This is a genomic window from Amycolatopsis sp. NPDC051716, assembly GCF_040681595.1.
Taxonomy (GTDB): Bacteria; Actinomycetota; Actinomycetes; order Mycobacteriales; family Pseudonocardiaceae; genus Amycolatopsis.
Genome location: NZ_JBFAZA010000054.1, coordinates 1 through 52060, shown reverse-complemented (window position 1 = coordinate 52060; position 52060 = coordinate 1). Strand labels below are relative to the sequence as shown.

The following is a 52060-nucleotide window of genomic DNA, read 5'->3' as shown; positions in this document are numbered from 1 at the left end:
GTGGCGACGCGGCCGGCCAGTGCCGGTACTCGCCGCGCCACCAGCGATCGGGCGGGCTCGAGCAGGTCGGGGCGCACCGGACCGGACGCGTCCCGAATGAGTCATTCGCGACACCGGCGACGGCGGATCAAGCGGCGACTTCCGGAGCGTCGTCCTGGGGATGCACGGCGAACGGCGGGGTGGTCGCCGAGGCGGGCGCCGGAGCCGGAGCGGGGGCCCGGCGGAACACCGCGATGTGCCCGCTGACCATCTGGCCGAGCAGGACCGCCAGAACCAGCATCAGCGGGATCCGCCAGCCGCCCGTGCCCGTGTGCAGCCAGCCGCAGAGCAGCACGCCGAACCCGGCGATGACGTACCCCACGCCCTGGACCACGGCGGACAACGCCACCGAGCTGTTCTTGCTGCGCAACGAGATGGTCGTCAGGACGAACGCGAGCGCCCCCATGCCCGTACCGGTGGCCGCGGCCCACACCCACGGTGCGGCCGCGGGGGCGAGGAGCAGGCCGGTCACCCCGATCACGTTGGGCGTGGCCAGGATGACGACGAGCGCGGTCTGGTTGCGCCAGCGGCGCGTCCAGCCCGGCACCAGCCACATCATCGGCAACCCCATGGCCATCGACAACGCAAGGCACGCACCGGCCGTCGTCGAAGGGACGCCGGCGCTGCGCAGGATGCCGGGTAGCCAGCCCATGACCAGGAACGTCACCGTCGAAATGAGTCCGAAGTGGATGGTCAGGGCCGAGGCCCGCACCGTCCCCGGGGCCGTCCGCGGCGACACGAACTCGCCGGGCGTGCGCTGCCACACCTGCTGGGCCAGCAGCGCCGTGGTCGCCCACACGCCGAGGGCGACCCGCCACGACGACGTCATGATCGCCGTCGGCGTGACCAGCGCACCGGCCGTGCTGCCCACCCCGAGCCCGAAGGTGAAGGCGGCGGACCCCTGGGCCAGCAACGGCAGCATGGTCCCGAGCACGGCGATGGACAGGCACGCCAGCGCCGTCCCGACCAGGAGTTCCACCGAGCCCCCGAGGACCCGTCCGGCCAGCGACAGCACCAGCCCGATGAGCGCCACGGTGACGGTCCGGTGGGTCCCCACCCGGCTGCACAGCCACGGCGTCGCCCAGCCGCCGAGGCCGATCGCCCACAGGGGCAGGGCGACGAGCACCGCGGCGACGAGGCCACCGGCGACGGAGATGTCCGGTAGCGCGGCGCCCAGGCTGGTCACGGCCGGCCGCAGGTTCAGTGCGAGAACGAAGATGACCAGAGTGGAGACGGTGGTGGTAGCACGCGACATCGCTCCTCCTCGGCGTCGAGGCCGGAGCGTCATACTCCGTGCAACAATGTTTCGTGGTGGGCGCAATCCAGACATCCGTCACCTGACGGATGAACGAACTTCGTTATCTCTCAACGGATATGTCCGGTCCGATGGGCCTGCGGATGGGCGTGCATCGGCACGGCCGAGCGCCTCGTCTGCCGAAGACGCCCGTCGGTTCGGTCACCTTCCGTGGTGTGCGGAGTCCCGTTGCGGGGCGGGACCCGCTCGGCCGGCGCAGTGGGAGGCCGGGGATGCCCTGTTTCGCTACTGTCGAGAACCACCGCCCGGAGGCCGCGGACCTCGAACGAGGACCGCTTCGGCCTGGCGGCGGCCCGGGTCCTGCTCGGCGACGGACAGGACGTCGTCGTCCACGTATGTGACGCGCCACGCCTCGACGCCGTGCGGGAGCTCCAGGACCGGGGTGTCGAGGCCGTCGTCGCGGATCTGTCCGATGTGGAGCAGACCCGGGACCTCGCCGGCCGGGTGAACCGCCTCGGGCGGAGGGACGCGGCCAAGGTGGTGACGAACAGTGAGCAGCGACGCGGTCGATCCGGGCTGGTACCGACGTAGATGGGCGGCCCCTGCGCGCCCGACGACCTCTGGCTCGCCCCGGCCGGCGAAGGTCCACAGTCGAGCGTCCGGGACGCTGAGGGCCGTCGCGGTCAGCCGGCCAGGCGGGGGAACAGCTCGCGCACGCCGCGCCGCAGCTCGTCGAGGGCCGCTTCCTCGCCCGTGAGGTGCCGCAGCAGCGCCTGCTGGAACAGCCCGTCGAACAACGCGTAGGCGTCTGACGGCGAACAGGTCGGCCGGGTGCCCGCGAGGTCGGCGTAGGCGCTCACGTTGCGCCAGATCATGTCCCGCAGGCTGTCGTCGATCTCGGCGACGTCGTCGCGGAACGCGGTCTCGAACAGGGACTGGGTGCGCAGGTCGTACCACATGCGGTGCATCAGGGGCGCTTCGCCGAGCGCGGTGGCGAGGCCGTCGGCGCACGCGGCCGCCAGTTCCTCCGGGGTGGCCGCTTCGCCGACGCCGCCTTCGTAGCGTTGGACGCACGCCGCCTTGTAGCGGCGTACGCAGTAGGTGATCAGCTCGACCTTGTCGGCGAAGTAGTAGTGCAGCAGCCCGTGGGAGAACTTCGTGTGCTCCGCGATCGTGCGCAGGCTGGTGCGGGCGTAGCCGAGGTCGGCCAGCGCCAGGAGCGCCGCGTCGGCCAGTTCCCGGCGGCGGTCCTCGAACTTGTCGGCTGGGGTCCGGCGCCTCACGGCGGGTGCGCTGGTCACGGACCCGAAGATACCATCCGGCCGTCTTCTGACCAATCGTCCAAGAAAATCTTGACATTCGTCCAAACGGCGGTCATGGTCGTCACCAGCCGCCGGCGAAGTCGGGAGGGACGACGATGTCTCTGTTCTTCTACCTGGAGAAAGGCGCCTCCCTGGACCCCGGGGCGCCCTGCTTGACCCTCGACGGGGTCTCCCGGTCTTACGGGGAGGTCGTCGAGCTCGCCGAGGCCGTCGCCCGCGCGTTGCGGCGCTCGGGCGTCGCGCCGGGGGACAAGGTCGGCATCCTCTCGGCCAACGACCCCACCGCGTTCACCTGCGTCTTCGGCATCGCCCGTGCCGGCGCGGTCTGGTGCCCGGTCAACCCGCGCAACGCGGCCGCGGAAAACGCCGAGCTGCTCGACCTGTTCGACTGCGGCACGCTCATCTTCCAGCCGGCCTTCGACGACCTGGTGGCCCGGATCGCGCCGCGGCTGCCGAAGCTGACCACGCTCGTCCGCCTCGGCGACGGCGACGACCTCGCGCCCGGCTTCGGGGAGTGGCTCGACCGGGCGAAAGACGACCCCGCCGCGGTGGCCGCCCCACCGGACGACGTCGTCGCCCTGGTCGGGACGGGCGGCACGACCGGGCGACCCAAGGGCGTCATGCTCACCGACCGCAACCTCGAGGCGATGTCGGCGATCACGCTGATGAGCTACCCCTTCGAGGGCCGCCCGGTCTACCTGGCCCTGGCGCCGCTGACGCACGCGGCCGGCGTCCTGTGCTTCCCGGTGCTGGCCCGCGGCGGCGAGGTCGTGATCATGGCGAAGCCCGACGTCGGCCGGTTCCTGGAGCTGATCGAGCGCCACCGCGTCACCCACACGTTCCTGCCGCCGACGCTGATCTACCTGGTGCTCGGCCACGAAGCCCTGGACACCACGGACCTTTCGTCGCTGCGGTGCTTCTGGTACGGCGCGGCGCCGATGTCGGCGACCCGGCTGGCCGAAGCCCTCGGCCGCATCGGCCCGATGGCCCAGCTCTTCGGCCAGTCCGAGGCCCCGATGATGATCTCGACGATGTCACCCGCCGAGCACCGGCGTCCCGACGGCGGTGTCCACACCGGACGCCTGACGTCGGCGGGCCGCCCGTCGCCGCTGGTCACGGTGGCGATCCTCGACGGCGACGGAAAGGCCGTCCCGCAGGGCGAACGCGGCGAGATCTGCGTGCGCGGCTCGCTGGTGATGGCCGGCTACTACCGCGATCCGGAAGCCACCGCGGCGGCCTCGGCCCACGGCTGGCACCACACCGGCGACATCGGGTTCCTCGACGGCGAAGGCTTCCTCCACATCGTCGACCGCGCCAAGGACATGGTCATCACCGGCGGCTTCAACGTCTACTCCGCCGAGGTCGAACAGGCGGTGCTGGCCCACGACGCGGTCCGCGACTGCGCCGTGGTCGGCCTGCCCGACGACAAGTGGGGCGAGCGCGTCACCGCCGTCGTCCAGCTCCGGCCCGGGACCCGGCTGGAGCCCGCCGAGCTGATCGCGTTCGTCAAGGAGCGCATCGGCAGCGTGAAAGCCCCGAAACAGATCGAGATCTGGCCGGACCTGCCCCGCTCGACCGTCGGCAAGGTGCTGAAGGCCGAGATCCGCACCACCCTCACCGCCGGTTGAAAGGGAACACCATGAAACTCGCGCTCTACCTGCCGAACTTCCGGGACAAGGTGACCGTGCGGGAGCTCGAAGACCTCACCGCGCTCGCCGAGGACCTCGACTTCGACTCCGTCTGGACGCTCGACCGGATCATCGTCCCGGAGACGTCGGACACCCAGGAGATGCAGTACGCCTTCGGCATGATCGAGGGCTTCCCGAAGGGCCTGCCGGTGAGCTCGCGCGGCGAGTTCCTGCAGGGCATGCCGCTCATCCCGTGGCTCGCGGCGAAGACGTCGAAGGTGCGGATCGGGATGAGCATCATCGACACGCCCTACCGTTCGCCCGGTGTCCTCGCCGCCGAGCTGGCCACCATCGACCACCTTTCCGGCGGCCGGCTCAACGTGGCCGTCGGCTCCGGCTGGATGCCCGAGGAGTTCGCCGCCGCGAGCGCGTCGCACATCTTCCCGAAGCGGCACAAGCACGTCCGGGAAACCCTGGAGATCATGCAGGGCATCTGGACCAACGACCTGTTCGAGTACCACGGCGAGTTCGCCGACTTCCAGCGCAGCGGGTTCGGCGCGAAACCGGTGCAGAAGCCGCACCCGCCGATCTTCTTCAGCGGGCTCAAGGACGCGAAGCGCTCGGCGAGCCGGATCGCGAAGTACGGCCTGTCCGGCTGGATCGGCATCCAGGACTCGCCCGAGGACATCGCGCGGTGGCGCGCCGGGATCCAGCGCGAGCTCGAAGCCCTCGACACCCCGCGGTCGGTCGACGACCTCGAGATCGCCAGCATGATCTGGTTCGTCATCACCGACCAGGACATGGACCAGAGCCCGCTGGGCAAGGGCACCAACCTGCTCGTGGGTTCGCAGGCGCAGATCACCGACCAGCTCAAGCGCTACCGGGAAGCCGGGCTGACGATGCCGTTCCTGTGGCCGCCCTTCCAGGACGTCCCGGTGGCGAAGACGCTCGATGACATGAAGCGGCTCAAGGAAGAGATCCTCCCCAAGATCGACGCGATGTGAAAGGGACCAGCATGTCCGAACTCGAAGGAAAGCGCGTCTTCGTCACCGGCTCCGGGGCCGGCATCGGCAAGGCGACCGCGGCGCTGTGCACCGAACGCGGCGCCCGGGTGGTGATCAGCGACGTGAACGCCGACGCGGCCAAACAGGCGGCCGGGGAGATCGGCGCCGCGGGCGTCGCCAACTGCGACGTCACCGACGAAGCCCAGGTCCAGTCGGCGATCCAGGAGGCGGTGGGCCTCCTCGGCGGCCTCGACGTCCTGGTCAACAACGCGGGCATCGAGGTGTCGTCCCCGCTGCTGCAGCAGCCGACGGAGAGCTTCGACAAGATCTTCGCGGTCAACGTGCGCGGCACGTTCGTGACGATGAAGGCGGCGATCCCGCACCTGGTCGAGTCGAAGGGGAACATCGTCAACATCGCGTCGATCGCGGGCCTCGGCGGCAGCCCCCTCCTCGGATCGTATTGCGCGACGAAGGCCGCGGTCATCCAGCTGACCCGGGTCGCGGCGGTCGAGATGCGGCCGGCGGGGGTGCGGGTCAACGCGGTCTGCCCGGGCTTCGCGGACACGGCCATGGTCGAGCGGCTGGTCCCGGACTTCGAAGCGGCCACGCAGGTCCCGTTCGGTGATCTGGTGGCGGCCAAGCAGGGCCGGCTCGGCACCCCGCGGGACATCGCGGAGGTGACGGCGTTCCTGGCGTCGGACCGGGCGAGCTGGATCACCGGCAGCCACTACGTCCTCGACGGCGGGCTGACCGCGTCCCTGGTGTGAACTCCCGAGGCCCGGCCGGTCCGCGAGGAACCGGCCGGGCCTCGCGTATTTTCCCGATCTTCCGGTCCGGGCCGCCACGAACGAGTCAATGACGCGCGGTCAGCGGCCTGCGGAGGTCACTCGATGGTGTCAGGAGGTGGAAAGCCGGACCGGCCCGGCAGTAATTTCTGCTCCCGCGCGGCGTAGAACGCTGCCCTGGCCACGGGGCACCTCCACGGCGGCACGGGCCAGGGCCCTTGAGCCACCGCGAATCGGCGGTCGCGCGGAAACGGACATGGGAGTCGACAGCAGAGTGACCGTCACCGAAGAGATCACCACGCTTCTGCACCGCAACTTCGGCATCGAGCCGGAGGCCGTGCGGATCGAAGCGTCGTTGCACGACCTGGGGATGGATTCTCTCGCCCTGGAGGAATTGCGCGTCCTGCTCGAGGAACGCCTGGACATCGACCTCGAAGACGTCGAGCTGACCTCCCGGGAGACCGTGGGGCAGCTGGCGACGGTGGTCGACGAGAAGACGGCCCGGTGACGCCGCGTCCGGCTGCGGCGGTCACCGGGCTGGGCCTGGTCACCGCGGCGGGCGTCGGTGCCGGCGCCGCTTGGCAGGGGGTGACCCGGTCCGGCGCCCCCACCGGCGTCCGCCACCGGGCGGAACTGCAGGGCCTGTCCTGCGATTTCCTGTACACCATCGACGATCTCGACACCGAGAACGTGCTGGGCGTGCCGGCCCTGCGGATGATGGACCGGTTTTCCCAGCTCGCCGTGATCGCGGCCCGGGAGGCGGTGGCCGACGCCGGGCTCGACACCTCGGTGTGGGAAACGGACCGGGTCGCGGTCGTCATCGGCTCCGCCCACGGCGGCCTGCCGTTCTACGACCGGCAAAGCGCCGTCCTCGCGGAGAAGGGCGCCCGGCGGGTCTCGCCGAAACTCGCGCCGATGACCACGGTGAACAGCGCCGCCAGCAGCGTGTGCATGGACCTCGGCGCCCGGGGACCGAGCCTGAGCGTCTCCACCGCGTGTTCGTCGGGCACGGTCGCGATCGGGACCGCGCTGCAGCTGCTGCGCGGCGGCGCGTGCGACATCGTCATCGCCGGCGGCGCCGAATCCGTGTGCTCCCGGTTGCTGATCGCCAGTGCCTGCCAGATGCGGGCGGTGTCCACCCGCCGGGACGATCCGGCGACGGCGTGCCGCCCGTTCGACGCCGACCGCGACGGGTTCGTGGTGGGGGAGGGCGCCGGTCTCGTCGTGCTGGAGCGGCCCGAGCACGCCGCGGCGCGCGGCGCGCGGATCCGGGCGGGCATCGCGGGTTACGGCGCGTCCAGCGACGCGTACGCCGCCGTGGCGCCGGATCCCGAAGGCGCGGGGATCGAGCGGGCGCTGCGGACCGCACTGGCCGACGCGGGCGTGGCGGCGGCCGACGTGGGCCACGTCAACGCCCACGGCACGTCCACCGTGATGAACGACCTGATCGAGGCCACCGTGCTGCACCGGGTGCTCGGCGACCGGCCGCTGGTGACCTCGACCAAGGCGATGACCGGGCACGCGCTCGGCGCGGCCGGCGGCATCGAAACCGCGCTCACCGTGCTGGCCCTCGAGCGGCAGCTGGTGCCGCCCACGGGCAACTTCCGGACGCGGGACATCCGGATCCCGGTCGACGTCGTCGCGAAGGAAGCCCGGCCCGCCGCGTTCGAGTGCGCGGTCAAGACGTCGATGGGCTTCGGTGGTCACAACGCCGCCCTCGTCCTCACGAAGAGCTGCTGAGCCCGGTCGCGGAGCAGAAGGAGATCATGCGCGAGGAAGTGGTCCGCCCGCTGACGCTCGGCGGAACCCGGTTCAGCTACCGGCTCCTCCGGCATTCCGGCCCCCGGACGGAACCGGTGATCGTGCTCGGGGGCGGGTTCCAGGGCAGCCGGGGCTGGCCGCACGTGGAGGACCGGATCGCCCCGGTGGCGGATTTCGTGACGGCGGACCTGCCCGGTGTGGGTGAGTCCGATTCCCTGCCGCCCGGGGCCGGGACGGAGTTCGCGGGCGCCGCGGTCGACCGGATCCTCGACGACCTCGGCGCGCCGAAGGTCAACCTGTTCGGCTACTCCTACGGCGCGGAACTGGCCTTCGGCTGCGCCCAGCGCAACCCAGGCCGCATCGCACGGCTGATGCTCGGCGGCGTGGTTTCGCACACCAGCGACGCCCAGCGGGAGTCGTTGCGGCTGGCGGCCGGTCACCTGGAGCGGGGCGACACCGAGAACTTCGCCGCGGTGGCCGCGGGGATGCAGCTGTGCCTCGACGAGGATCGCCACATCCCCCGCCGGTCCCTGGTGTACCGCTACGTCAAGCGCTCGATGCAGCACGTCGCCGTCCAGGTGCCCGACGTGCTGGCGTACCTGCAGCGGTCACTGATCAGCAGCCCATCCTTCGATGGCGGCCTGTCCGGGGTGCCGGCCCTGGTGTTCACCGGGGAGCACGACTCCATCACCGTCCCGGACCGGCAACGCGATTTCGCGGCCACCATCCGGGGCAGCCGCTTCGCCGCCATCAAGGACTCCGACCACTGGGTCGTCCTGGAACGCGCGGCCGACGTCGCCGACCTGACCCTCCGCTTCTTCACCGACCAGTCTTGGGACGCTGCCCCGTACGTGGTGCCTCCGCCTGCGTGAGCGCGTCCGCGGTGAGGGTGAGGTGCCGGGTCAGCTCCTCGGCCGCGGCGTCCGCGTCGCGGGCCAGCGCCGCCTCCTCGAGCCGGCGGTGCTCGGCGAGGTGCTCCCGGCCGGGGCCGTGGTGCGCCGACCAGCGGCGCGCCAGTTCGCTCGCGGCCCACAGCCGGTCGAACGTCTCCAGCAGGACCGGGTTTCCGCAGCCCGCCAGCAGCGTGCGGTGGAAGACGCGGTGGGCTTCCGACCACGCCTCGCTGTAGTACTCGCCCTCCTCGGGGACGAACGCCGGGGTGCGGGCCAGCCGGTGGTGGGCGGCCCGCACGTCGGCCTCCCAGCCGACGTCGCCGCGTTCGACGGACAGGCGCAGCACCATCGGTTCGATGGTCCGGCGGGCTTCGGCGATCTCCTGCCCGCGGCGGTGGGAGAGGGCCGGGACGGCGAAGCCACGGTTGGGCAGCCGGTCGGCGAGCCCGTCGCCGACCACGCGCACGAGCGCCTCCCGCACCACCGCCAGGCTGACGCCCTGCTCCTGGGCGAGGTCCTGGGGTTTGAGCGGCGCACCGGGGGCGTGGTCGCCGCGCATGATCGCGGCCCGGATGTGGGCGTAGACGCGTTCGGAGAGCATCCGCGGCGACGCCGGGTCGGCTGGGGGAGTGGTCCGAGTCACCGCTTTAGCATAGACGATCGTGGCAATAATCGATTATTATCGCTATCGTCGATCTGGCGGCGGCCCTCCGCCCCGCGGCACGATCCGAGAGGAACGCTTTGAGCGTCAACGATCCCTTCGCCCGCCTGCCCGAGGCGGCGTCCTTCACCGTCACCAGCACCACCATCACCGACGGCGATGTCCTGCCGCCCGGGCAGCTGTCCGGGCAGGACACGTCCCCGCAGCTGTCGTGGAGCGGCGCCCCGCTCGGCACCAAGAGCTTCGCCGTCACCGTCTACGACCCCGACGCTCCCACCGGGTCCGGGTTCTGGCACTGGGCGGTCGCCGACATCCCCGCCACCGTCACCGAACTTCCCGAGGGCGCCGGCGACGACACCGGATCCGGCCTGCCGCCGGGGGCGTTCCAGCTGCCCAACGACGCCCGCACGGCCCGGTTCCTCGGCGCCGCGCCGCCGGCCGGCCACGGCCCGCACCGCTACTTCGTCGTGGTGCACGCCCTCGACGTCGAGACCATCGGCGTCCCCGCCGACGCCACTCCGGCCTACCTCGGCTTCACCATGGCGTCGCACACGCTCGGCCGCGCGGTCCTCGTCGCGACGGCGGAAACGCCGGCGGCCGAACGCCTCGAGGCTTCCCGGCTGATTCCCGCCCCGGCCGGCGCCGTTTTCGCGGTGCTGACCGATCCGAAGGGGCACGTCGACATCGACGCGTCGGGAATGCTCATGGACGCCGAAGGAGACCGCGTGGCGCGGTCCGGTGACCGGTTCCGGGTGCACATGGACCGCGAAGCCCTGGGAGACTTCCCCCTGGGCAAATACCAGGTCGAGGTGGTCATCACCACGCTCGTCCCGGACGAGGAAATCGCGTGGACCGTGGAAGCCGGGCGCGGGCCCCACGTCCGGCACATCTACGGCTACCGCCTCGAACCGGCCGAGGGCGGCACCCTGGTCACGTCCTACTACGACTGGTCACAGATCGACGAAGGGTGGAAGCGGCGCAACGTCTTCCCGATCGTGCCCGAGTCCGCCCTCAAGGCCACGCTGGGAATCCTCGAACGCACCGTCCGCCGTCGAGGCCGTTAAACGTCACTTTCGGCTGATTCTCCGCCGGATTTCGAATTGCTGGCCGTCGCGATCTTGCCGAAACTGAGGGAATGGAGAAGACGGTTTCCGAACCCGAGACGCTGCCCGAGTCCGACGTCCGCTTCCCGATCGTCCTGCGCGGCTACGACCGCCGGCAGGTGGACGAGTACGTGCGGGTCGCGGAGAAGCGCGTGGACCGCCACGAGAAAGCGCGGCGGCTCGCGGAGCGCCGGCTGGCCAAGGCTCAGGTGCCCGCGCCCCGCGCCCCGGAACCGGACGACCCGGCCGGCCTGGGCCGGCGGATCGAGAAGATCCTCCAGGTCGCGAAGGCCGAGGCCGCGGAGATCAAGGAACAGGCCCGCAAGGAGGGCGACGAACTGCGGGCGGCCGCGGAGAAGGCGGTCGCCGAGGCGGAGGCCGCCAGTGTGGAGACCGAGCGCGCCGCCCAGCGGGAAGCGCAACTGATCCTCTCCCGCGCGGAAGAGGAAGCCGCGGCCATCCGGGCGACCTACCGGGCGGTGCTGGCCCAGCTGGGCCAGATCGCCGTCGTGGTCGACGAGGTGCGCGACCGGTTCGGCACCGAGGCGGAAGAGGAGAGCCCGGCCCCGGTGCCGGAAGACTCGGAGGCGGTGTCGTCACCCGCGTGACCGGCGGCCGTCGAAGCGGGTGATGCTCGCCGAAGTGGGCAGGCCTACGCGGCGGCACTCCAGCGGCGGATCGCGAACCGGCTGCCGTCGCGGCGGACTTCGGCTGCGCCCGGGCCGCCGAAGTGGGCCGGGACGACAAGTTCGCCGGAGTCTGCGGCGCGTTCGAGGATTGCGTGCCGGGTGGTGGCGGCCTGGTGCGGGTCTTCGCAGAAGCAGCTGCTGTGTTCCGGCGCCAGGATCTGGACCGGGCTGTGCAGCAGGTCCCCGACGAACACCGCCCGATCGCCGCCCGACGACACGCGCAGGACCGATGAGCCCGGGGTGTGGCCGGGTGCGGCTTCCAGGGTCAGGTTCCGGTCGATGCGGTGGCTGCCTTCCCACAGCACGGCCCGGCCCAGCACGGGAGCGACGCTGTCGGCGTAGACCAGCAGGCTGCCTTCGCGGCGCAGCTGCTCGTGGCCGGTGCGGGGAGCGGGGCGGCGATGGGCGTTGTCCGGGTCGAAGTACACCTGGTCGGCGCGGGGGATCAGGTAGGTGGCGCGGGGGAACGCCGGCACCCATTCGCCGTTGCGGAGTTCGGTGTTCCAGCCGACGTGGTCGTAGTGGATGTGCGTGTTGACGACGATGTCGACGTCCTCCGGCCGGACGCCGGCCGCCGCCAGCCGGTCGAGGAAGGGCGTCGCCAGGTGGTCGAAGAGCGGGATCTGCGGCCGGTGCCGGTCGTTGCCGACGCCGGTGTCGACCAGGATCACCCGGCCTTCGCTGCGGAGCACCCAGGTCTGCACGGCGCCGCGGTAGCCGCCGGTCTCCGGGTTCCAGTGGTCGGGCGCGAGCCAGGCGGCGTTGTCCGTCCACAGCCGGGGCGGGCTGCCGGGGATGACGGACCGCACCGGGGCGATCTCGCCTTGCCATTCGATGACGCGCAGGACTTCGACTTCGCCGATGTGCATGATTCCACGCTAGGACACGCGGGTGAGCGTTTCGATGCTTCAATCGCTCATCATGATGCTTGACCGTCTCAGAGCTACGATGACCGGGTGGACGTGCTGAGTGCCGCGATCGCCGCGGTGCGGGTCGGGCAGCCCGTGTCGAACCGCCTCCGGGCCGGTTCGGAGTGGTGCTACCGCTTCGCGCCGTACGAGGGCGCGGGCTTCCACGTGCTGCTGCGCGGCAGCGGCTGGCTGCTCCCGGACGGCGGGAAGCCGGTGGCGCTCGGCCCCGGCGACGTCGTCCTGGTCCCGCACGGCGGTGCGCACACCCTGTCCTCGACGCCGGACGCGACCGGCGCGGTGCCGTTCGAAGCGGCCGTGGCCGAGCCGGCGGGCCGCACCGAGTTCCTGTGCGGCAAGTACCGGCTGTCCCACGCGCGGCGCCACCCCTTGCTCGCGAGCCTGCCGGAGGTCGTGCACCTGCCCGCCGAAGTCGGGCGGCACCTCGACCTGCGCGCGGCCATCGACCTGCTCGGCGGCGAGGTGAGCGACCGGCGGCCGGGCTCGGCCACCGTCCTCACCGGCCTGCTCGACCTGCTGCTGGTCTACCTGATCCGCGCTTGGCTGGACGACCACCCGGGCACGGGGTGGCCGCAGGCGCTGCGGGACCCCGAAATCGGCGCCGCGCTGGAAGCGCTGCACGAGCACCCCGAAGCGCCGTGGCGGATCGAGGACCTGGCCGCCCGGGTCGGCCTTTCCCGGGCGACCCTGGCCCGCCGGTTCACGGCGCTGACGGGACAGCCGCCCATGGCGTACCTGACGTGGTGGCGGCTCACGACGGCGGCGCGCCTGCTCCAGGACACGGATCTGCCGTTGCCGTCGATCGCCGCCAAGGTCGGTTACGCCTCACCGTTCGCGTTCTCGCACGCGTTCAAGCGCCGGTTCGGGGTGGCACCGGGCGGGTTCAGGACCGGTCGATGACGGCACCGGCCGCCCGTTTCCCGATCGAGCGCAGGACGCCGATCGGGTCTTCGCCCGCCGCGTGCAGGCCGACGTGGTCCGCTCCCGCCGCCAGCTCCGCGCGGATGCCGGCCACGATGGCCTCCTCGTCGCCGTGCAGGACGAGCGCGTCGATCAACCGGTCACTGAAGGGCTCGGTGAGGTCCTCGCCGGTGTAGCCGATCCGCCGGAGGTTGCCGGCGTAGTTGGCGATCCCCAGCATGGGGCGCACGGCGGCCCGGCCGGTCTCGCGAGCCCGTTCGACGTCGTTGTCCAGCAGCACGCCGTGGCCGGGGATCACCAGCCTGTCCGGGCCGAGGACCTCCCGCGCCCGCCGGGTGTGCTCGGGCGTCACCTGGAGCGTGAGCGTGCCCGCGGCGCGGTCGGCCGCCAGCCGGAGCATCCGGGGCCCGAGCGCGGCCAGCAGCACGCGGCCGGCGGGGACACCGGCCGCGTGCAGGGTGTCCAGGTAGCTCGCGACCTTCGCCACCGGCGAGGCGTACCCGGCGTTGATCTCCCGGTGGCCGGCGCCGATGCCGAGGAGGAGCCGATCGGCGTGTTTCCGCGCGATCCGGTGGTAGGAGGTCGCGACCTCGTCCGCGTCGGCCTGCCACACGTTCAGCACGCTGGTGCCCACCACGATCCGGCTGGTGGCGTCGAGCAGCCGCTCCGCCGCGAGGAGATCGGCGGCCGGCGACGCGGCCAGCCAGACCGCGCCGTAGCCGGCTTCTTCCAGCGCGACGGCCTGCGCCGCGGTCGCCTCGGCCGCGGTCAGGTAAGCGCCGAGCCGGCCCAGTTCGATTGTCATGAGCACGACTTCAGCACCGGCCGGCGACGCGAACCAGGGGCAACCCGCACGGGCTGCGATAAGCTCGCCTTATCGTCGGAGGTGGGCATCATGGAGTTGCGGGCGCTGCGGTACTTCGTCACCGTCGCCGACGAACTGCACTTCGGCCGGGCCGCCGAGCGGCTGCACATCGCCCAGCCCGCCGTCAGCCAGCAGATCGCCCGGCTGGAGCGGGAACTCGGCGTCCGGCTGCTCGACCGGTCACCCCGGCGGGTCCGGCTCACCGCGGCCGGGAGGCGGGTGCTCGACGCGGCGCGCAGCACGCTCGCCGCGGCCGGTCAGGTGCAGATCGCGGCGCAGCAGGTCATGACGACGGTGCGCATCGGCACCGCCGCGGGCATGACCGCCCGCCTCGAACGCGGTATCGACGCACTCCGCGCGCGGGCGCCGGAGTTCGACGTGGTGCTGGTCGACCTGCCGGTCGAAGCCCGGCTCAACGCGCTCCGGCAGGGTGAACTCGACCTGGCGCTGACTCGCGGCGTCCGAGCCGTGCCCGGCCTCACGGTGCTGCCGGCCTGGAACGAACGCTTGTACGCGGTGGTGTCCCGGCACCACCCGGCCGCCGACCGCGCGGACGTCGGCCTCGCCGACTTGGCCGGCGACACATTGCGCGTCCCCGCCCGCAAGCACGACCCGCCGCTGCACGACGCCGTCGTCTCGGCACTGAGCGACGCGGGTCTGTCCCCGAGAGCGGGCCGCCCGACGGGCACGCTCCAGGACACGATCGTCGAAGTCGGCTCGGAGCCGCGGAGCTGGACGGTGCTGCCCGCCGACCAGGTCGCCGAAATCCGCTCGACGCGGGTCCGGTCGATCCCGCTCGAGCCGGCGCTCACGATCGCCGGCAGCGTCGTCGTGGCTCCGGGGAACGCGGGCAGTGCGGCCGAGTGCGCGGTAGGGGCCTTCCGCGACGAGGTGGTCCAACACCGTCCATAACGGACAGTCGACGAGACGTTCAGCCCCCGGATGCCCCGATCGCGTTCCCGGCCGTGGTCAGAGGGCCGGCTTGCCCGGCTGGTAGAGCCAGGTCCGGAAGAACGACCCGAGGTCGCGGTGGGTCAGGCGCTCGACGAACTGGATGAACTGCCGCGTCGAGACGTTTTCGTACCGGTGCGCCGTCGGCCACTGGGTGAGCACGTCGAAGAACGCGCGGTCGCCGATCTTCGTGCGCAAGGCCTGCAGGGTCATCGCGCCGCGGTTGTAGACCAGGTCGTTGAAGATGTTGTCCCGTCCGGGGTCGGCGACTTCGCCGGTCCAGTCCTTCTCGTCGGCGTAGGCCTTCGCGAAGGTCTGCTGCACCGGGACGCCGTTGAACTTCTCCTGGTAGAGCCATTCCGAGTAGGTCGCGAAGCCTTCGTTGAGCCAGATGTCGGACCAGTGCACCGGAGTGAGGCTGTCGCCGAACCACTGGTGGCCGAGTTCGTGGGCGAGCAGGTCGCCGTCGACGTCGCTGGTGCTCTGGTCGTAGACCGGGCGGCTCTGGGTTTCGAGGGCGTAGTCGACGCCGACGTCGGCGATGATGCCGCCGGTCGAGTCGAACGGGTACGGCCCGTACACCGAGGATTCCCACTGGATGATCTGCGCCGTGGTCTGGTTGAACACCTTGCCCTGCCCGGGTTTGGTGTCGATCGACTTGCCGATCGCGGTGATGTCCGGCAGGCCGCCGGCCGCCACGCCGCGGGTGACGTCGTAGTCGCCGATCGCGAGCATGCTCAGCTCGCTGGCCATCGGCCGGTTCATGGACCAGCGGAAGGTGGTCCGGTGATCGCGGGTGGTGGTGGGCCCGGGTTCGCCGTTGGCCAGCACGGTGAGCCCGGTCGGCACGGTGATGGTCTGGGTGTAGGTCGCCTTGTCGTTCGTGGTGTCGTTCACCGGGTAGTAGGTCGCCGCGCCGATCGGCTGGTTGAGCGCGACCGCGCCGTCCTTGGTGGCGACCCAGCCGGAGAGGCCCAGCGCGGGGTCGTCGATCTTCTGCGGGACGCCGGCGTAGGTCACCGACACGACGAACGGGCTGCCCTTCCGCAGCCCGGACGGCGGGGTGATCACCAGTTCCTGGGCGCCGCTGCGGGTGAAGGCGGCGTTCCGGCCGTTCACCGAGAGCCTGCTGATCGTCAGCGGTCCCTGGAAGTCCAGGTCGAAGCGGGAGAGGTCCTGGGTGGCCGTGGCGAGGATCGTCGTGGTCGCGTCGATCGCTCCGGTGCCGGGGTCGAACGCCAGCCGGATGTCGTAGTGGCCGACGTCGTAGCCGCCGTTGCCCATGTCCGGGAAGTACGGATCGCCGGCGCCGGGCGCACCGGGGGAGTACCGCGGCGCCGGAGCCGGTGCCGCGGCGGCCGCGGGGCTCGTCGCGGCCAGCAGACCGGCGGACAGGGCGCAGGAGACGACCAGCAAGTGGCCACGGCTTCGGTTGGCGCCTCGCATGGGTCCTCCTCGGCAGGCATCGACGCTGAAGACTAGGTCCGGTCCGCCACGCGCATCAAGCCTGGTGCGGCGTCTCGCCCGAAACAGCCACGGTCGTCCGGATCTCCGGTGCGGCCGAGGACCGCCGGGCGGCTGCCGCCGCGGCCCGGCGGACCCTTGACGGCTGAACGGCGGGGTTGCATACTCCCGTAACCTCCCGTTAATCGATTAACGGTGTGGAGCCGCGAAGGAGGGTGCCGCGATGGCCCGGGTCCGGATGTCCGACGTGGCCGCCCGTGCGGGGGTGTCCACGGCGACCGTGTCGATGGTGCTCAGCGGGCGGGACGCGGCACGCGTGTCGCCGCAGACCCAGCGGCGGGTGCGCGAAGCGGCCGAGGAGGTCGGCTACGAGCTGAACTCGGTGGCGCGGAGCCTGCGGACGCAGCGGACCCGCATGGTCGGCCTGATCTCGGACACGATCGCCAGCACGCCGTTCGCCGGGCGGATGCTGGCCGGGGCCAACGACGTGGCCCGTGCGCAAGGGAACCTCGTCGTCCTGGTCGACACCGAGGGGGACGCCGACGCCGAGCGGCAGGCGTTCAACGCGCTGAGCGGCCAGCAGGTCGACGCCATGATCTACGCGAGCATGTGGCACCGCGTGGTCGAGGTGCCGGACGGCCTGCCCGGGGACGCCGTCCTGCTCGACTGTGCCCCGGCCGCGGGCGGCCGGGCCGCGGTCGTCCCGGACGAACGGGCGGGCGGGATGGCCGCGGTGCGGGAGCTGGTGGCCGCCGGGCACCGCCGGATCGCCTTCCTGGACGCGGAGGAGCGGTTCGAGCTCGTCGCGTCGCCGCTGCGGTACGAGGGGTATCGGCAGGTGCTGGCGGAGGCGGGGATCGAGCGGGACCCCGTGCTGCACGCCCGCGCCGAACCGGTGGCCGGTGGTGGCCGGAAAGCCGCCGGGCGGTTGCTGGATCTGCCGACGGAAAACCGCCCCACCGCGATGTTCTGCTTCAACGACCGCATGGCGATGGGCGCCTATGCGGCCGCGCACCACCGGGGTCTTTCGGTGCCCGGCGATCTGTCGATCGTCGGCTACGACGATCAGCAGCTGGTCGCCGCCGAGCTCGATCCGCCGCTGACGACGATCGCGCTGCCGCACTACGAAATGGGCCGGTGGGCGATGGAGGTGGCGCTCGGGCTGCGGCAGGCGGATCCGGCGCAACCGCACCTGATGCCGTGCCCGGTCATCCGCCGGGCTTCGGTGGGCCCGCCGCCGGCCGCGTTCGGCGGCTGACGGCGGACCGCCCTTCTCACTGCATTCCACATGGCAGTTGGCGCTGCCATCCGGCACGGAGGCGACGGCCGGTCGCGCTCCGCAACAGAGAAAGAGATTCCACGGTGAAACGCAAATCCCTCCCCATCATGGTAGCGGCAGGCCTGTCCGCGGTGCTCGCGCTGGGCGGCTGCGCCCGCGCGAGCCAGGAGCCTTCCGGCGCTCCCGGTGAAATCACCATGTGGACGCACTCGGCGGGCAACCCCGGCGAGCTGGCGGTCTACCAGCGGATCATTTCCGACTTCAATGCGTCCCAGAACCAGTACAAGATCGTCCAGCAGAACTTCCCGCAGGGGTCCTACAACGACGCGATCACCGCGGCCGCCGCGTCGCGGAAGCTGCCCTGCCTGCTGGACATGGACGGCCCGGTGATGCCGAACTGGGCGTGGGCCGGCTACCTGCAGCCGCTGGGGCTGCCGGACGACCTGATCAAGACGCTGCTGCCCACGACCGTCGGCCGGTACAAGGACACCGTCTATTCGGCGGGCTACTGGGACGCCGCGTTGTCGATCTTCGCGCGGAAGTCGGTGCTGGACAAGAACGCCATCCGGATCCCGAGCGCCGAGAAGCCGTGGACGCTCGACGAGTTCGACGCCGCCGTCGCCAAGCTGAAGGCCGGCGGCTACGCCACGCCACTGGACCTGGGCGCCGCCGACAAGGGCGAGTGGTGGTCGTACGCGTATTCGCCGATGCTGCAGAGCACCGGTGGCGACCTGATCGACCGCGCCACCATGAAATCCGCCGACGGCGTGCTGAACTCCCCTGAGGCGGTCAAGTTCTTCACCTGGTTCCAGCAGGCGTTCAAGAACGGCTGGGCGGACAACACCGGCCCGGTCGGCAACCAGCGTTTCGTCGACGACAAGGTCGCCCTCAGCTACACCGGCGTGTGGAACGCCAAAGACGCGCTCGACGCTGTCGGCAACGACCTGCTGATCCTGCCGCCGGTCGACTTCGGCAAGGGCCCGAAGATCGGCGGCGGTTCCTGGCAGTGGGGCATTTCCGCGGGCTGCAAGAACACCGACGGCGCCCGCGCGTACCTGAAGTTCAGCTTCCAGGACAAGTACCTCACCGCCTTCGCCGACAGCCAGGTGGTCATCCCGAGCACCACGGCGGCCGCGGCGGCGTCGAAGTACTTCGGCGACACCGCGCCATTGCACCCGTTCGCCGTGCTGTCGCAGAAGTTCGCCCTCGCCCGGCCGGCCACCCCCGGCTACCCGGTGATCTCCTCGACCTTCGAAAAGGCGGCCAAGGACATCATGAGCGGTGCCGAAGTCAAGCCGGCGCTCGACACGGCCGTGCAGGCGATCGACACCGACATCAAGTCCCAGAACGGCTACGGCTTCTAGCTCGTCGCCCCCGCCCGGCGCCGGCGCCGGGCGGGCCGAGAGGGAAGGCACCTCCATGACGGCGACCATCTCGCCGGACACCCGCGCCGCGAGCGCGACCCCGAAACCCGTGTCCCGAAGGAAAATCCACCACGAACGACGCTCCGCGCGCCGGGCCGGCTGGGCCATGGCCGCCCCGGCGGTGGTGTTGCTGCTGGCGTTCCTGATCGTCCCGGTGCTGCTCGGGTTCGTCCTGTCGTTCACCAACGCCCGGCTCGTCTCGCCCGAACCGACCACTTTCACCGGCCTCGACAACTTCGTCCGGGCCTTCACCGCCGATCCGACGTTCCTCCGCTCGCTGGTGAACACGTTCTGCTTCGCCGCGGTGGTCGTGCCGGTGCAGGCCGGGTTCGGGCTGTTGCTGGCCATCCTGGTGAACCGGAAGATCCGCGGCGCGGTGGCGTTCCGGGTCATCTTCTTCATCCCGGTGGTGACCTCGATCGTCGTGGTGTCGATCCTGTGGAAGTTCATGTACCAGCCCGACGGGCTGATCAACTCCTTCATCGACTCCATCACCTTCGGCGCCTGGCAGGGCACCGCGTGGCTGAACAATCCCAGCACCGCGCTGACCGCGATCATCGTGCTGTCCATCTGGCAGGCGGTCGGCTTCCACATGCTGATCTGGCTGTCCGGCCTGCAGACCATCCCGCAGGAGCTGTACGAGGCCGCGCGGATCGACGGCGCGGGCACCTGGCAGCAGTTCCGCAACGTGACCTGGCCGTGCCTGCGCCCGACCCGGGTGTTCGTGCTGATCACGATCACCATCGCCGCGCTCGGGCTGTTCGTGCAGATCGACGTGATGACCCAGGGCGGCCCGGTGGACGCCACCTCGACGCTGGTCTACCACGCGGTCCGGATGGGCTACCACCAGCAGCAGATCGGCTACGGCTCGGCCCTGTCGCTGGTGTTCTTCGTGCTGGTGCTCATCGTCGCGCTGGTCCAGCGCTTCCTGACCCGGGACAAGGACTGACCCATGACCATCCACAAGGGACGCGACAACGAGCGCGCGCTGCGCCGCCGCCGGCGCGTCTGGACCTACCTGGTCCTCGTCGGACTCGCCGTCTTCTTCCTGTTCCCGCTCGTGTTCATGGTCGTCTCCAGCCTGAAACCCGACGGCCAGATCCTGTCCGACGTCGGCGGGTGGCGGGCGTTCCTGCCGCTGGGTGACATCGGCTTCGACAACTATTCCGCGGTGTTCGACCGGGTGCCGGTCGGGCGGTTCCTGCTCAACTCGGTCCTGGTCACGGTGGTGATCGTGGGGGCGGGGCTGGTGGTGAACTCGATGGCCGGGTTCGCGATCTCCCGGCTGCGCTGGACCGGCCGCGGGGTGGTGCTCAGCGTCATCATCGCCACGCTGATCGTGCCGTTCGAGACGATCGCGGTGCCGATGGTCTACTGGGTTTCGCGGCTGCCGACCCTGCTGTTCCAAAATGGACAGATCGTGTACGACTTCGGGTGGCTGGACACCTACCAGGTGCAGATCATCCCGTTCATCGCCAACGGCTTCTCGATCTTCCTGTTCACCCAGTACTTCTCGACCATCCCCACCGCCCTCGACGAGGCGGCCCGGATCGACGGCGCGGGCTGGTTCACCATCTACCGCAAGATCGCCGTGCCGCTGTCGGGGCCGGCGTTCGCCACCGTCGCCATCCTGACGTTCCTGCCGGCCTGGAACCAGTACCTGTGGCCCAGCATGGTCGTCCAGGACGAAAAGCTGCGGCCGGTCATGGTCGGCATGCAGTACTTCTTCCAGGACAACACCGCCTGGGGCGAGGTCATGGCCTACACGTCGATGATCACGCTCCCGGTGCTCGTGGTCTTCCTCGCCTTCCAGCGTGCGTTCGTCAGCAGCGTCGCGGCCAGCGGCGTCAAGGAATGACCCTCGCCCCCTTCTCGAAAGGCTCGCATGTTTTCGCTGCCCGACTCCTGGGTCTGGGACTTCTGGTTCGCCGACGACGGCGACCGCCACCACCTGTTCTTCCTCTACGCCTCCCGCGCCCTGCACGATCCCGAAGCCCGCCACTACCGCGCCTCGATCGGCCACGCCGTCTCGGCCGACCTGGTGCACTGGACCCGGATCGAGGACGCGCTGGTCCGCGCGGACGCCCCGGCGTTCGACGACCTGGCGACGTGGACCGGTTCGGTGGTGCGGCACCCGGACGGCACGTGGTTCCTGTTCTACACCGGGGCGACCCGCGCTCCCGCCGGCAAGAACGTCCAGCGGATCGGCTACGCCACCTCGCCGGATCTCGTGACGTGGCGACGGTCTTCCGGGAACCCGGTCCTGGCCGCCGACCCCCGCTGGTACGAGACCCTGGACGCCGCCTGGCACGACGAGGCGTTCCGCGACCCGTGGGTGTTCGCCGACCCCGGCGGCGACGGCTGGCACATGCTCATCACCGCCCGCGCCGCCACCGGCGAGCCGTTCGAACGCGGCGTCGTCGGCCACGCCGTCTCCGCGGACCTGCGGCACTGGGACCTGCGGCCCCCGCTGACCGGCCCCGGGTCACGGGGGTTCGGGCAGCTGGAGGTCCTGCAGGCCGAGGTCGTGGACGGCCGGCCGGTCCTGCTCTTTTCGTGCTTGGCCGAGCACGCCTCGCCCGACCGCCGGGCGACCGGCACGACCGGCGGGATCTGGGCCGCGCCCGCCGGTGGACCGCTCGGGCCGTTCGACATCGCGGCCGCCGAACCCGTCACCGACGACCGCTTCTACAGCGGCCGTCTCGTCCGCCGCCGGTCCGACGGCCGCTGGGTGCTGCTCGCGTTCCACCACCGCGGCGAACACGGCTTCATCGGCGCCATCAGCGATCCCATGCCGGTGGCGTGGGACGGCAAACGTCTCAGCGTTCTCGATTCCTGACTTCCCGGAGGTCCCCATGCGCTCAACGACGAGCCGCATCCGCCTGCTGTCCGCCGCCGCCCTCGTGGCGGCGACGGCGGTGGTGGGCGTGGCCGGCGCAGCCGCTGCTCCGGCAGCGCCCACTTACCGCGCGCAGTACCACTTCACGGTGCCCGACCACTGGAAGAACGACCCCCAGCGGCCGGTGTACGTCAACGGCAAGTTCAACTACTACTACCTCTACAACGCCGACTACCCGGCCGAAGTCGGCACCGCCTGGCGGCTGGCGACCACCACCGACGGCGTGGCCTTCGCCGACCAAGGCATCGCCGCACCGAAGAAGACCAACGCGAACTACGACCTGTGGTCGGGTTCCACGGTCGTCGACACCGCGAACACGGCCGGCTTCGGCGCCGGCGCGGTGGTCCAGCTGGTGACGCAGATGGATCACCCGGTCAACGCGTCCGGGCCGCAGGCGCAGTTCCTGTGGTACTCGATCGACGGCGGCCGGACGTTCCGGCCGTACGGCGACACCCCGGTGATCCCGAACGGCGGCCGCCGCGACTTCCGGGACCCCAAGGTGAGCTGGGACGCCGCCCGCGGCCGGTGGGTCGCGGCGATCACCGAAGGCGACCGGATCGGGTTCTTCACCTCACCGGACCTGAAGACCTGGACGTGGCGGTCGGACTTCGTCAGCACCTACGGCACCCTCGAATGCCCGGACCTGTACCCGATCCGCGCCGACGACGGCACCACGCACTGGGTGCTGGGCGTCAGCGCCGGCGGGATCCCGGGCACCTACGCCTACTGGACCGGGGCCTTCGACGGCACCGGGTTCACCGCCGACGCCGCCACCCCGCAGTGGCTCGACCACGGCTTCGACTGGTACGCCGGCGTCACCTGGGAAGATCCCGCGGCGCCGGCGGACCGGCGGTTCGGCATGGCCTGGATGAACAACTGGGCCTACGCGGACACCACGCCGACCCGGGACGCCGACGGCTTCAACGGCACCGACTCGATCGTCCGGCAGATCACGCTGAAGCACTACGCGGACGGCTACGCCCTCGCCTCGCAGCCGGCACCGGCGCTGGCCTCCCACGCGAGCTCGGTGACGAACCTCGGCACCATCCAGGTCGACGACGGCCTGGTGCCGCTGGCCTACCACGGAACGGCCTACCAGCTCGACACCGACGTCAGCTGGACCGAGCTGGAGAACATCGGGCTGCAGCTGCGGGCGTCGGCCGACGGGACCCGGCACGCGGACGCCGGGATCTACCACGACTACAGCTACCTCAACCGGCGCCAGACCGGCCAACCCGACACCACCGGGACGCGCGGGGAGAGCCACGCACCCTGGAACCCGGCGAAGACCAGCGCGCACCTGCGGATCCTGGTCGACCGGACCACCATCGAGGTGTTCGTCGACGACGGCCGGTACGTGCACTCCAGCGAAGTGTTCGCCGACCCCGCCGACACCGGCGTAAACCTCTACGCCACCGGCGGCAGCGCCACCTTCGCGAACACGACCATCACCGAATTCCCCGACCTGTCCCAGCGCCCGGCACACGTGGTCTCCGGGTTCGAAGGCGGCTCCTACGACCCCGGCTGGACCACGGCCGGCAGCTTCACCGGCACCGGCCCGTCGTCCGAGTACCTGCCCGGCATGGTCGGCAACGCGGTCCTGGACACCTTCGTCGGCGGCGGCGACCCGGCCACCGGCACGATCACCTCACCGGCGTTCACCCTCGACCGCGCTCACCTGCACTTCCTCCTCGCCGGCGGCCACCACCCGGCCGGATCGCCCGGTCAGACGTCGATCGACCTGATCGTCAACGGCCAGGTCGTGCGCACGGCCACCGGAGACGACACCGGTGTGCTCAAACCGATCGACTGGGACGTCGGCGCCCTGCAGGGGCAGAGCGCCCGGGTGCAGGTCGTCGACCAGGCGACCGGCGCGTGGGGGCACCTCATGGCCGACCAGCTGCTGCTCAGCGACTGAGCATCCGGCCGAGGCTGCCGGATGGGGCCACTTCAGCCGGATGGTCACGGATTGTCCCGTCCGGTCGTGGAGCGGTCGCCGCCGGTGAGCGTGCCGGTGGGCACGGCGACCGGGGCGCCGGTGGCGTCCCGGACCGCGGACAGGCTGACGCCGGGAGCCGTTTCGACCAGCCGGAGTCCGTCGGGCGTGACGTCGAGGACGCCGAGGTCGGTGATGATGCGGCTGATGCAGCGGCGGCCGGTCAGCGGGAGCGTGCACTCGGTGACGATCTTGGGCCGGCCGTCGCGGGTGGTGTGCTCGGTGAGGGCGATGACGTGGCGGGCGCCGTGGACGAGGTCCATCGCGCCGCCCATGCCCTTGATCATCTTGCCGGGGACGGTCCAGTTGGCGAGGTCGCCGTGGGCGGAGACCTGCATGGCGCCGAGGACGGCGGTGTCGATGTGGCCGCCGCGGATCATGCCGAAGGAGGCGGCGGAGTCGAAGAAGGCGGCGCCGGCCAGGGTGGTGACGGTTTCCTTGCCGGCGTTGACGAGGTCGGGATCGAGCTGGTCGACGCGCGGGTAGGGGCCGGTGCCCAGGATCCCGTTCTCGGAGTGGAGCACGACCCGGACCCCGGGCGGGACGTGGTCGGGAACGAGGGTCGGCAGGCCGATGCCGAGGTTGACGTAGCTGCCGTCGGTGAGTTCGGCGGCGGCCCGTGCGGCCATCTGGTCACGAGTCCACGGCATCAGCCGATGGTCCTTTCGATGGTGAGGCGTTCGATGGGCTTGTCCGCGGCCTGCTCGGGGGTCAGCTCGACGACCCGCTGGACGTAGATGCCCGGCAGGTGCACCTGGCCGGGGTCGAGGACGCCGGGCTCGACGAGCTCTTCGACCTCGGCGATGGTGATCCGCCCGGCGGTGGCGGCCAGGGGGTTGAAGTTGGCGGCCGAACGGCGGAAGACGAGGTTGCCGTGCCGGTCGCCGCGGGCGGCGTGCACCAGGGCGAAGTCGCAGGTGATGGCGTGTTCGAGGACGTACTCGCGGCCGGCGAAGGTGCGGGTCTCCCGCGGCGGGGACGCGAGCGCGACCGTGCCGTCGGCGGCGTAGCGCCAGGGCAGGCCCCCTTCGGCGATCTGCGTGCCGACGCCGGCGGGGGTGTAGAACGCCGGGATGCCGGCCCCGCCGGCACGCAAGCGCCCGGCGAGGGTGCCCTGCGGGATCAGCTCCACCTCGAGCTCGCCCGCCAGGTACTGGCGGGCGAACTCCTTGTTCTCGCCCACGTAGGAGGCGGTGACGCGGGCGGCCCGGCGCGCCTCGAGCAGGATGCCGAGGCCGCGTCCGTCGGTGCCGCAGTTGTTGGACACCAGGCGCAGGCCGCTGGTGCCGGTGTCGTGCACGGCCCGGATGAGGGTTTGGGGGATGCCGCACAACCCGAAGCCGCCGACCGCCAGGGAGGCGCCGTCGGGGATGTCGGCCACGGCCAGCGTGGCGGTCGGGATCACTTTGTCCATGGAAGGGGCCGCTCCTGGTGGCGGCCCGGGACGCTCGCTCGCGTTCGAGCGCCCCGGGCCGCGGTCTCGGTGGTGGTTACGGGCAGGTGTTGTCGAGGACGTAGTAGTTGCCGCCGGTCCGGCGCAGCTTGGTGCTGCCGTAGTAGACGTCGAGGCCGAGGTTCTGGTTGGAGCCGTTGGCCAGGGCGTAGCCGTAGGTGTCGTGCGCTCGTCCGGCGAGGACGTGGGCGTAATTGGACGCGGTGAAGCAAGCCCCGGCCGGCGGGGTCGTGCTGGTGGGCGGGGTGGTCCCGGTCGTCGGCGTGCCGGTGGTCGGGTTCTCGTGCGCGATGATGAACGAGCGCATCTCGGCCAGGGCGGTGTTGTCGGAGATGATGGTGAAGTGCGTCGGCGCCGCCGCGCCGGAGAGCAGGAAGTTCTCGTCGGCGCCCGCGAGTTTCGCGGTGTCGTAGGGGGCGGCGTTGGTGTCGTTGACCGACCGGATCGTCAGGTAGGCGATCGGTGGGTGGCCGGGCACTTCGGTGCCGGAGTTGAGCGCCTTCAGGAAGGGCGAGCCGGCGTCGCCGAACTGCTGGCAGGAGACGTAGAACTGGCAGCCGTTGTTCGTGGTGCCGTGCTGGGGGCCGGCGTAGCCGATGTACTGCGAGACCTTGTCCGCGCCGCCGAGGTTCTTGATGTAGTAGCGGGCCGCCAGGGTGGACGCCGACCAGGTCGCGAGCACGACCTTCGACGCGCCGGTCTGGGCGCGCACCTGGTCGACCTCGGTGCCGAGTTCCTGGGCGGCCTTCGCCAGGTCCTGCGTCATGCTGCTGCTGTCGGTCCAGGTGAACAGCCGGTTCGCCGCCCACCCGTTCGACTGCAGGTTCGACTTCATCGCGTCCATGTTGGACGGCGTGCCGGTCATGCCCGGGACCATGATGACCGGGTCGTGGGTGGCGGTGGGAGCGGCACCGGCCGCGCCCGTGGTCACGGCGACGGCGGTGGCGACCACAGTGGCCAGTACGGCGGAACCGGCGGCCGGCAGGCGGGCCCGGCGGCCCGGGCCGGTCCGCGCCGCGGACGATGAGCGAGGACGAGCAGGCATCGTTGCCTCCTTGAAACGACAGCACGAGCGGGGAACGTGGAATTGCGCTTTTCGCGGACCCGGTACGTCAAAATCCGTGGTCCGAGGTGTCAACACTGTAGGTAGCGCACCCCCCTCGAGGGCTATGTGCGAGCAGCACACCATTCAGCGGAGACCCGTGTGCCGTTGAGGTCCCACCGGCTTTGTGACAGCCGGACACATCGTGCGCTTCGGCGGTGTGAGCGGTTCACATTGCCGGGAAAGGCCCCGTTTCGTAGCGTGCCTTTCACGCTCTCGTCCCGGAGGAATGCACCAGTGACCCGTTTCGGCATCATCGGCGGCGGATTGATGGGCCACGGCATCGCCGTCGCCCTCGCCCAGGCGGGCCACCGCGCCGGCGTCTTCGACAACGACCCGGCGACGCTGGCCGGCCTCGGCGAACGCGTCGGCAGCGCGGTGCGCCGCACCGCCACACCCGGGGCTCGGGTGGAGGCGATCGGTGACCGGGTCTCCGCGGTCGATTCACTGGCCGAGCTGGCGAAGCAGGCCGACGTCGTCATCGAGGCGGTCTCGGAGCGGCTGGCCGTCAAGCACGACGTGCTCGCGTCGCTGGAGCCGCACCTGGCGCCGGACACTCCGGTGTGGACGAACACCTCGGTGCTGTCGATCAGCGAGGTCGCCCGGGCGATGCTGCATCCCCGGCGGCTGGTCGGCGTGCACTGGTGGAACCCGCCGTACCTGATCCCGCTGGTGGAGATCGCCCCCGGCGCGGAAACCGGCCCGGACTTCGTCGACCACGCGCACGGCTTGCTCACGGAGCTGGGCAAGACGACGGTCCGGCTGCACCGCGACGTCCCCGGGTTCATCGGCAACCGCCTGCAGTTCGCGCTGGTCCGGGAGGCCCTGCACCTGCTCGCCGAAGGCGTCTGCGAACCCGGAACGATCGACACCGTCGTCCGCGCCAGCGTCGGGTTGCGGTGGACCGCGGTCGGGCCGATGGAGAACGCCGACTACATCGGCCTGGACCTGACCCGGGCGATCCTCGGCAGCCTCGCCCCCACCCTGTCCACCGAAACGCACGAGTTCCCCGTGCTCGACCGGCTGCTGGCCCAGGAGCGCACGGGCCGCCCCGGCGGGCGAGGACTGTTCGACTGGCGCGCCGGCCGCGCGGAGGAGGTGGCCGCCCGCCTGGAGGCCGGCATCCGCCACAACCTGTCCGGCCCGGCCTGAGTGGCCGGGCCGCGCGGCGCGGGTCACACTGATCACGGTGCGCCGGTCGACGGCGGATCTGCCCGGCCGTGCCGTAGCGGTGAGGAGAGACGATGCCGGCGCAACGGCGGTTGATGCTGCACCTGCTGATCGACGACGCGGACCTCGAGGCGTTCGACGCCGCCGTGGCCGAGGCACGCACCCGCGGCGTGTCCCCGGAAGCACTCGCCGAGGTCGAACGGGACCGGGCGATCGCGCTGCGGCTGCGGGAAACCCTCATCCGGCACCGGCGCAACGAAGCCGAGCTGCAGCTGCTCAACGACACCGCCACCGACCTGGCCTCGCTGCGCGACCTCGACTCGATCCTGCAGGCCATCGCCGACCGCGCCCGCCGGCTGGTCGAGTGCGACCTGGCCTACATCAGCCTGAGCGACCACGGCCGGGGCGATTGCTACATCCGCGCTGCGGCCGGGAACATCTCCGGCTTGCTGGTCGGCCTGCGCCTGCCGACCGGCGCCGGGCTCGGTGGCATGGTCGCCCGGACGGGGGAGCCCTACAGCCTCGAGTCCTACGCCCGGGACGCCACCATCACCCACACCGGGCCGATCGACCGGACCGTCACGGCCGAGGGGATCGAGTCCCTGCTGGGGGTCCCGGTCAAGCTCAAGCAGGAGGTCATCGGGGTCCTGCTGGCCGCCCACCGCGCCGTCCGCTCGTTCAGCAGCCGTGACATCACCGCGCTGAGCATGCTCGCCAACCACGCCGCCGTGGCGATCGAGAGCTCACGCCTGCTGACCGCCGCGCAAACCGCCGTCGAAGACCTGCGCGTCGCCAACGCCACCATCGGCTCCCACGTCGGCGACCTCGAACGCACCGCCGAGGTGCACGAACGGCTGAGCAAGCTGGTGATCCAGGGCAAGGGGGTCGAGGAGGTCGTGCACGCCACCGCGGCGGTCGTGCCGGGACACGTCCTGGTCGTCGACGAGCACGGCGCGACCGTGGCCACCGCGGGCGGGGCCGGGGACGAACCGCCGCCGGACTTGGCCGAGGCCGGGATCGAGGCGCGCCGGTCCGGCCACACCCTGGTCCGGGACCGCCTGTGCGTGGTGCCGATGATCACCGAATCCGAGCCGCTCGGCATGCTCGTCCACCTCGGTACGACGACCATCAGCGAGACCGACCGGCGCATCCTGGAACGCGCCGCCCTGGTCGCGGCCCTGGTGCTGGTCACGCGGCGGCGGATGGCCGAAGCCGAGGCGCGGGTGCGCGGCGAACTGCTCGGGGAGCTGCTCGGCGGGAAGCCCCAGGACTACGACCTGCTCCGGCATCGCGCCGCGATCCTCGGCGTCGACCTCGACGCCTGCCGGGTGCTGGTGGTGGCCCACCTGGACGGGGCGGCGCGGGAGCGGACGTACCCGGCCCTGGCCGCGCTGGCCCGCCGGTTCCGCGGCCTGGCCACCCACCACCACGACACCGTCGTCCTGCTCGCTCCCGGGGAGGACGCGCGCGCGGTGGCGGAGGCCGCCGCACGGGAGCTGTCGCGCGCCACCCGCAACCGCGTCACCGCCGGGTCCGCCTGCGTGTCGCACCCCACGGCCGTGGGCACGGCGCACGACGAAGCGGCGAAGTGCATGCGGGCGTTGCTCGCCCTCGGCCGCCACGGCGAGACCGCGACGGCGGGCGACCTCGGGTTCGTCGGCACGTTGTTCAACGGCCGCCCCGACGTCGCCGGCTTCGTCACGGCGACGCTCGGACCGGTCCTGGTCTACGACCGCGAGCACCACGCCGATCTGGTGCGCACCCTCGAAGTCTTCTGCCAGACCAACCAGAACGCCCGCAGCACCGCGCAGATCCTGCACCTGCACCACAACACCGTGTCCCAGCGCCTCGCGCGGGTCGGCCGCCTGCTCGGTGCCGGCTGGCGCGACGCCGACCGGCTGCTGGAGATCCAGGTCGCCTTGCGGCTGCACAGCGTCAGCGGCACATAGCGGCGGCCTTTCGGTGTGCCGGTGGCACATCGCGGTCACGACGTCGTGCTGCCTAACCTGAGGCCCCCCATCGATGGAGGGCCCATGAGAAAAGCTATCCGCACCGCCGTTCTGGCGATTCCGCTGCTGGCCGCGATCGCCGCCGCACCGCCGGCGCGGGCCCGGACCGAAGGCACGCGGTGCGCCGATCTCGACGGCGTCCGGATTCCCGCCGCCACGATCGGCCTGCGCACCTCCGGCGGCCAGGTCACCGCGACCCGGCTGGTCGAGGCCACGACGACCACCGGGAGGTACTGCCTCGCCGAGGCCGCCATCAAGCCCGTCGACCCGGCGGCGCCGTCGATCAGGATGCAGATCGCGTTGCCCGGCAAGTGGAACCACAACGCCCTGATGTTCGGCGGAGGCGGTTACGACGGCACCATCCCGAACGTCGCGGCGAACGTCCCCTTCGGACCCGACGACCGGCCCGGCCCGCTCGCCCGCGGCTACGCCACCTTCGCCGGCGATTCCGGCCACCAGGCCACGCCCGGCTTCCCGCCCAGCACGACCCTCGACGGATCGTTCGGCCGCAACGACGAAGCCGTCCGCAACTTCGCCGGCGACGCCCTGAAGAAGACCCGCGACGCGGCCCGCTACCTCATCGGGCGGTACTACGACGGCGCGAGCCCCCGCCACAGCTTCTTCGCCGGCGGCTCCAGCGGGGGAAGGGAAGCCCTCGCCGTCGCCCAGCGCTGGCCGGCCGACTTCGACGGCGTCATTTCCGCCTACCCCGCCTGGAACGCGGCCAGTCTCGACCTGTTCTTCGGCTACGAAACCCGGATCCTCGCCCAACCCGGCGCGTTTCCCGGCCCCGCGAAGCAAAGTCTGCTCCACCGCGGTGTCATCGCCGCCTGTGACGGCGGCGACGGACTCGCCGACGGCGTCGTGTCCGATCCGGACGGCTGCCACTTCGACCCGGAGACGCTGCGCTGTGCCGCGGGCGCGGACACGGGCGACACGTGTCTGTCCGACGCGCAGATCGACGCCGTCGAGAAGCTTTCCGCGCCGCTGACGTGGAACTACCGCCTGCGCAGCGGAGAACGCGGCTACCCGGGCTTCCCGTTCCTTTCCGGCGCCACCATGACGACCGCGCTGCTGGGCATGGGGACCCAGGCTCCCGCATCGCCCATGCCGGCCACGGCCGGCTACGGGCCGCAGTTCTGGGACCAGTGGGTCCGCTACCTGGTCACCCGCGATCCGGCGTACGACTCCCGCACCCTCGACCCCCGCCGTCCGGGGAAGTGGACGCCGCGGATCAGCGCACTCTCGGCCCTGCAGGACGTCAACGACCCCGACCTCCGGCCCTTCGCCCGCGCCGGCGGGAAGCTGCTGATCCTGCACGGAGCGGCCGACGAGCTGGTCAGCCCCCGCTCCACCGCCCAGTACTTCGAGCGCGTCCAGCAGACGGTCGGCCGTCAGATCGCCGATCGGTTCGCCCGCTTCTACGTCGTGCCGGGCGCCAACCACGTCAACGTCGGTGCGGCCTTCGCCGCCGGGTGGGATTCGTTGTCCGCTTTGGAGAACTGGACCGAGCGCGGCACGGCCCCGGCGAACCCGGTCGTCACCGACGTCGGCCCGGACCACGGCCACCGCACCCGGCCGCTGTGCCGGTACCCCACCTGGCCGCGGTACACCGGTGGAAATCCGGGTGTCGCGGGCAACTTCATCTGCGGGGCCTAGCGACGCACTGCCGCTGAACCGCTGCCTCTGGGCGCCGCCCGTCCGGCTACGCCGATGGACCGGGTTCCTGCTGGCGTGGGTGGCCGCGAGCGGCGCCGAACACTACAGCCGGGCCCTGCGCTCGGTCGGCCTCAAAGCCCAGCACCTCGGCGTGCTCGTCCTGCTGCAGGACGGGCTCATGGTGCAGTCGCGGCTCGGCGAGCACCTCGGTGTCTTCAAGCCGGTCAAGGTGTCGCTGATCAACGAGCTCGAGAAGATGGCCTTGGTGCGGCGGATGCCGCACCCCACCGATCGCCGCGCGGTCGAGGTGAACCTGCTTCCCGCCGGGCGGCAGCGGATCAAGACCGCCGACAAGGTCAGCCGGAGCGCCACCGACGAGTTCTTCGCCCCGCTCACGCCGGTCGAGCGGCGCCTGTTCCACGAGATGCTCGCGAAGCTGACCGACCGTCCGTCCACACGGGAGTGAGATGAAGACTTCGCGGCAGCGGCGCCTGACACTGGTGGCCCTGATCGGGATGGCCTACTGGCTGTTCGGCAACCTCTACTAGGCGGTGGTTTTCTCGCCGAACTGGGTCCACGACAGCCCGTCCCAGTTCGCCAGGCTGAACGAGTTCTTCTCCCGCACCGGACCCACGCTCTACTTCGTGCCGGTCACCCAGCTCGCGTGGTCCGCGTGCTCCTGACCGCGACGACCGCGTGCTTCCTGTTCGCTGCCTTCCGGAAGCTGGACCGGAGGATCACCCCCGGCTGAGCGGCAGCCCGGCCTTTACCCGCGAGGGAATTGGTTCCGCGCCGTCGCGGCGGCATGCTGCGCAGCATGACCAGGATGTTCACTCCGCCGAGGACGGTACGACCAGCCCGGATTCGTACGCGGCCACCACGGCCTGCGCGCGGCTGTTCAGCTCCAGCTTGCCCAAGATCCTCTTGACGTGCGTCTTCACGGTCTCCGCGCTGAGGGTGAGCCGTTGCGCGATCTCGGTGTTGCTCAGCCCGTGCCCGACGAGGTGCAGCACCTCCGTCTCCCGGCCGGTCAGCGCGTCCAGGCCGGCACCTCCGGAAGCCGGCGTCCGGTGGTGCCGCGCGAAACTTTCGATCAGCCGCCGGGTGATCCGCGGCGACAGCAGCACATCGCCGGCCGCGACCGCGTGGATCGCGGCGATGATCCGGTCGGCCGGAGTGTCCTTGAGCAGGAAGCCGGCCGCGCCCTCGCGGAGGGAGGTGTACACGTACTCCGAGATGTCGAAGGTGGTCAGGATGATGATGCGGGGGTGCCACCCCGGGTCCTGGCCCAAGATCCGCCGCGTCGCGGAGATCCCGTCGAGTTCCGGCATGCGCACGTCCATGAGCACCACGTCCGGCCGGGTGGCCGTGGCCGAGGCGACCGCCTCGACGCCGTTCGCCGCCTCGGCCACCACGTCGATTCCCGGGGCGGCCCGCAGGAGCCCGGCCAGTCCGGCGCGAACCAGCGGCTGGTCGTCGGCGATCATGACCCGGATCGTCATGCCACCTCCTCGATCGGCAGGCGGGCCACGACCGCGAAGCCGCCGTCGGGGAGCGGGCCGGCCTCGAACGTTCCGCCGTAGAGGTCCGTGCGCTCGCGCATGCCGTGGATGCCGTAGGACGAAGGCCCACCCGCGGTCCGGGCGCCGGCTCCGTCGTCGGTGATCCTGACTTCGAGGCATCGGCTGAGGTAGGTGATCTCCACCCGCGCCGCCGCGGCGCCGGCGTGCTTCAGGACGTTGGTCAGGGATTCCTGGGCGATCCGGTAGGCGGAGATCGCGACGCCGGGCGACACGGGCCTCGGCCGGCCCGTCATCACCAGTTCGACGGTCAGGCCGGTGGCCCGGACCCGCTCGACCAGGCCCGGCACCTCTTCGATCCCGGGTTGCGGCGACAGGTCGATTTCCCCGTCGTCGTCCAGCCGGAGGACGTCCAGGAGTCGCCGCATTTCCCGCAGCGCTTCCCGGCTGGTTCCGTCGATGGTGGCGACGGCGGTGCGTGCGGTCCGCGGGTCGCTGTCGAACACGTAGGACGCCAACCCGGCCTGGAGGGAGATGACGGACATGTGGTGCGCGACGACGTCGTGGAGCTCCCGGGCGATCCGGACGCGTTCGTCGGCCGCCGCGCGGCGGCCCCTCTCGGCCTCGAGCTGCACCCGCCGCGCCCAGCGCTTGGTGCTTTCGCCGAGTGCCCAGGCCCCGAACAGGATCAGCGCGGTTTCGAGCAGCTTGGCCAGCGTGAAGTCGCTGCGCGGGTTCAGGAACGTGGGGACGAAGCAGGCCACCGAAAGCACCCACATCAGCCCGGCGACCTCGGTGGAGCGCATCGTGCCCACGGTGAACATCGCGATCAACAGGCCCAAGCCCGCGTTGGGCAGTTCCGCCGACTCCAGCACGGAGTACCCGGTCACCGCACAAGCGATCACCGTCATGACGACGACGGGAGCGACCTGCCGCAGGGCGAGGGGAGCGACCGTCAGGATCCCGGCGACGTAGAGCATCCAGCTTGCGTCCGGGCGCGCCGCCACGTTGGCGACGGTCAGTGCCACGAGGGCCGCCGTGACGAGAACGTCCAGCCGGGGCGCGGAAGAAAGGGCACGCACGGTGTCACGGTAGTCGAACCGGCGGCTTCGCCTCGGGTGCGGCGGCCGGGTTACCACCAGCGGGGTAGGTCCGAATACCCATTCCGGCCGACGCCTGATCGCCGGATTTTTCTTAGTGTCGGAATGACGGGGATCTGATCAGCACCGACGTGTTCGGGGGAGAATCGATGAGCAAAACCTGTAAAGCTGCTGATTTCGCGGTCGCGGAGGTGGAGTGCGAGCATTATCGGCGCATCTTCGCGGATCTGTTCGCCAACAAGTGGTCCGCACGGGTGGTGGGGATCCTCGACGAGGGGCCCACCCGCTTCGGGAAGCTCCAGCGCGAACTGCGGGGCGTGAGTGCGAAGGTGCTGACCCGGACGTTGCGCCGGCTCGAGCACCTCGGGCTCGTGGACCGGGTGGTCTACCCCGATGTGCCGCTGCGGGTCGAGTACTCGCTGACCGAACTCGGCGGGGGAACGGCCGGATTGCTCCGGCACATGAGAAGCTGGGTTCACCGGACCATCGATGAGGCCGGCCCGCTGCCGTCGGCGAGGTGATGGATCCCGCGGCCGACGGCTTCGGGTCAGGTCTGCTTGCGGCTCGCGATTTCGTCGGACAGCTGCTGCACACGGGCGGGGTCCGCGTCCCGGGCCAGGGCGACGTAGTGGTCCATGACGGCCGGCCGGTAGCGCACGGGCAACGTCTGTCCCGGGGCGAGCCGGGTGAGCTCGGTGATCGTGAGGTCTTCGTCCGCGATACCGCGGAACGAGCTGCCGTCGGCGGTCTCCACGTCGAACATCAGGACCACGCGCGGATTGCCGTTGACCTCCCGCCAGTCGACGAGAACGCCGAGCGCCAGCGCCCCGGTACGCAGTTCCGCGGTGCGCTTCCGCGCGTCACCGCTCAGGAGCGGGTTCGGGGCGACGCCCGGGAAGCCGGGCCCGACGCCGAGCGATTCCCGGCTCAGGTCGGGCCTGAGCTGCGCCATCAGGTCGTTCAGATCGTTGCGCTTCTGCTTCCGACCGAACATCCGGCCCCCTCCCGCACGTCGGGGCTGGAGTCCCGCCCTCACCGCGATCATACGTCGCGGACCGGTTCACGCCCTAAGCCAGCGGACTCCGGTCGATGTTCCGCTCGACCCAGCTCCGCACCGCCGCGAGCGGGACGGCAGCGCTTTCTCCCAGTTCGGTCAGCGAGTACTCCACGTGCAGGGGGACCGACGGGTAGACGACCCGCCGCAAGATCCCGCACTCCTCCAGCCGTCGCAGCGTTCGCGTGAGGACTTTGGGGCTGACGCCGTCCAGCCGCCGGAGAAGCTCGCCGAAGCGCAGGGGACCGTCTTCGAGTGCGCCGATGGCCAACGCGGACCACTTGCTGGCCAGGAGATCGAGCATGGCCCGGCACGGACACTGGGCTTCGTAGACGTCGTGCCGGGTATGCCGTCCTGTCTCGCGAACACTCGTCATCGGTTCTCCTCACCCCTCGCGTTGCCCCTCAACCTAGGAGCCGGGGTGTGGTTACCCGCAAGGGCCGCAACTTTCCGGCGGAGAGTGGCCGATCTCAGCCGGGCGCCGGCCCTTCCGGGGCGAGCGCGGAGAGATAGCGCTCTCCCGTGTCCGGGAACACGGTCACCACGGTCTTGCCGGTGTGCGCGGGACGGGTGGCGAGAATCCGGCAGGCGTGTGCAGCCGCGCCGGAGGAGATACCGACCAGCAGGCCCGCGGTGCGGGCGAGGAGCCGGGCCGCGGACCGGGCGTCCTCGTCGGAGACGGTCAGCACCTCGTCGATGCAGCCGGCGTCGGTCGTCGAGGTCAGGAAGCCGCCGTTGAGACCCGGGATGCCGTGGAGGCCGCCGACGCCCTTGCTCAGCAAGGGGGACCGGTCGGGTTCGACCGCCACCACCCGGATGCCGGGGTTCTGTTCCTTGAGGTAGTGCGCGCAGCCGGTGAGCGTGCCGCCCGTGCCGTAGCCGCACACGAGGAGGTCGATCTTCCCGTCCAGGTCGGCCCAGATCTCCGGCCCGGTGGTCGTGTAGTGCGCCCGGACGTTGTCCGCGTTCTCGTGCTGGCAGACGTACCAGGAATCGGGCTGGTCGCGGTGGATCTTCTCGGCCAGTGCGACGGCGGCCGCGTACCCGTCCCGGTACGGGGAGAGCACGACCTCCGCCCCGAACGAGCGCAGCACGTGGACCCGTTCGGCGGTCACGTCGTCCGGCAGCACGATCACGCACGCGTAGCCCCGCACCGCGCAGAGGGCGGCCAGCGCGATCCCGGTGTTGCCGGAGGACGCTTCCACGACCGTGCTGGTGCCGCGGCGCAGCTCACCGCGCCGTTCGGCGCCTTCGATCATGGACAGGGCCGTGCGGTCCTTGACGCTGGCCAGCGGGTTGACCGACTCCAGCTTGGCGTAGCTGGTGGCCACCGCCTCCGGGCCGAAGTCGAGCCGCACGAGCGGGGTGCCGCCGATCAGGTCGGCGAACGAATCGGCCGGTGGCCGCGGGATCCTGGGTGTCACAACGCCTCCGTATCACCAGGTCGGGAAACTGTGGACGATCGCTTCGGGGCGCCGGGCCTCACGGTGCGCGAGGGCCGCGACGGGCCCCAGCACCCGGGAGCCGGCCGGCACGTCGCGGATGACCAGGGCTTGCGCGCCGATCACGCTGTCGTGGCCGACGGTGATCGGCCCCAGCACGGTCGCGTTCGCGCCGATCACGACGCGGTCGCCGATCTCCGGGTGCCGGCGGGCTTCCGCGGGTCGTCGCCGGTCGTGCCACCAGCCGGTCGAGCCGAGCGTGACCTGCTGGAAGATCGTGACGTCGGCGCCGATCACCGCGGTCTCCCCGATGACCACGCCGGCGCCGTGGTCGATGAAGAACCCGCGGCCGATCCGCGCACCGGGGTGGATCTCGACGCCGCCGCACCACGCCCGGGCGAGGTTGGCCAGCAGCCGGGCCGTGCGACGCAGCCCGCGCCGGTACAGCCGGTGGGCCACCCGGTGGGTCCAGATCGCGGGCAACGCGGGGTGGAGCAGTGCCTCGGTGCGCGAGCCGATCGACGGATCCCGCTCGCGGACCACGCGCAGGTCGTCGGCGGCCGTCCGCCACCAGCCGGCGGCGCTCATCGCACCTCCCCGGGGAAGCGGATCCGGTTTTCCGCGTACGCCACCCCGGCCAGCAGCACGAGACCACCGACGAGCATCGTCGCGGTGATCGGTTCGCCGAACAGGGCTGTGCTGATCACGGCGGCGAAGACCGGTTCGAGGTAGTTGACGGCCGACGCCGTGGTGGCCCCGACCTCGCCGATGAGCCGGAACAGCTGCACGTAACCCAGCCCCGTGCAGAGCAGGCCGAGGAGCACCACGCTGATCGCGACCCTCCCGGTGACATCCGGCGGCGCTCCGCCGAGGAACAGCGCCGCCGGCGCCTGGAGCAGCGTGGCCACGCACAACTGCCCGGCGATCAGGGCCACCGGAGCGAGCCCGAGGGGCCACAGGTACTTGCGGATGTAGGCGAAGTACGCCGCGTAGCACAAGGCCGCGCCGAGGCAGGCGAGCTGACCGCTGAGGGACCCGAAAGCCTTGTCCCAGGGGTTGATCACGACCACGAGCCCGAGGAAGCCGACCACGAGACCGATCGCCTTGCGCCGGGTGGCCGGCTCGGTCCGCACCACGACCGCGGTGAGGACGAGGGTGAGCAACGGGGTGCTGCCCACCAGGACGCCCGCGACCCCGGCGCCGGTGGTGCGCTCGCCGTAGGACAGCAGCGTGAACGGCAGCACGTTGCCCAGCGCCGCGGCCACGACCAGGTGACCCCAGACGCGGCCGAAGCGCGGCAGGCCGGTTCCGCGCAGCCCGGCGATCACCAGCAGGACCACCGCGCCGAGCAGCAGCCGGCCGAACACGAGCTGAGCGGGAGTCAGGCCCTCCAAGGACATCTTGACCATCGGGAAGCTTAGGCCACCCAACGCGGCCACCAGCAGGAACCGCAGCGCCGACAGGTGGTTCATGCCGACCGGTGGCGCCTTCACAGCTCGAAGCCCGCCGGGAACGGGTCCGCCGGGTCGCGGAAGTACTGCGCCGTCCCGGTCAGCCAGGCCCGGCCGGTGATCCGGGGGAGGACCGCGACGTGGCCGCCGATCCGGCACTCGGCGACCACGCTCCCGCGGAAGCCGGTGCCGATGATCGATTCGTTGTGGAACTCCGCGCCGATCTCGAGCTCGCCGCGGGCGTGCAGCTGAGCCATCCGAGCTCCGGTGCCGGTGCCGCACGGGGACCGGTCGAGCACGCCGGGGCTGATGACCATGGCGTGCCGGGAGCGGTGCGACGTCCCGCCGGGGGCGGCGAGGTAGACGTGGTCGCACCCGGTGATGGCCGGATCTCCGGGGTGCACCGGGCGGCCCGAGGCGTTGACCTCGGCCATGATCGCCAGCCCGGCTTCGATGATCCGCTGGCTCGCGGCGCGTTCGAAGGGGATACCGAGGTCGGCGAGCTCGGCGATGGCGAAGATGTTGCCGCCGTAGACGATGTCGCAGCGCACCGCGCCGACCCCGGCGACCTTGACCTGCCGGTCCGGTTCCAGCACGAACGACGGCACGCTGTCGATCGTCACCGACCGCGCGGCACCGCCGGTGACGGCGACTTCGGCCACCACGAGGCCGGCCGGGGTGTCGAGCCGCACCGTCGTCGTGGGCTCGGTCACCTCGACCATGCCCGTTTCGACGAGCACGGTGGCGACCCCGATCGAGCCGTGGCCGCACAGCGGCACGCAGCCGGCCCGTTCGAGGTAGAGCACGCCGACGTCGGCCTCCGCCACCGTCGGCGGCTGGAGGAGCGCCGCGACCATCGCGGCGTGCCCCCGAGGTTCGCGCACCAGGAAGTTCCGCAGGCCGTCGAGGTGTTCGCCGGCGTACCGGCGGCGCTCGGCCATGGTCGCCCCGGGGAGCGGTCCGACGCCGCCGACCACCACGCGCGTGGGCATGCCCTCGGTGTGCGACTCGACGGTGTGCACGATCTGGTCCGACCGCATGGCCGTCCTCCCGGTGTCGGTTCATACGCAGGTGGTGCCGCCGTCGAGGTGGAGCGCCGTGCCGGTGGCGTAGGTGGTCGGGGCGACGAGGTACAGCACCGCCGCCGCGACCTCGCCGGCGGTCGCCAGGCGGCCCAGCGGCACCCGGGCGAGCGTCTCGTCGTGCGCGGCGCCGGCGTCGCCACCGGCCTCGAACTCCGCGGCGAGCATCGGGGTGTCGACCGGTCCGGGGCAGACCGCGTTCACCCGCACGCCGGGGGCGAGCTCGGCCGCGAGGGCCCGGGTGAGGCCCAGCACCCCGGCTTTCGAGGCGCAGTAGGCGGTGTAGGCGGCCATCCCGATCACCGAGAGCTCGGAGCCGATCGTGACGATGTCCCCGGTGACCCCCGCCCGCCGCATGCGCAGCCCGGCCTCGCGGGCGACGTAGAACGTGCCGGACAGGTTGACGTCGAGGGTGCGCCGCCACTGTTCGGGCGTGAGCTCGGCCAAGGTCGCCGGCCAGGACACCCCCGCCGACGTGACGACCAGGTCCGGCACGCCCCAGCTCGCCTCCACCCGGTCGATGGCGGCCGCCACCTGGGCGTCGTCGGAGACATCGGCCGGCAGCTGCAGCGATGGGCCGGGCAAGGTCGCCGCGGTCTCGGCCAGGGCCGCCGGGGTGCGGGCCAGCAACGCGACCCGGGCACCGGCGGCCGACAGGGCCCGGGCGGTGGCCGCGCCGATGCCGGAGGACGCACCCGTCACCACGGCCACGCGGTTCGTGAGCGGATTCGCCATCACGCCCTCAGAAGGACGCGGCGTGCATGGCCGTCAGCGGCGTGAAGTCCCGGGCGGCCAGCCATTCGGGCCGGGTGCCGCGGCTGAGGTCGATCCGGTTCTCGACGCTGTTGTAGGTGATCAGCACCAGCCCGCGGTCGACGGGGGAGATGTTCGGCACCGACGCGTGCGGGATGTTGGCGTCGAACCAGAGCACGGATCCGCGCGGCCCCTTCGGGGCGGCCATGCCGTTGCGCGCGATCAGCTGCCGCATCGTGTCGATGTCGATCGAGTACTTCAGGCTCGCGGTCAGGGTGTTCGCCCAGCCGTCCCCTTCGACCTCGGCGTCGATCTCGCCACCGCCGTGCCCACCGGGGACGAAGGTCAGCGGCCCGTTGAACTCGGTCACGTCGTCGAGGAAGATCGCGGCGGTCAGCGCGCGCGGCTCGGGCATCCCGTCCTCGTGGTGCCAGAACGTGTAGTCCTGGTGCCACTCCCAGACCTCGCCCTTGAAGGCGCGCTTGGCGTTGATCTTGAACTGGTGGACGTACACCTGGTCCCGCAGCAGTTGTTCGGCGATCGGCAGCAGGCGGCGTGACCGGACGAGCCGGCCGAACGCCTCGGCGTGCAGGTGACACCCGTGCACGCCGCGCGGCACGTCGGTGTCCGCCTCGACCGTGACGCGTTCGCCGCCTTCGGCGAACTCCTGTTCCGCGCCGGCCTTGATCAGCCGGATCTCTTCTTCGTCGAAAACCCGTTCCTGGACGAGAAAGCCCTTCCGTCGGTATTCGTCGATCTGGTTCGGAGAAAGCATCGGTTCAGTCCTTTCCGGCGAGTGCGGTGTCGGTGAGCAGGCGGAGCAGGTTGCCGCCCATGGCTTTTTCGATCAGGGAGCGGGAGAGACCCCGGCGGAGCATCGCTTCGGTGATCAGGGGGAGTCCCGCGGGGCCGGCCAGCCCGGGAACGAGTCGTTCGCCGTCGGTTCCCTCGATCACCAGCGGACGTTGCCAGCCGGGGATCGTCTCCGCGAACAGCTCCGCGACGAAGTCCGAGCCGATGCCGACGTGGTCTTCGCCCGCGATGCCGGCGATGTGCACTAGGTGGTCGACGACCCGGTCGATCGTCGCGTCCTCTTCGGACAGATAGCCGGCGTAGAGGTTGAGGCAGATCAGGCCGCCCGTGGCGGCGATCGCCCCGAGCTGATCGTCGGTCAGGTTCCGGTGGTGCCCGCGCAACGCGAACGCCGCGGAATGGCTCGCGATGACCGGCCGCCCGGTGACTTCCAGGACGTGCGCGACCCCGGCCGGGTTGAGGTGGGACACGTCGACGAGCACGCCGAGCTCGTCGAGCAGCTTGATCGCGGCGACGCCGGCGCGGCTCAGCCTGCTGCCGGTGCCCTGCTCCGACGACCCGTCCGCCAAGGCAGTGCGGCCGAAGTGGGTCAAGGACACCATGCGCACGCCGAGCCTGCTCACGGTCCGGAGGAGTTCGACGTCCTCGTCGATCTGCGCGCAGCCTTCCAGCGCGAGGACGAGCGCGATGCGGCCGGCGTCGAGCGCCTCGTCGATTTCGGATTTCGAACGGCACAGGGCGACGACGTCGGTGTTGGTTTCGGCGATCCGGTGCGCGGCCTCGAGCATCCGGAGGGTGCGCCGCAGCGCGCCTTCGGGCCGGAACTCGTGGTCGACCATGACCGGCAGGACCTGGACGTTCACCCCGCCCGCGAGCAGCTGCGGGTACCAGTGCTCGCGGAAGTACGCACCCCAGTGGTCCGGGCCGCGCAGCGCGACCAGGGCCAGCAGATCGTTGTGCGCGTCGCCCACCACGATCTGCTCGTGCAGGTTGTCCACGGATCTTCTCCAAACGGTGCGGGGCGCCTCAGCGCGTGACGAGGGAGCTGACGAGGGTTCCGGTCACCGGGCCCAGCGTCATGCCCAAGGTGCCGTGTCCGGTGGCGGCGATGACGTTCTCGCCGATCCGGCCGACGCGGGGGATGCCGGACGGCGTCATGGGGCGCCCACCCCGCCACGGCGCACCGGCGGTGTCGCGGGAAGGCAGCGTGGGGACGAAGGACCGGGCGGCGGCATCGAGCCGCTGCCCGGCGTCGGCCGGCGGTTCGCCGCCCGCGGTGCCGCCGAACTCCATGCCGGTGGTCAGCCGGACGGATCGCGGCCCGGAGTTGATCACGATGTGGGCTTCCTCCAGCATCACCGAATGCCGCAGCAGGGGACGGTCGGCGGGGTAGGTCACGCTCACCCCGTAACCGGGCCGCACCGGGAGCCGGGCGCCGAAGAACCGCCCGACCCGCGAGCTGGCCGCGCCGGCGGCGATGACGAACCAGTCCGCGGTGACGGTGCCGCGGTCGGTGCGCACCGAGTGGACCCGCCCGTTCGCCCGCCGGGCACCGACGACGGTCTCGGCCCGGAACCTCGCGCCGTACGCGCGGGCGGCGTCGGCGATGGCCAGCGTCGCCCGCGCGGGATCGAGACTGCGGTCGTGGGGAAAGGCGATCGCGCCCGCGAGGTCCGGGTGCAGCTCCGGTTCGGCTTCTCGCAGAGCCCGCGGGCCCAGCAGTTCGCACTCGGCGCCGAGCTTGGCCAGCGTGCGCACCATCCGGTGCTGCCGGCGGAACGCGGCCGTGCTGCGGAAGACCCGGAGGGAGCCGGTGGAGCGCAGCCGCAGGTCGATTCCCTCGGCTTCGGTCAGTTCTTCGTAGAGCCGCAGGCTTTTCCGGGCGAGGTGGTACAGCAGCCGAGTGGTGCGCGAGGTCCGCCAGGGACGCGCCTCGAACAGCGAGCCCGCGATCCAGGGCACCAGGCCCGGCGACAGTGGCCGGCGCAGGGTGACGAAGCTGTCCCGCCGGGCCAGCGCGCCGAGCCACGCGCCCACGGTGGCCGGGTTGGCGAACGGCACGGATTGGCTGGGCACCAGCATTCCCGCGTTGCCCGCCGATGCGCCCGTTCCCGGAGCCGGGTCGAGCACGAGCACGTCCGCCCCGCTTCTGGCGAGGTAGAAAGCGGTGCAGCTCCCGATGATCCCGCCGCCCACGACGGCGACATCTGCGTGCGTCGAATCCACGAACCTTCGCCTCCCCCGTCGAGCCAGAGCGCCATTCCGCACGGTGCCCGGCCGGAAAACGGTGACGGCCGAAGGAAATTCGTGCGGACTCGCTGATGGCCCGACTGTAGGAGCCGAAGGGTGGTTACCGGCAAGATCCCCTGCTGTCCCAGCGGACACAAGGGCGGAGTCGGCGCAGAATGTCCGCGCCGGTCGTACGCGACCGGCGCGGACGGCGGTGGGATCAGCGGGTGGGAATTCCGGTGTTGCCCGAGGCGAGCAGGGCACCGGTGTGGCTGCTGTGCTGGTCGGCCGCCGCGACGAAGGTGTACCTGGCCGCGTCCCCGTTGAGGTTCGGCGTCCAGCACCGCCGCTGCCCCGGCAGCACCTTCCCGTTGCCGCCGGTGCTGTCGCAGGTCACGGTGCCGACCCGCACACCCCGGTCGTAGCGGGTGAGGTAGGCCTGCGCGTACTGGCTCGTCGTCATCGCCTGGTTGAAGAGCACGAACGCGAAATACAGGCTGCCCTGACGGCACAGGTCGACCTCGCCGACGATGACGTCGTTGGTGGCGATCACCGCGGCCCGCGCCACGACCGTCTGGTAGCCGGCGCTGTTCTGGCAGTCCGGGCTCGAGCGGACCTCCGCCGAAGCCGGCGGCGTGAGCCCCACTACGGCCGCGCCCGCGATCGCGAACGCCGCCACGGTCTTCTTGAGCATGTGTTCCTCCCCGTTCCGGTGTGGCCGGCGATCCGGCAGCGGTGCTGCCGACGCGACCCACATCGCCGACACGCGCGACCGGTGCGATGGGTTTAGGGGGAGCGAGCTGGTCCCGCGTGACGATCCGCTGTCTCCGCGCCCCGGCCCGGCCTACAGTGGACTCTCGGCACGACGCGAGCCGCGGAACCAGAAGGGATCCTGCCATGACCGACCACTGGCACCGCCCGCTCCGGCACGTCAAAGGCGGCGAACTCTCCGGTAACACGGCACAGACCAGCGGGATGCGCCGGCTGGAAGCCGTCTCGGGCCGGACGGTGGGCTCGGAGAAGGTGTGGATGGGGGAGACCCACATCGGCCCCGCCGCCAACTCCGGCGACCACCACCACGGCGAGGCGGAGACCGCGATCTACGTCAAGTCGGGCCATCCGGTGTTCGTCTTCGCCGAAGGTGACGAGGAGATCCGGCTGGAAGCGGGTCCGGGCGACTACATCTTCGTGCCACCGTACGTCCCCCACCGGGAGGAGAACCCGGGCGGCGAGGACGCGGTCGTCATCATCGCGCGCAGCAGCCAGGAGGGCATCGTGGTGAACCTGCCGAGTTTCTGGGCACCGGTGGACAAGCCCGCGGACTGAGCCACCCCGGCTGAAGGACCGCGAGAAGGCGCCGGGCGGTGCCGTCGGGTGCGGTATCCGTTGCGTGGAACGGAAAGGGTGGTCAGCCGCCGACGAAGGTGACGGTGTCGTCGAGCGGGGCCCGGGGCGTGCGGCCGGTGTCGGCCGCGGTGTCTTCGAACCCGATCGACAGGCCGCAGAAGAGGAGGAGTTCCCTGGGTGGTGACAAGATCTCCGCGACGGTCTCGTGGAACTTCGCCCACGCCATCTGCGGGCAGCTGTGCAGCCCTTCGGCGCGCAGCAGCAGCATGACGGTCTGCAGGTACATCCCGGCGTCGGACCACTGGGGCCGGCACAGGTCGCGGTCGAGGTAGCAGAACAAGGCCGCCGGGGCGCCGAAACAGTCCCAGTTCGCGGAAGCGGCACGCTGGCGTGCTTCCACGTCCTCCCGGGGGATGCCGAGCGAGCCGTAGCGCTGCTCGCCGAAGGCGGCCCGGCGCTCGCGGTACGGAGATTTCAGCGCGGCCGGGTACTGCTCGTACTCCGGCTCGTCCCAGGGGTCGCCGGCGGCCAGGCGCTCGCCGGCCCGTTTCTTGAGCTCGGCCAGCGGCGCGCCGGTCAGCACGTAGCTGTGCCAAGGCTGCAGGTTCGAGCCGGAAGGAGCGTGCGTGGCGGCTGAGAGGACGCGTCTCAGCGTTTGCTCCGGCACGGGCCGGTCGGTGAACCCGCGCACCGCCCGCCGGCTCTCGACCGCCGCGTAGACGTCCATCGTTCGCCTCCCACCCGGTTAGTTACAAGTGAGATGGTATCATTCGATACGTTCTTGGGCGAGATTAACGTCCTCGCGGTGATGGCCGCTGCCGGGATGGGCGAACCGGGTCAGCAGCTCCGCCAGCCGCTCGGGCTCGCCGGGCTCGAGTTCGCCGACCAGGCGTTCGGCCAGTGGTTCCGCGGCGAGGTGGGCAGCGTCGAACAGCTCCAATCCCGCGGACGTGATCTCCACGGCCCGCGCCCGCCGGTCCCCGGGCACGGCCTTGCGCACGGCCAGGCCCTTGCGCTCCAGGTCGTCGACGACGCGCATGATCCCCGCCTTGTCGGACCCGGTCTCCGCACCGAGGTCCCGCTGCAGGGTGGGCCCGCGATCGGCGAGCACGATCAGCACGGCGAAGTGCCGCAGTTCGATGCCGAGCGGCCGCAGCGCCTCCGTCATCACCGCGGCGGCGCGCCAGTGAGCCCGCCGCAGCAACAGCCCGAGCGCGAAGGGCGAACCATCCCCAGGGCGGTCGGTCGCCCGACGGGGAGCATCAGCGGTCATGAGGGCACGCTAGCAGCAACGAATCACTCGATACGGTATCGATCGATACGATGAACCGCGGCTGAACCCCGCCGCGCAGCTCCTGACAGCGGGACCACGGCGGCTACCCGGGTTCGGCTCGGGTCATGCGACCGTCTCGTCCTGGCGCGGCCAGGAGGTGGTCGCGACGAAGTCCTCGAACGACCGCGGCGGGCGGCCCAGGGCGCGCTGGACACCGTCGGCCGGCTCGGCACCGCGGCCGTCGCGGAGCTCGACCAGGAGCCCGGTGAGCAGGTTCGCCACGGGTTCCGGGACGCCGTACCGGACTTGCCGCTCGACGAAGGCCTCCGGAGCGACGTCGACGTAGTCGATCTTCCGGCCGGTGGCCCGCGCGATGAGGGCGGTCGCTTCCGCGAAGCCGACCGCTCGCGGACCGGTCAGCTCGTAGACCCGGCCGTGGTGCCGGTCGCCGGTCAGCGCTGCCGCGGCGACCTCGGCGATGTCCTCGGCGTCGACGAACGGGGCTCGTCCCTCGCCGGCCGGGAGGGTCAACGCGCCGTCGCGGATACCGGTGGCCCACGGGCCCTCGCTGAAGTTCTGCGCGAACCAGTTCGGGCGCAGGATGGTCCAGCTCGCGCCGCACCCGCGGACGGCTTCCTCGGCAGCGTGCAGGGGATGGCCGGCTTCGCCGGCGCGCGGGGCCGACAGCAGCACGAGCCGGCGGGCGCCCGCCGACACCGCGTCGGCCACGAACCGCGGGAGCCGGTCCCCGGCGCCCAGGTTCGGTTCCACGAGGTAGACGGCCGTGACACCGGCCAACGCGGCCGGCCAGGTCGCGGAGTCGGCGAGGTCGAAGCCGCGGGTACGGGAGGCGACCCGGGCGGCGGGGCCGAGCTGCCGGGCGACGCGGCGGCCGGTCTTGCCGGTGCCGCCGAGAATCAAGGTGGTCATGTCCGTAAGCCAACCCGCGGACTCCGAGACGATCCATGGGTGAAAACCCGGGATACCTTTGTCAGCGTCTACAGTGCCGGAATGGACGTCCTCAGCGACCTGCTGCACCGGGCCCACGCCGGCCACGCGCTCGTCCGGCAGCTGGTCCAGCGCCCGCCGTGGTCGCTGGCCTTCGCCGAAGCCCCGCCGCTCACGCTGGTGGCCACGCTCGGCGGCCATGCGTCGCTGCGCGTCGGCGACACCGTGCCGGTGCGCCTCACCGCCGGAGACCTGGCGCTGATCAGCGCCCCCGCGTACACGATCGCCGACGACCCGGGCACCCCGCCGCAGCTGGTGATCCGCGGGACGAAGAAGTATCCGGTCGCCGGCGCGGAGCCGGTGGGGAACCCGGCGCCGCGCACCTACGGCGACGGCACGCCCGGGGCCACGACCATGCTCCGCGGCGCCTACGAGCTCCGCGGCGCCGCCGCGGAACGGCTGCTCGCCCTGCTCCCGTCGCTGGCGGTGGTGCCCGCCGGGCCGCGGACCCGCGGCGCCCTGGACCTGCTCGCCGCCGAGGTCGCCTGCGACGAGCCCGGCCAGGACGCCGTGCTCCGCCGGCTGCTGGACCTGGTACTCGTGCTGGCGCTGCGCGGCTGGTGCGCCCGGATGGCGCCGCCGCCCGCCTGGTACCGGGGGCTGAGCGACCCCGGCGTCGGCGAAGCCCTGCGCTCGCTGCACACCGAGCCGGCGCACCGGTGGACGGTCGCCGAGCTGGCTGCCCGGGCCGGCCTGTCCCGCGCCGCGTTCGCCGCACGCTTCGCGCGTCTGGTCGGCGAGCCGCCGCTGACCTACCTGACCGGCTGGCGGATGACGCTGGCCGCGGACCTGTTGCGCGACACCGAAGACACCGTCGCCGCCGTGGCCCGGGCGGTCGGGTACGACGACCCGTTCGCCTTCAGCGTCGCCTTCAAACGCGTCCGGGGCGCCAGCCCCTCGGACTGGCGCCACGGACGGGTGACTCCCGGTTCGTGATCGCTCCTACCGGGTCACGCTCAGCGGCATGATCGGCTGCGGGCCGGGTGTACTTCAGGCGAGCTCCTGGGGGTGCAGCACGATGCGCCCGTGGGTCTTGCGGTCGGCCAGGGCCCGGTAGGCGTCGCGCACGGCGGTGAGCGGGTACGTCGCGGCGATGGGGATGTGCAGCTCGCCGGCGGCGGCGAGGGCGGCCAGTTCGGCCAGGGCCGGGAGTCCGCCGGCATCGGTCGTCCCGAGGGATTTGACGCCCTTCTCCTTCGCTCCGCGGTAGTCGACGACGGTGTCGATGCGGTCTTTCGGAACGCCGAGGGCGAGGGCGAGGTCGAGGTAGCCGCCACCGACGGTGTCGATGAAGGCGTCGGCCCGGCCGGTCGCGGCGAAGATCCGGTCCTGTTCGCTGTCGCCGTACCGCACGGGCTCGATGCCGTGGCGGCGGAGCAGGCCGAAACGCGCGTCACTGGTCAGGCCGATCACCCTCGCGCCGGCCCGGCGTGCGAGCTGGGCGGCGGTGAACCCGACGCCGCCCGAGGCGCCCGAGATCACGACGGTCTCGCCGGGCCGGGGTTCCACCGCCCGGATGGCACCGAGGGCCGCCATCGGGGTGGTGTAGAGCGAGCCCGCCACGTCCCAGGGGAGGGCGTCGGGCTTGCGCACCAGCTGGTCTGCGGGGATGGCGACGAACGGGGCGTGGGCGTCCCAGCTCTGGAGCCGGCCCAGCACCGGGTCACCGACGGCGAAGCCGGGAACGTCGGCACCGACAGCCACGATCTCACCGGCGAGATCGCGGCCCGGCGTGTACGAACTGCCGTGCAGCGCCGGGAGCGCGCCGGGGTTGAGCGCACCGGCTTCGACCCGCACGACGACTTCGCCCGGGCCGGCGACGGGCTCGGGGACGTCCGCGAGGTAGATCCCGTCGATGCCCGAAAAACGGTCGTACCGTACTGCTTTCATCGTGTCTCCCGGGTTCGCGCGTGAGTCGCTCAGGTGTGGCGCAGGAGTGGCAAGAGGATGTCGTCGACGAGATGCGCGACGAAGGCGGCGTCACACGGCTCGCCCACGACCACGAGGCGATGCACGATCACCGCGGGAGCGACCTCGGCAAACAACGCTCCCGCCCCGGGCGCCAGCCGCTCGGCCGCCAGTCCGTCGGTCATCGCGGTCTGGTCCCGCAGCAGGATTCGCCGCATCTCCTGGGCGAGCCGCGCATCGTTGCGCATGCCGGTGAACAGAGCTCCGAGCAGACCCACGTCCTGTTCGGAAATGCTCCGCGCGAGCCAGGTCGCCAGGGAATGCACGTTTTCCCGAAGGTTCTCTCCTCGCGGCGGCGGAGGTTCCGCGGGTCCACGGCGCTCGACCGCCGCGGTGACCAGCGCCGCCTTGTCGCGGTACCGGCGGTAGATCGTCGTCTTCGCGGCCCCGGAGCGGCCGGCCACCGCCTCGATCGAGAGCTGCTCGTACCCCACCTCGGTCAGCAGTGCCAGTGTCGCGTCGAGAATGGCCAGATCGCGGGTGTGATCCCGCGGCCGTCCCGTCGCCGAGGGCCGAGTCGTGTCGCTGGAGGCCAAGGTGTTCCCGCTTTCGATACGCTACCGTCGCGTATCGAAAGTACCTCAGTTCGGCCGGGTCCCGCAACCTGTCGCTTCCCGCACCGTTCTGCGGCAATTCACGATCTCGGGAATGGGCACAGTTCGTCAGCGGGAAGCGGCGGCTCATGAGTCCTGACCGCGAGATCGTGCCACCGCCCGGTTTGCTGTGGGAAGCTTCGTCCGTGACACGTCGGAAGAAGCCCGAGCTCGCCACCTGGTGGATCCGGTAGGTCGCCGCGTGAACCGGCACGGAGGACCAGGGAGCCGCCGCGATGGATTCCACGACGTCCGCATTGCTGGGGGCCGCCATCGGCTCCGCCGCGGCGCTCGTCAGTGCGTCCCTGGCGTCCTTTGTGGCCTTGCACAACGAGCGCAAGCGTCGTGAGGAGGCCGCGCGGGCGTCTGCGGTGCGATCCCTGCGCACGGCTGCGGCAGCCGCTTTCACGGAGTTCTACAACTTCTCCCACGCCATCAGCTGGATAACATGGTACGCAAAACACGCCCCGGCCTCGGTCGACGCGCAGATGGCCGGTTCGTACGAGCAGGACAATCACGCGGTCATCCCGAAGCTGCAGGGGGCGTTGGCGGTGGTGGCCAGCTTGAGCTTGACCGTGTACGAGGAACTTCAGCCGCTCGTCCACCGCCTCTTCGTGTTGGACAAGCACGTGTCGACGGCCGTGGTGAGGCTCCGAGACGACCGGGCCGGCGCGATCGGCTCATTGGCAACACTTCTCGACGACGTCAATGAACTACAGGACAGCCTGCCTGCGGAGCTGAACCGAGTCATGAAGGTCGCCCTGTCGGAAATCTGAGAACCGGCCGGCCTCAGCGGTCATCGAGTTCTCGCCAGTATGCGAGCCGGTCGAGGGCGGCGGTTGCCCCGGCCGGGTCGCCGGATGCGGTCAGCCAGTAGGCGAGGTTGTCGAGCGTGCGCAGGGTTTTGGGGTGGTCGGGGCCCAAGGAGCGGAGCCTCTCGTCGAGGAGTCGTTCGAACTCGGCCGCCGCGGCCGCGGGGTGGCCGGTTTCTCCCCGCCAGTAGGCCAGATTGTTCCGAGTGGTCGAGGTATCGGGGTGGTCGCGTCCCAGCACGCGGAGCTGGATGGCAAGGAGGCGTTCGTACTCGTCGGCCGCACCGGCGGGGTCGCCGGTGCGGGCCCGCCAGTAGGCCAGGCTGTCGCGGGTTTGCAGGGTGTCGGCGTGCTCAGGACCCAGTACCCGGATCCGGTCGTCGAGGACCCGCTGAAACTCCGTAGCCGCGCCGGCGGGATCACCTGCTTCACCTTGCCAACGGCCAAGGCTGTGGCGGACGGTCAAGGTGGTGGGGTGGCCGTGGCCGAGCTGCTGTTCGGCGACTGAGCGCAGTTCCGCGAAGTACGTGCGGGCCTCGGTCACCAATCCGGCGTCGCCGAGGCTCTGGCCGGCGCGGAACAGGATGGGGTGCGCGCCCGGAGTCCACAGGTCCGGTCCATTGTATTCGGCGAGTTTGGCGGTGTTGGTGCGCAACACCTGCCCGAGCTGTGGATCGGTCTCGATATCGGGCCAAATCTCCAGGAGCGCGTCGGCGGCGGCGTTGGTGACACGCTTGAGGCCGGCCTTTGGCATCGCCTCGCGAGTGGCGCGCTGCACGAGTGCGTGCACGCGGACGGCCCGAGCTGCCGAATCCGGGCTGCGGGTGATCAGGGTGAGCCGGTGCAGGCATCCGAGAGCATCGGAGGCTTCCTCCGCGTCGATTTCCCGCGCGGTGATCGCCGTGAGCAGACCGGTGACGGCGCTGGTGGCGAAAACGCCGGTGGGGATGCCGTTGGCGTCGAGCATGCTGGCCACGTCGAGTATCGGCCGGGCCAGCCCGGTGGGTTCGAGCTGGTTCGCGTGCTCGATGGACAGGGACCACGTCGTGGCGACGGTGGCCCGTTGCTGGTCGGGGAGTCCGCCGGTTTCGGGGAACAGCGTGGCCAGCCGACGGCGACAGTCGTTCCACCGTGCGAGGTAGGCGGTGCACGACAGGTCGCGGTCGATCATGTAGGCAACGGCTTGTGCCAGGGCCAGGGGCAAATACCCCAGGCCGGCCGCAAGCTCGGTGATGTTGTCGCGCAGGAGCGGTTGATCGGCGAGCGCGTCGCGGAGGTAGTCGTGCGCCTCTTCGCAGGTGAACACGCCGATGTCGATCTGGCGACGGCCGGGCCCTCGCAAGGCGGCATCGCGGCGGCGCGTGGTCACGATGACCCGCCCGGTTTCCCCGGCCGGTGGCCACAAGCCGTCGAGGTCGTGCGGTTGTCGAAGGTCGTCGAGCACGATCAGCCAGCGCGCCTTGGTGGTGGCCAGCCAGGAGAGCAGGCGGCGCGCACCGCGGTCGGGGTCGGGATCGGTGTGCCCGTCCAGCTCGGTCGCCAGTTCGGCGTATGCGGAAACAACCGCGTCTCGTGACCCGGCCGTCACCCAGACCAGCAGGTCGAGCATGCCTGCTGCCCAGGCCTGCTCCGCGTAGGCAAGGGCGATTTGAGTTTTGCCGACCCCGCCGAGCCCGGAGATCACTCCCGTGCGAACCGCGCTGTTCGAGGTGAGGACCGCGGTGTCGCCGTGCTCGAGGATGCGGGCGAATTCGCCGATGGCTCCACGGGGCTGGAGCGCCGTGGCGTGTTGGGGCATTGCCCCGGTCCGGTACGGCAGAGTCACGACCGGTCGGGGAGGGCTGCGCAGGTGGACGCCGCCGTAGACGGTGCCGATCTGCGTGAGGCGCCCGGCGACGTCACCGGAAGCCAGGTTCGTCGCGCGAACGGGTTCGTCGGGACCGTGGCCCATCCGCCGAGTATCCCGCATCCCTCGCTCGGTGCCGCCCGGCGCTCTGCGGCATGGGAGTGCGTTAGAGCACCAGAGCAGTTGTTCGGACGCGGCGACAGCGCCTCACCCCCGAGCCTTCCCGGTGCGGAACGCTCGGGGGTGACCGCAGGGGACTGGATCCCGTGACATGGAGGAAGAACCGGGCCGCCTCGTGCGCGGAGAGGACGCGGCGGCGTGACGGGAAGCCGAACAGACTGACTTCGCCGCCGTCGTGGGAACTGAGGGGATCGGCGGTGCCCGTCATCGGCAGCACGGGAACCGAACCGCGACCGGAGGTGGCGCCGGCGATGAAGATGGTGTTGCCGCTGGTGTTCATCTGTCGGTGCGGTTCAGTGTCCGGTGGAGTAGAGGTTGATGAGGTTGC

Annotated in this window: 53 protein-coding genes; 25 read left to right on the top strand and 28 right to left on the bottom strand. The window is 71.3% G+C overall.

Annotation, left to right across the window (positions count from 1 at the left end):
- Positions 1 to 127: 127 nt before the first annotated feature.
- Positions 128 to 1294 (bottom strand): MFS transporter, encoded by a 1167-nt coding sequence (locus AB0M30_RS43940; protein WP_364597521.1) that lies wholly within the window; start codon positions 1292 to 1294, stop codon positions 128 to 130.
- A 420-nt stretch (positions 1295 to 1714) separates the two neighbouring features.
- On the opposite strand from AB0M30_RS43940, the gene AB0M30_RS43935 reads away from it, so the two are divergent.
- Entirely contained in the window at positions 1715 to 1885 is a 171-nt protein-coding gene (locus AB0M30_RS43935; RefSeq protein WP_364597518.1) for a hypothetical protein, read from the top strand.
- A gap of 92 nt (positions 1886 to 1977) precedes the next feature.
- On the opposite strand, the gene AB0M30_RS43930 is transcribed toward AB0M30_RS43935, so the two are convergent.
- Positions 1978 to 2595 (bottom strand): TetR/AcrR family transcriptional regulator, encoded by a 618-nt coding sequence (locus AB0M30_RS43930; RefSeq protein WP_364597515.1) that lies wholly within the window; start codon positions 2593 to 2595, stop codon positions 1978 to 1980.
- A gap of 116 nt (positions 2596 to 2711) precedes the next feature.
- Here AB0M30_RS43930 and AB0M30_RS43925 point away from each other — a divergent pair, with 116 nt between their 5' ends.
- From AB0M30_RS43925 to AB0M30_RS43900, 6 genes are all read left to right on the top strand, one after another.
- On the top strand, positions 2712 to 4244 hold the full coding sequence (locus AB0M30_RS43925) for a long-chain fatty acid--CoA ligase (protein ID WP_364597512.1): 1533 nt from the start codon (positions 2712 to 2714) through the stop codon (positions 4242 to 4244).
- Between the two features lie 11 nt (positions 4245 to 4255).
- On the top strand, positions 4256 to 5248 hold the full coding sequence (locus AB0M30_RS43920; RefSeq protein ID WP_103343137.1) for an LLM class flavin-dependent oxidoreductase: 993 nt from the start codon (positions 4256 to 4258) through the stop codon (positions 5246 to 5248).
- An 11-nt stretch (positions 5249 to 5259) separates the two neighbouring features.
- Entirely contained in the window at positions 5260 to 6015 is a 756-nt protein-coding gene (locus AB0M30_RS43915; RefSeq protein WP_364597509.1) for an SDR family oxidoreductase, read from the top strand.
- Positions 6016 to 6289: 274 nt separating this feature from the next.
- The gene (locus tag AB0M30_RS43910; RefSeq protein WP_103343138.1) at positions 6290 to 6541 is read left to right on the top strand and encodes a phosphopantetheine-binding protein; all 252 of its coding nucleotides are present in this window, start codon (positions 6290 to 6292) and stop codon (positions 6539 to 6541) included.
- Positions 6538 to 7773 carry a beta-ketoacyl-[acyl-carrier-protein] synthase family protein gene (locus tag AB0M30_RS43905; protein ID WP_364597506.1) on the top strand — a complete coding sequence of 412 codons (1236 nt, stop codon included), beginning with the start codon at positions 6538 to 6540 and terminating at the stop codon, positions 7771 to 7773. Before AB0M30_RS43910 ends, AB0M30_RS43905 begins: the two co-directional genes overlap by 4 nt.
- Positions 7774 to 7799: 26 nt before the next feature.
- Positions 7800 to 8666: an alpha/beta hydrolase gene (locus AB0M30_RS43900; protein WP_364597503.1), complete on the top strand. Its 867-nt coding sequence runs from the start codon at positions 7800 to 7802 to the stop codon at positions 8664 to 8666.
- On the opposite strand, the gene AB0M30_RS43895 is transcribed toward AB0M30_RS43900, so the two are convergent.
- The gene (locus AB0M30_RS43895; protein ID WP_364597524.1) at positions 8614 to 9288 is read right to left on the bottom strand and encodes a GntR family transcriptional regulator; all 675 of its coding nucleotides are present in this window, start codon (positions 9286 to 9288) and stop codon (positions 8614 to 8616) included. The two genes, AB0M30_RS43900 and AB0M30_RS43895, sit on opposite strands and share 53 nt — an antisense overlap.
- Before the next feature lie 140 nt (positions 9289 to 9428).
- Between AB0M30_RS43895 and AB0M30_RS43890 the strand changes: the two genes are divergently transcribed.
- On the top strand, positions 9429 to 10412 hold the full coding sequence (locus tag AB0M30_RS43890) for a YbhB/YbcL family Raf kinase inhibitor-like protein (protein ID WP_364597500.1): 984 nt from the start codon (positions 9429 to 9431) through the stop codon (positions 10410 to 10412).
- 71 nt (positions 10413 to 10483) lie between these two features.
- Entirely contained in the window at positions 10484 to 11059 is a 576-nt protein-coding gene (locus tag AB0M30_RS43885; protein WP_364597498.1) for a hypothetical protein, read from the top strand.
- 44 nt (positions 11060 to 11103) lie between these two features.
- Here AB0M30_RS43885 and AB0M30_RS43880 read toward each other — a convergent pair whose 3' ends face one another.
- Positions 11104 to 12009, bottom strand: a complete 906-nt coding sequence (locus AB0M30_RS43880) for an MBL fold metallo-hydrolase (protein ID WP_364597496.1) — start codon at positions 12007 to 12009, stop codon at positions 11104 to 11106.
- A gap of 87 nt (positions 12010 to 12096) precedes the next feature.
- Between AB0M30_RS43880 and AB0M30_RS43875 the strand changes: the two genes are divergently transcribed.
- A complete protein-coding gene (locus tag AB0M30_RS43875; RefSeq protein WP_364597494.1) occupies positions 12097 to 12969 on the top strand; it encodes an AraC family transcriptional regulator in 873 nt (290 codons plus the stop codon).
- Here the strand turns inward: AB0M30_RS43875 and AB0M30_RS43870 are convergent.
- Positions 12953 to 13795 (bottom strand): TIGR03620 family F420-dependent LLM class oxidoreductase, encoded by an 843-nt coding sequence (locus AB0M30_RS43870; RefSeq protein ID WP_364597491.1) that lies wholly within the window; start codon positions 13793 to 13795, stop codon positions 12953 to 12955. The genes AB0M30_RS43875 and AB0M30_RS43870 overlap by 17 nt on opposite strands.
- 90 nt (positions 13796 to 13885) lie before the next feature.
- Here AB0M30_RS43870 and AB0M30_RS43865 point away from each other — a divergent pair, with 90 nt between their 5' ends.
- On the top strand, positions 13886 to 14767 hold the full coding sequence (locus AB0M30_RS43865; protein WP_364597488.1) for a LysR family transcriptional regulator: 882 nt from the start codon (positions 13886 to 13888) through the stop codon (positions 14765 to 14767).
- A 57-nt stretch (positions 14768 to 14824) separates the two neighbouring features.
- Here the strand turns inward: AB0M30_RS43865 and AB0M30_RS43860 are convergent, their stop codons facing one another.
- Positions 14825 to 16252, bottom strand: coding sequence for a M1 family metallopeptidase (locus tag AB0M30_RS43860; protein ID WP_364597485.1), 1428 nt, complete (start codon positions 16250 to 16252; stop codon positions 14825 to 14827).
- 241 nt (positions 16253 to 16493) lie between these two features.
- Between AB0M30_RS43860 and AB0M30_RS43855 the strand changes: the two genes are divergently transcribed.
- The 6 genes from AB0M30_RS43855 (at position 16494) to AB0M30_RS43830 (ending at position 23790) form a co-directional block, all read left to right on the top strand.
- Entirely contained in the window at positions 16494 to 17528 is a 1035-nt protein-coding gene (locus AB0M30_RS43855) for a LacI family DNA-binding transcriptional regulator (RefSeq protein WP_364597482.1), read from the top strand.
- Positions 17529 to 17656: 128 nt separating this feature from the next.
- Positions 17657 to 18913: an extracellular solute-binding protein gene (locus AB0M30_RS43850; RefSeq protein WP_364597479.1), complete on the top strand. Its 1257-nt coding sequence runs from the start codon at positions 17657 to 17659 to the stop codon at positions 18911 to 18913.
- Positions 18914 to 18968: 55 nt separating this feature from the next.
- Positions 18969 to 19922: a sugar ABC transporter permease gene (locus tag AB0M30_RS43845; protein WP_364597476.1), complete on the top strand. Its 954-nt coding sequence runs from the start codon at positions 18969 to 18971 to the stop codon at positions 19920 to 19922.
- Between the two features lie 3 nt (positions 19923 to 19925).
- Positions 19926 to 20831, top strand: a complete 906-nt coding sequence (locus AB0M30_RS43840; protein ID WP_364597473.1) for a carbohydrate ABC transporter permease — start codon at positions 19926 to 19928, stop codon at positions 20829 to 20831.
- A 27-nt stretch (positions 20832 to 20858) separates the two neighbouring features.
- Positions 20859 to 21812, top strand: a complete 954-nt coding sequence (locus AB0M30_RS43835; protein ID WP_364597470.1) for a glycosyl hydrolase family 32 — start codon at positions 20859 to 20861, stop codon at positions 21810 to 21812.
- Between the two features lie 16 nt (positions 21813 to 21828).
- Positions 21829 to 23790 (top strand): glycoside hydrolase family 32 protein, encoded by a 1962-nt coding sequence (locus AB0M30_RS43830; RefSeq protein WP_364597467.1) that lies wholly within the window; start codon positions 21829 to 21831, stop codon positions 23788 to 23790.
- Positions 23791 to 23834: 44 nt separating this feature from the next.
- On the opposite strand, the gene AB0M30_RS43825 is transcribed toward AB0M30_RS43830, so the two are convergent.
- The 3 genes from AB0M30_RS43825 to AB0M30_RS43815 form a co-directional block, all read right to left on the bottom strand.
- A complete protein-coding gene (locus tag AB0M30_RS43825; RefSeq protein ID WP_364597464.1) occupies positions 23835 to 24518 on the bottom strand; it encodes a CoA transferase subunit B in 684 nt (227 codons plus the stop codon).
- Positions 24518 to 25282, bottom strand: coding sequence for a CoA transferase subunit A (locus AB0M30_RS43820; RefSeq protein WP_364597461.1), 765 nt, complete (start codon positions 25280 to 25282; stop codon positions 24518 to 24520). Before AB0M30_RS43820 ends, AB0M30_RS43825 begins: the two co-directional genes overlap by 1 nt.
- A gap of 76 nt (positions 25283 to 25358) precedes the next feature.
- Positions 25359 to 26366 (bottom strand): hypothetical protein, encoded by a 1008-nt coding sequence (locus tag AB0M30_RS43815; protein WP_364597457.1) that lies wholly within the window; start codon positions 26364 to 26366, stop codon positions 25359 to 25361.
- Between the two features lie 294 nt (positions 26367 to 26660).
- On the opposite strand from AB0M30_RS43815, the gene AB0M30_RS43810 reads away from it, so the two are divergent.
- From AB0M30_RS43810 to AB0M30_RS43795, 4 genes are all read left to right on the top strand, one after another.
- Positions 26661 to 27575 (top strand): 3-hydroxyacyl-CoA dehydrogenase family protein, encoded by a 915-nt coding sequence (locus AB0M30_RS43810; RefSeq protein ID WP_364597454.1) that lies wholly within the window; start codon positions 26661 to 26663, stop codon positions 27573 to 27575.
- A 92-nt stretch (positions 27576 to 27667) separates the two neighbouring features.
- Positions 27668 to 29542 carry a GAF domain-containing protein gene (locus AB0M30_RS43805; RefSeq protein ID WP_364597451.1) on the top strand — a complete coding sequence of 625 codons (1875 nt, stop codon included), beginning with the start codon at positions 27668 to 27670 and terminating at the stop codon, positions 29540 to 29542.
- A gap of 84 nt (positions 29543 to 29626) precedes the next feature.
- Positions 29627 to 31261: a tannase/feruloyl esterase family alpha/beta hydrolase gene (locus AB0M30_RS43800; RefSeq protein ID WP_364597448.1), complete on the top strand. Its 1635-nt coding sequence runs from the start codon at positions 29627 to 29629 to the stop codon at positions 31259 to 31261.
- A 79-nt stretch (positions 31262 to 31340) separates the two neighbouring features.
- The gene (locus AB0M30_RS43795; RefSeq protein ID WP_364597445.1) at positions 31341 to 31727 is read left to right on the top strand and encodes a MarR family transcriptional regulator; all 387 of its coding nucleotides are present in this window, start codon (positions 31341 to 31343) and stop codon (positions 31725 to 31727) included.
- Positions 31728 to 32091: 364 nt separating this feature from the next.
- Here the strand turns inward: AB0M30_RS43795 and AB0M30_RS43790 are convergent, their stop codons facing one another.
- Together AB0M30_RS43790 and AB0M30_RS43785 are read right to left on the bottom strand one after the other, a co-directional pair.
- Entirely contained in the window at positions 32092 to 32763 is a 672-nt protein-coding gene (locus AB0M30_RS43790) for a response regulator transcription factor (protein ID WP_364597441.1), read from the bottom strand.
- A complete protein-coding gene (locus AB0M30_RS43785; protein WP_364597438.1) occupies positions 32760 to 33863 on the bottom strand; it encodes a sensor histidine kinase in 1104 nt (367 codons plus the stop codon). Before AB0M30_RS43785 ends, AB0M30_RS43790 begins: the two co-directional genes overlap by 4 nt.
- Before the next feature lie 149 nt (positions 33864 to 34012).
- Between AB0M30_RS43785 and AB0M30_RS43780 the strand changes: the two genes are divergently transcribed.
- The gene (locus AB0M30_RS43780; protein ID WP_364597435.1) at positions 34013 to 34402 is read left to right on the top strand and encodes a helix-turn-helix domain-containing protein; all 390 of its coding nucleotides are present in this window, start codon (positions 34013 to 34015) and stop codon (positions 34400 to 34402) included.
- 26 nt (positions 34403 to 34428) lie between these two features.
- Here the strand turns inward: AB0M30_RS43780 and AB0M30_RS43775 are convergent, their stop codons facing one another.
- From AB0M30_RS43775 to AB0M30_RS43725, 11 genes are all read right to left on the bottom strand, one after another.
- Entirely contained in the window at positions 34429 to 34875 is a 447-nt protein-coding gene (locus AB0M30_RS43775; RefSeq protein ID WP_364597432.1) for a hypothetical protein, read from the bottom strand.
- A gap of 73 nt (positions 34876 to 34948) precedes the next feature.
- Positions 34949 to 35311: a helix-turn-helix domain-containing protein gene (locus AB0M30_RS43770; RefSeq protein ID WP_364597429.1), complete on the bottom strand. Its 363-nt coding sequence runs from the start codon at positions 35309 to 35311 to the stop codon at positions 34949 to 34951.
- Between the two features lie 94 nt (positions 35312 to 35405).
- Positions 35406 to 36359: a cysteine synthase family protein gene (locus AB0M30_RS43765; protein ID WP_364597426.1), complete on the bottom strand. Its 954-nt coding sequence runs from the start codon at positions 36357 to 36359 to the stop codon at positions 35406 to 35408.
- Between the two features lie 12 nt (positions 36360 to 36371).
- A complete protein-coding gene (gene epsC / locus AB0M30_RS43760; RefSeq protein WP_364597423.1) occupies positions 36372 to 36965 on the bottom strand; it encodes a serine O-acetyltransferase EpsC in 594 nt (197 codons plus the stop codon).
- Positions 36962 to 37870, bottom strand: coding sequence for a DMT family transporter (locus tag AB0M30_RS43755; RefSeq protein WP_364597420.1), 909 nt, complete (start codon positions 37868 to 37870; stop codon positions 36962 to 36964). The genes epsC and AB0M30_RS43755 overlap by 4 nt, the downstream gene beginning before the upstream one ends.
- Positions 37867 to 38868: a proline racemase family protein gene (locus AB0M30_RS43750; RefSeq protein ID WP_364597417.1), complete on the bottom strand. Its 1002-nt coding sequence runs from the start codon at positions 38866 to 38868 to the stop codon at positions 37867 to 37869. The genes AB0M30_RS43755 and AB0M30_RS43750 overlap by 4 nt, the downstream gene beginning before the upstream one ends.
- Before the next feature lie 21 nt (positions 38869 to 38889).
- Positions 38890 to 39645: an SDR family NAD(P)-dependent oxidoreductase gene (locus AB0M30_RS43745; protein ID WP_364597414.1), complete on the bottom strand. Its 756-nt coding sequence runs from the start codon at positions 39643 to 39645 to the stop codon at positions 38890 to 38892.
- A gap of 7 nt (positions 39646 to 39652) precedes the next feature.
- Positions 39653 to 40438 (bottom strand): phytanoyl-CoA dioxygenase family protein, encoded by a 786-nt coding sequence (locus AB0M30_RS43740; protein WP_364597407.1) that lies wholly within the window; start codon positions 40436 to 40438, stop codon positions 39653 to 39655.
- Between the two features lie 4 nt (positions 40439 to 40442).
- Positions 40443 to 41474: a membrane dipeptidase gene (locus AB0M30_RS43735; protein WP_364597404.1), complete on the bottom strand. Its 1032-nt coding sequence runs from the start codon at positions 41472 to 41474 to the stop codon at positions 40443 to 40445.
- Positions 41475 to 41502: 28 nt separating this feature from the next.
- On the bottom strand, positions 41503 to 42702 hold the full coding sequence (locus AB0M30_RS43730) for an FAD-dependent oxidoreductase (RefSeq protein WP_364597401.1): 1200 nt from the start codon (positions 42700 to 42702) through the stop codon (positions 41503 to 41505).
- A gap of 223 nt (positions 42703 to 42925) precedes the next feature.
- Complete coding sequence (locus AB0M30_RS43725; protein ID WP_364597398.1) at positions 42926 to 43399, bottom strand: hypothetical protein; 474 nt, start codon at positions 43397 to 43399, stop codon at positions 42926 to 42928.
- A gap of 203 nt (positions 43400 to 43602) precedes the next feature.
- Here AB0M30_RS43725 and AB0M30_RS43720 point away from each other — a divergent pair, with 203 nt between their 5' ends.
- On the top strand, positions 43603 to 44031 hold the full coding sequence (locus AB0M30_RS43720; protein WP_364597395.1) for a cupin domain-containing protein: 429 nt from the start codon (positions 43603 to 43605) through the stop codon (positions 44029 to 44031).
- Positions 44032 to 44113: 82 nt separating this feature from the next.
- Here the strand turns inward: AB0M30_RS43720 and AB0M30_RS43715 are convergent, their stop codons facing one another.
- From AB0M30_RS43715 to AB0M30_RS43705, 3 genes are all read right to left on the bottom strand, one after another.
- Complete coding sequence (locus AB0M30_RS43715; protein WP_364597392.1) at positions 44114 to 44779, bottom strand: nitroreductase; 666 nt, start codon at positions 44777 to 44779, stop codon at positions 44114 to 44116.
- Between the two features lie 39 nt (positions 44780 to 44818).
- Entirely contained in the window at positions 44819 to 45325 is a 507-nt protein-coding gene (locus tag AB0M30_RS43710; protein ID WP_364597389.1) for a MarR family winged helix-turn-helix transcriptional regulator, read from the bottom strand.
- Positions 45326 to 45448: 123 nt separating this feature from the next.
- Positions 45449 to 46255: an NAD(P)H-binding protein gene (locus AB0M30_RS43705; RefSeq protein ID WP_364597386.1), complete on the bottom strand. Its 807-nt coding sequence runs from the start codon at positions 46253 to 46255 to the stop codon at positions 45449 to 45451.
- An 81-nt stretch (positions 46256 to 46336) separates the two neighbouring features.
- Between AB0M30_RS43705 and AB0M30_RS43700 the strand changes: the two genes are divergently transcribed.
- Positions 46337 to 47269: an AraC family transcriptional regulator gene (locus tag AB0M30_RS43700; protein ID WP_364597384.1), complete on the top strand. Its 933-nt coding sequence runs from the start codon at positions 46337 to 46339 to the stop codon at positions 47267 to 47269.
- A 54-nt stretch (positions 47270 to 47323) separates the two neighbouring features.
- Here AB0M30_RS43700 and AB0M30_RS43695 read toward each other — a convergent pair whose 3' ends face one another.
- Together AB0M30_RS43695 and AB0M30_RS43690 are read right to left on the bottom strand one after the other, a co-directional pair.
- Entirely contained in the window at positions 47324 to 48223 is a 900-nt protein-coding gene (locus tag AB0M30_RS43695; RefSeq protein WP_364597381.1) for an NADP-dependent oxidoreductase, read from the bottom strand.
- A 29-nt stretch (positions 48224 to 48252) separates the two neighbouring features.
- Complete coding sequence (locus AB0M30_RS43690) at positions 48253 to 48837, bottom strand: TetR/AcrR family transcriptional regulator (RefSeq protein ID WP_364597378.1); 585 nt, start codon at positions 48835 to 48837, stop codon at positions 48253 to 48255.
- Positions 48838 to 49130: 293 nt separating this feature from the next.
- Here AB0M30_RS43690 and AB0M30_RS43685 point away from each other — a divergent pair, with 293 nt between their 5' ends.
- The gene (locus AB0M30_RS43685) at positions 49131 to 49670 is read left to right on the top strand and encodes a hypothetical protein (protein WP_364597375.1); all 540 of its coding nucleotides are present in this window, start codon (positions 49131 to 49133) and stop codon (positions 49668 to 49670) included.
- A gap of 13 nt (positions 49671 to 49683) precedes the next feature.
- On the opposite strand, the gene AB0M30_RS43680 is transcribed toward AB0M30_RS43685, so the two are convergent.
- Positions 49684 to 51657 (bottom strand): tetratricopeptide repeat protein, encoded by a 1974-nt coding sequence (locus AB0M30_RS43680; protein WP_364597372.1) that lies wholly within the window; start codon positions 51655 to 51657, stop codon positions 49684 to 49686.
- Positions 51658 to 52060: the final 403 nt, after the last annotated feature.

Excerpts from the sequence above, each read along its gene's own strand:
- AB0M30_RS43940 (WP_364597521.1), bottom strand. The coding sequence starts at position 1,294 with ATGTCGCGTGCTACCACCACCGTCTCCACTCTGGTCATCTTCGTTCTC.
- AB0M30_RS43925 (WP_364597512.1), top strand. The coding sequence starts at position 2,712 with ATGTCTCTGTTCTTCTACCTGGAGAAAGGCGCCTCCCTGGACCCCGGG.
- AB0M30_RS43920 (WP_103343137.1), top strand. The coding sequence starts at position 4,256 with ATGAAACTCGCGCTCTACCTGCCGAACTTCCGGGACAAGGTGACCGTG.
- AB0M30_RS43915 (WP_364597509.1), top strand. The coding sequence starts at position 5,260 with ATGTCCGAACTCGAAGGAAAGCGCGTCTTCGTCACCGGCTCCGGGGCC.
- AB0M30_RS43910 (WP_103343138.1), top strand. The coding sequence starts at position 6,290 with ATGGGAGTCGACAGCAGAGTGACCGTCACCGAAGAGATCACCACGCTT.
- AB0M30_RS43900 (WP_364597503.1), top strand. The coding sequence starts at position 7,800 with ATGCGCGAGGAAGTGGTCCGCCCGCTGACGCTCGGCGGAACCCGGTTC.
- AB0M30_RS43895 (WP_364597524.1), bottom strand. The coding sequence starts at position 9,288 with ATGCTCTCCGAACGCGTCTACGCCCACATCCGGGCCGCGATCATGCGC.
- AB0M30_RS43885 (WP_364597498.1), top strand. The coding sequence starts at position 10,484 with ATGGAGAAGACGGTTTCCGAACCCGAGACGCTGCCCGAGTCCGACGTC.
- AB0M30_RS43880 (WP_364597496.1), bottom strand. The coding sequence starts at position 12,009 with ATGCACATCGGCGAAGTCGAAGTCCTGCGCGTCATCGAATGGCAAGGC.
- AB0M30_RS43870 (WP_364597491.1), bottom strand. The coding sequence starts at position 13,795 with ATGACAATCGAACTGGGCCGGCTCGGCGCTTACCTGACCGCGGCCGAG.
- AB0M30_RS43865 (WP_364597488.1), top strand. The coding sequence starts at position 13,886 with ATGGAGTTGCGGGCGCTGCGGTACTTCGTCACCGTCGCCGACGAACTG.
- AB0M30_RS43860 (WP_364597485.1), bottom strand. The coding sequence starts at position 16,252 with ATGCGAGGCGCCAACCGAAGCCGTGGCCACTTGCTGGTCGTCTCCTGC.
- AB0M30_RS43855 (WP_364597482.1), top strand. The coding sequence starts at position 16,494 with ATGGCCCGGGTCCGGATGTCCGACGTGGCCGCCCGTGCGGGGGTGTCC.
- AB0M30_RS43850 (WP_364597479.1), top strand. The coding sequence starts at position 17,657 with ATGGTAGCGGCAGGCCTGTCCGCGGTGCTCGCGCTGGGCGGCTGCGCC.
- AB0M30_RS43845 (WP_364597476.1), top strand. The coding sequence starts at position 18,969 with ATGACGGCGACCATCTCGCCGGACACCCGCGCCGCGAGCGCGACCCCG.
- AB0M30_RS43840 (WP_364597473.1), top strand. The coding sequence starts at position 19,926 with ATGACCATCCACAAGGGACGCGACAACGAGCGCGCGCTGCGCCGCCGC.
- AB0M30_RS43835 (WP_364597470.1), top strand. The coding sequence starts at position 20,859 with ATGTTTTCGCTGCCCGACTCCTGGGTCTGGGACTTCTGGTTCGCCGAC.
- AB0M30_RS43830 (WP_364597467.1), top strand. The coding sequence starts at position 21,829 with ATGCGCTCAACGACGAGCCGCATCCGCCTGCTGTCCGCCGCCGCCCTC.
- AB0M30_RS43825 (WP_364597464.1), bottom strand. The coding sequence starts at position 24,518 with ATGCCGTGGACTCGTGACCAGATGGCCGCACGGGCCGCCGCCGAACTC.
- AB0M30_RS43820 (WP_364597461.1), bottom strand. The coding sequence starts at position 25,282 with ATGGACAAAGTGATCCCGACCGCCACGCTGGCCGTGGCCGACATCCCC.
- AB0M30_RS43815 (WP_364597457.1), bottom strand. The coding sequence starts at position 26,366 with ATGCCTGCTCGTCCTCGCTCATCGTCCGCGGCGCGGACCGGCCCGGGC.
- AB0M30_RS43805 (WP_364597451.1), top strand. The coding sequence starts at position 27,668 with ATGCCGGCGCAACGGCGGTTGATGCTGCACCTGCTGATCGACGACGCG.
- AB0M30_RS43800 (WP_364597448.1), top strand. The coding sequence starts at position 29,627 with ATGAGAAAAGCTATCCGCACCGCCGTTCTGGCGATTCCGCTGCTGGCC.
- AB0M30_RS43790 (WP_364597441.1), bottom strand. The coding sequence starts at position 32,763 with ATGACGATCCGGGTCATGATCGCCGACGACCAGCCGCTGGTTCGCGCC.
- AB0M30_RS43775 (WP_364597432.1), bottom strand. The coding sequence starts at position 34,875 with ATGTTCGGTCGGAAGCAGAAGCGCAACGATCTGAACGACCTGATGGCG.
- AB0M30_RS43770 (WP_364597429.1), bottom strand. The coding sequence starts at position 35,311 with ATGACGAGTGTTCGCGAGACAGGACGGCATACCCGGCACGACGTCTAC.
- epsC (WP_364597423.1), bottom strand. The coding sequence starts at position 36,965 with ATGAGCGCCGCCGGCTGGTGGCGGACGGCCGCCGACGACCTGCGCGTG.
- AB0M30_RS43750 (WP_364597417.1), bottom strand. The coding sequence starts at position 38,868 with ATGCGGTCGGACCAGATCGTGCACACCGTCGAGTCGCACACCGAGGGC.
- AB0M30_RS43745 (WP_364597414.1), bottom strand. The coding sequence starts at position 39,645 with ATGGCGAATCCGCTCACGAACCGCGTGGCCGTGGTGACGGGTGCGTCC.
- AB0M30_RS43740 (WP_364597407.1), bottom strand. The coding sequence starts at position 40,438 with ATGCTTTCTCCGAACCAGATCGACGAATACCGACGGAAGGGCTTTCTC.
- AB0M30_RS43725 (WP_364597398.1), bottom strand. The coding sequence starts at position 43,399 with ATGCTCAAGAAGACCGTGGCGGCGTTCGCGATCGCGGGCGCGGCCGTA.
- AB0M30_RS43720 (WP_364597395.1), top strand. The coding sequence starts at position 43,603 with ATGACCGACCACTGGCACCGCCCGCTCCGGCACGTCAAAGGCGGCGAA.
- AB0M30_RS43715 (WP_364597392.1), bottom strand. The coding sequence starts at position 44,779 with ATGGACGTCTACGCGGCGGTCGAGAGCCGGCGGGCGGTGCGCGGGTTC.
- AB0M30_RS43710 (WP_364597389.1), bottom strand. The coding sequence starts at position 45,325 with ATGACCGCTGATGCTCCCCGTCGGGCGACCGACCGCCCTGGGGATGGT.
- AB0M30_RS43705 (WP_364597386.1), bottom strand. The coding sequence starts at position 46,255 with ATGACCACCTTGATTCTCGGCGGCACCGGCAAGACCGGCCGCCGCGTC.
- AB0M30_RS43700 (WP_364597384.1), top strand. The coding sequence starts at position 46,337 with ATGGACGTCCTCAGCGACCTGCTGCACCGGGCCCACGCCGGCCACGCG.
- AB0M30_RS43695 (WP_364597381.1), bottom strand. The coding sequence starts at position 48,223 with ATGAAAGCAGTACGGTACGACCGTTTTTCGGGCATCGACGGGATCTAC.
- AB0M30_RS43685 (WP_364597375.1), top strand. The coding sequence starts at position 49,131 with ATGGATTCCACGACGTCCGCATTGCTGGGGGCCGCCATCGGCTCCGCC.
- AB0M30_RS43680 (WP_364597372.1), bottom strand. The coding sequence starts at position 51,657 with ATGGGCCACGGTCCCGACGAACCCGTTCGCGCGACGAACCTGGCTTCC.